Raw genomic sequence first — 57,183 nt, 5'->3', positions numbered from 1 at the left:
GACTCAGTCGAGGAACAGGTCCGGAATCGGTTGGTCGCCACCGCCGTAGCGGGAGAGGTCCGCGACTCCGGCGGAGTGCAGAACATCGGCGTCGATGTAGCAGTTGCCGGTGGCTTCCCGGCTGGGGCGCGAGACGATCTCGACGGCCGCGTCGGCCATGATCTCCGGGCTGCGCGACGACTCGGCCAGCTTGTCTCCGTCGGCCATGTTCGCCACCGCGGCGGTCGCGATATAGGTTTGCGGCCAAAGGCAATTCACGCTGATCCCAGCTTTCCCAGGTTGGAAGGCGAATTCCGCAGCCCAGCCCAGCGACAGCAGCGTCATCCCATACTTGGACAGCGTGTAAGCGGGGTGGGCCCCCAGCCAGCGCGGGTTCATGTTCACCGCGGCGAGATGGTCAGCACGTGCGGGTTGGCCGATTTCTCCAGGTGCGGCACGCACGCCTTGGTCAGCAGGAAGGTGCCCCGCAGGTTGATCTCCTGCATCAGGTCGTACTTCTTGGCCGACAAAACGGCGGTCGGTTCCACCGCGATGGCGCTGGCGTTGTTGACACAGACGTCGACGCCGCCGAATCGCTGCACCGCCGCATCGACCACCCGTTGCACGTCCTCTTCGCGGCGGACGTCGCCGACGACGGCCAGCGCCTTGCCGCCGGCGGCCTCGACCTCGGCGGCGGCCGTGTGGACGGTGCCGGGCAGGCGGGGATGCGGTGTATCGGTCTTGGCCAGCAGCACCACGTTGGCGCCCTGCCGGGCCGCACCGATCCCGATCGCCAGCCCGATTCCGCGGCTGCCGCCGGAGATGACGACGGTGCGATCGACGAGCGAACCGTTGGGCATGGAGCCTCCTTTTACCTGGTCAACCGTATGGTATTGGCATTCTCTTTTTTTGCAAGTACGTTATTCACCGATGGATAATACGGCCCACACTCCGTCTGGCATCCCGCTGCAGCCCGTCTATGGGCCGGGGGACGTACACGCGGAGCCTCCGCAGCCGGGGGAGTTCCCCTTCACCCGGGGTAACTTCGCGTCCGGCTACCGCGGCAAGCTCTGGACCTTCCGGCAGTACTCCGGCTTCGGCACCGCCGAGGAATCCAACCGTCGCTACCGCTACCTGCTGGAGCAGGGCGGAACCGGGTTATCGGTGGCGCTCGACCTGCCCACCCAGTGTGGGTACGACTCGGACGACCCGGAGTTCGGCGAGGAGGTCGGCCGCGTCGGCGTCGCGGTGGACACCCTGGCCGACTTCGAGATCCTGTTCGACGGCATCCCGCTGGACAAGCTCAGCACGAGCATGACGATCAACGGAACCGCGGCGATCCTGCTGGCGTTCTACGTCGCCGCCGCCGAGAAGAAAGGAATCCCGCGGGCCAAGCTCACCGGCACCATCCAGAACGACATCCTCAAGGAGTACGCCTCGCGCGGTACCTGGATCTGGCCGCCGGAGCCGTCCCTGCGGTTGATCGCCGACACCATCGAGTTCTGCGCGGCCGAAGTTCCGCGGTTCAACGCGATTTCGGTGGCGGGGGCGCATTTCCGCGATGCCGGGGCCAACGCGGTGCAGGAAATGGCGTTCACCCTGGCCGACGGGGTGACCTATTGCGACACCGTGGTCGAGCGCGGCCGCATGACGATCGACCAGTTCGCGCCGCAGATCTCGTTCTTCTTCTACACCCACGGCGACTTCTTCGAGGAGATCGCCAAATACCGTGCGGGGCGGCGACGTTGGGCGACGATCGTGCAGGAGCGCTACGGGGCGAAAACGGCCAAGGCGGCGATGTTCCGCTTCGGTTGCGTCTGTGGTGGCGCCTCGCTGTACGCGCCGCAGGCCCACAACAACATCGTCCGGGTCGCCTACGAGGCGATGGCCGCGGTGCTGGGCGGTGTCCAGTCGATGTTCACCGCGGCCTGGGACGAGCCGTTCGCCCTGCCCACCGAGGAAACCACGACCCTGGCGCTGCGCACCCAGCAGATCCTGGCGCACGAGACCGGGGTGGCCAGCGTCGCCGACCCGCTCGGCGGCTCCTACTTCGTCGAGGCGCTGACCGATGCCACCGAGGAGCGCATCATCGAGATCATGTCCGACCTCGAGCGGCACGGCGGGATGGTCCAGGCCATCGAGGACGGTTACCTGCAGGGCCTGATCGCCGACGAGGCGTTCAAGCTCCACCAGGACGTCGAAGCCGGCACCCGGCCGGTCGTCGGGGTCAACCGGTTCGCGACCGAGGAGCCCGAGCACGACGTGGTCACCTACGAACTCGACGCGGAGGGCCGCGACCTGCAACTCAAGCGGCTGTCCAAAGTCAAGACCGAAAGGGATTCGGCCGCAGTGGAATCCACGTTGGCCGCGCTGTCGTGGTCGGCCGAGGGAGACGACAACCTGATGCACAAGCTGATCGATTGCGCCAACGCCTACTGCACGGTCGGGGAAATGGTGTCCGCGCTCAAGGCGGTCTGGGGCGAATTCCAGCAACCGGTGGTGTTTTAGATGACGGCCCGCATTCTCGTCGCCAAACCCGGCCTGGACGGGCACGACCGCGGCGCCAAGATCGTCGCCCGCACCCTGCGTGACGCCGGTTTCGAGGTCATCTACACCGGCATCCGGCAGCGCATCGAAGACATCGCGTCCATCGCCGTCCAGGAGGACGTCGCCGTCGTCGGCCTGAGCATCCTGTCGGGCGCGCACCTGGCGCTGACCGCCCGCACCATCGAAGCGCTGCGCGCCGCCGATGCGGCCGACATCGCAGTCGTCGTCGGCGGGACGATCCCGCATGCGGACGTACCCAAGCTGCTATCGGCCGGTGCGGCAGCGGTATTCCCCACCGGGACACCGCTGGAGAACCTGGTGCGCGAGATCCGCAAACTGACCGGCACGGCGGACATCGACTCAAACGAACCAGCCCTGGAGGAACCGTGCGCGTCGGAGTAATGATCGGCGCCGAGCGTGGCGATATGGCCCGCAAGGTGGACAGGCTGGCCTCCGACATCGAATGGGCCGAATCCGCGGGCCTGGACACGGCGTGGATGCCGCAGGTACCCACCGACTTCGACTGCCTGACCATGGTGTCGCTGATGGCCGCCCACAGCTCACGCATCGAGCTGGGCACCGCCGTGGTGCCGCTGCAGGCCCAGCACCCCATCGCCCTTGCCCGCCAAGCGCTCTCGACACACGCAGTGGCCGACGGCCGGCTCGCCCTGGGTGTCGGGCCGTCGCACCACTGGATCGTCCGCGACATGCTCGGCCTACCGTACGAGAAGCCGGCCGCCTACACCCGCGACTACCTGCAGGTGCTCAACGCCGCCATCACCGGACCGGGAGACGTTGACGTCGAGAACGATTCGTTCACCGTGCACAACCCGCTGGCGATCGGGGCCGACACCCCGATGCCGGTGCTCGTCGCCGCGCTGGGGCCGGTGATGCTCCAGATCGCCGGTGAGCTCGCCGACGGCACCGTGCTGTGGATGGCCGACGAGCGCGCCATCGGTGACCACATCGCGCCGAAGATCACCAAGGCCGCCGCCGATGCCGGGCGTCCCGCGCCGCGCATCATCGCGGGCATCCCGGTATGCCTTTGCGAGCCTTCGCGAGTCGATGAGGCCAAGGAGCGGGCCAACCGCATCCTGGGCGAGGCGGAGGTGTCGCCCAACTATCAGCGCCTGCTGGACCGCGGCGACGCCCGCGACGTCGGCGACCTGTGCGCGGCCGGTGATGAGGAACTGATCCTGGGCCGGATGCGCCGGTTCGCCGACGCCGGCGTGACCGATCTGTCGGTGCGGCTGCTGCCGATCGGCGACAACCGTGACGAGCTGGTTGCCTCCAAGCGGCGCACCCGCGAGATGATCGCCTCACTCGCCGCGGAATTGCGTTGACCGCAAACAACTCCGGACCACTGGCGGGGGTCCGCATCCTCGAGGTCGGCACCATGCTGGCGGGGCCGTACGCCACCATGCTGCTCGCCGACCTCGGCGCCGACGTCACCAAGATCGAACCCGCCGGCGGCGAGATCTCCCGCAGCGTCGGCGCCACCTACTTCGCCAGCCTCAACCGCAACAAATCCAGCATCACGCTGGACCTCAATTCCGACGCGGGGCAGCAGCGGTTGGGTGAACTGGTCGCGGATTCGCACGCGCTGCTGGTGAACCTGAAACCCTCGGCCATCCGCCGGCTGGGCCTGACCTACGACTCGCTGCGCCGACACAACGAGAAGATCGTCTGCGTGGCGATCACCGGCTTCGGGCTGTACGGCGGCGACGACCCGGCGTTCGACTACGTGGTGCAGGCGGGCGTCGGCACCGCCGCCCTGACCGGCGACCCGGACGGCCCGCCGACGCTGCCCGGCTACTCGTCGGCGGACAACTCCACCGGAATGACCGCGGCCCTGGGGCTGTTGGCCAAGATCATCTCGGGCACCGGCGGCCAGGTGGATGTGTCGCTGCGCGACGTCATGCTGTCCCAGCTGAACTACCACGCGTCGGCCTATCTCAACGGCGGCGTCGAACCGCAGCGCCGCCCCTACGGCGCGCATTCGTATTATGTTCCGGCTCAGCTCTTTCCGACCGCCGACGGGTATCTGGCGCTATTCATCACCCACGACGGCTTCTGGAAGTCGTTCGCCGCGGAAGCGGGCATCGGCGGCTTCGAAACCATGGCCGAGCGAGTCGCGCGCCGCGACGAAGTGCTGGCCGTCGTCACGGCGATGCTCGCCACCGACAGCGCGATCGGCTGGGAGGGGCGACTGCGCCCGCTGGGGGTTCCCGCCGCCGCGGTCCGGAACCTGCCCGAAGCGCTCGAGGCCACGCCGGAAGTGATTGTCACAGCAGGCGAATTCCGCTTGGTGGGCAGCCCGATCCACGTCTCGGGATATGAACCCGAGTACCGTCCGCCGCCGGAGTTGGGCCAGTAGGCACCTCTGCCGGGCGTCGAATGTGAAACCAGATTTCCGGTCGGGCCCGAGCGTGAACTCAACTTCACGTTCGGCGTCAGACGCCCGGCCCGGTCAGGTGAGCCTCGGCCAGCTTCCGGAATGCCGTCACCAACCGCCCGCGATCCCCGGCCCGGGTCGCCAACACGACATGACTGGGCTCCACGTTTTCCAAAGGGACCGTGGTGATGTCGGGCCGCAGGCTGTTGACGTGGATGCCGGCCGTGATCGCGACGGCCTGCCCGGAGGCGATGAGCTCGAACTTGTCCTCGAGCGCATCGATGAACGGGCCGCCGGGTGCTCGGCGCCCATCGGGCCGGGGATCGATGCGCCAGAAGGCACTCCACGCCGGGTCCGAATGCCGCACCTGCGGCATCGGTTCGTCGGCGATGTCATCGAGGGTGACTGATTTCCGCCCCGCCAGGCGATGGTCGATGGGTATCGCCAGCACCCGCGGTTCGTCGTACAGGATCGTCACGTGCAGCCCTTCGGTCGGAAACGGCAGCCGGGTGACCACCGCATCCACCCGATGGCCGAGCAACGCGTCGAGCGCCTGGTCCCAATCCAGATGTGTGACCTGAACATCGGCCTCGGGATGCTCGCGGCGCATCTCTCGAACCGCGGGGGTGACGATCATGCCCATCGTGTACCCGATGGTGATCCGGCTCGGCTGCGCGGCCGCTCGCGCCTGCGCGGTGGCTTGGGCGGCTGATCGCAGTAGCGCCTTGGCCCGGGGCAGGAACACGTCGCCCGCCTCCGTGAGGCGGGTGCCCTGCGGGGTGCGGTCGAACAGGCGGACGCCGAGTTGTTGCTCGAGCCGGCGAATCTGGCGGCTCAACGACGGCTGCGCGACGCGCAGCGCCGACGCGGCCCGGCCAAAGTGCTTGTGCTCGGCGACGACGACGAAGTAACCCACCAGCCGCAGGTCGAGATCCACTACCGGCGATGCCGAGTCCGTCATGCGCTCAGTGTAATCGGCTCCCGTGGCCCGGCCTGCCCAGCAGAGCGCCATAACGTGCGGTGATGCCTGAATTGCATCGCGGCATGTGAAACAGGACTTGGACACCGCGCCCCGCGAGGCCATTGACTTGATGGCACACATCCCAGGGAACCAGAAGGGAATATTCATGCACGTTTTCGTCACGGGCGCGACCGGTCACATCGGCTCGGCCGTTGTCGCCGAACTCCTCGCAGCCGGGCATCAGGTCACCGGTCTGGCACGGTCGGATGCCGGCGCCGCCACCCTGCGGGCCGCGGGGGCGACACCCCGCCGCGGCGATCTCGACGACCTCGACGGCCTGCGTGCCGCCGCTGCAGCCTCCGACGGCGTCATCCACCTCGCTTTCAAGCACGACTTCGACGACTTCGCGGCAGCGGCCGAGACGGACCTGCGGGCCGTCCGCGCGATCGGGGGAGCGCTCGTGGGTTCCGATCGACCGTTCGTCAGCACGTCGGGGACACTGCTGCTCTCGCTGCTGGGCCAGGGCGGAACCGCCACCGAACAGGACACGGTGGCCGGCGGCCCGCGGGTTGACTCCGAAAACGCCGTGATCGCGCTCGCCGAGCGCGGGGTCCGGTCGTCGGTGGTCCGCCTTGCGCCCCTGGTGCACAGCGACCTGGATCACCATGGCTTCGCCCACCACCTCATCAACGTCGCCCGCGATACCGGAGTGTCCGGATACATCGGTGATGGCGCCAACCGGTGGCCCGGTGTGCACACGCTCGACGCCGCGCGCCTGTACCGGCTGGCACTCGAAAAGGCGCCGGCCGGAACGCGTCTGCACGGCGTCGCCGATGAGGGAGTGCCGTTTCGGGACATCGCCGCCGTCATCGGCCGTCACCTGAACGTGCCGACGTCCAGCATCGCCGCCGAAAATGCCGGTCACTTCGGCTTTCTCGCGCTCTTCGCATCGCTGGACAATCCGACGTCGAATGCCTTGACGCAAAAGATCCTCGACTGGCACCCGGAAGGACCGGGGTTGCTGGAGGACCTCGATGCCGGCCACTACTTCGGTGAATGAGGGGGAACCGTGGCTGAGACAGTGGTCGCTGCGGCCCGAAAGATGTTGGGGCCCGTGGGTGTCTGCCTGCCCGTCTCGTTCACCAGCACACCTTCGATCGACCTGTTGCGGGAAGCCGCGCGCCGCATGGAGGACGCCGGCTACGGCGCGGTCTGGACCAACGAGGTCATCGGCAAGGACGCCCTGGTGCAACTCGCCATACTATTGGCCGGCACCGAGCGAGTGGCCTTCGGCACGTGTATCGCCAATGTCTGGGCCCGGCCGGCCCAGACCATGCACGCCGCGACGGCCCAACTCGCCCAGGCTTATCCGGGCCGAATCGTGCTCGGGTTAGGCGTCGGCTACCCGGAGCAGGCGGCCAGCGTCGGCCGCGACTACGGCAGCCCGGTGACCACCATGCGTGACTATCTGCAGGCGATGGACGATCCCACGTGGCCGCCGGCGCCGGAGGCGGCTTATGCGCGGATCGTCGCCGCCAACGGCCCGAAAATGCTTGCGCTGGCCGGTGAGATCGCCGACGGGGCATTTCCCGCCGGGTTGCCTGCCGAGTTCACCGCCCAGGCTCGACAGTCGCTCGGACCCGACAAACTCCTGGTTGTTGGCCTATCCGTGGCGCGCGGCATCCAGGCCGCGCGCGACGCGGTGGGGGCCAGACTGGCAGTGCCGCCCTATGCGGCGAGACTGGTGGAGCTGGGCTACTCGGTCAGAGACATCGACGAGGTGAGCGATCGGCTGGTCAATGCGCTTGTCGCGCACGGCGATCCGGCGGGTGTCGCGGCCAAGGCGGGCGAGCATCTGGCCGCGGGCGCGGATCACGTGGTGCTGCTTGCGCCCATTGGCGGTGAAATCGGCGCAGGCATTGACCAATTCGACGAGTTGGCTCCGGTGCTGCACGCGCTCGGGTGCGTCACCTGATGCGCCCTGGTGTCCGAAAGGCGACCCGCCGCCGGGCTGACCCCCCGCGCCACGTCAGCTAGGCGAGCTGCTTCTCCGCGTACAGGCGCGCCCACTCGGCACGCGACCGGATCGACACGTCCACGTCACTTCCCTTGGCGCGCAGGGCCTGCACGGTGGCCTGCTCACGGGGGGTCCGGGCGAACGGATCCCAGCCGAAGAACCGGCAGGCGTTGCCCCAGGTGATCTTGTTGATGTCGGCGTCGTCGGCGCCGGCGGCGTTGAGCTCGGCCAGCACCTGCTCGGGCGCGTCCGGCCAGAAGCAGTCCGAGTGCGGGTAGTCGCACTCCCAGGCGATGATGTCGATGCCGATCTCGTGGCGCAGCTTCAGTGACGTCTTGTCGGTGACATAGCAGGCCAGCGAGTGTTCACGGAAGACGTCGCTGGGCAGCTTGTCGCCGAAGTCACGGCGCAGCCATTTCTGGTTGGTGTAGTGACGGTCGCTGCGGTCCAGATAGAACGGGATCCAGCCGATACCGCCTTCGGAGAAGGCGAATTTCAGGTCGGGATAGTTACGCATGGCCGGGCCCCACAGCAGGTCTTGGGCGCACATCGCCGAGACCTGGGTGGCGAGAATGATCAGGTTGTCGATCGGCGCATTCGGTGCCATGCTGATCGCCCCGAAACCGGTGCCGATGTGCAGGCACATCACCACGTTCTCCTCGGACAGCGTGCGGAACACCGGACCCCAGTAGTCCTCGTCGTGGTAGCTCGGAAGTCCTTCCAGGTGCGGCAATTCCGGCATCGTGACCGCGCGGCAACCCTTCGCGGCGACGCGGCGGATCTCGGCGCACATGCCCTCGGGAGTCCAGGTCGGCAGGATCGCGATCGGGATGAAGCGGTCCGGATAGGAGCCGGCCCATTCGTCGATGTGCCAGTCGTTGTACGCCGACACCATCACCAGCGTGACGTCCTCGCGGGTCATGTTGAGGTGGCGGGCCGAAAAGCCGGTGAACGTCGGGAAGCACATCGACGCGAGGATGCCGTTGCGGTTCATGTCGCGGACGCGTTCGTGGACGTCATAGACGCCGGGGCGCATCTCGGCGAAGCCGGCGGGATCGCGGCCCCACTCCTCGGCCGGCCACGACACCACGGCGTTCAGACCGCTGACGCCCTGCGGCCTGCCCTGGTACATCCACTGGTCGACGCCCTTGTCGTCGGTGACGACGACGGGTGCCTCTTCCTTGTACTTGGTGGGCACGTGCCGCAGGAACATGTCGGGCGGTTCGACCACGTGGTCGTCGATGCTCACCAAGATCAGGTCGTCGACCTTCATCAAGCAGTCCTCTCTGGCACAGCGATTCGAGCCGAAGTCGGCTAGCCGCTGTGCTCTGTGGTGGTCTCGAGTAGTCGGGGAATCGGCGCCGGGTCGAGCTGCAGGGCGTCCGACATGTGCAGCTGCCCGGCGTTGACGATCATGTTGTCCAGAATCGCCTGCAGATCGTCGCCCTCGATCTCGTAGATCGCGACGTAGGGTCCGTCGCCGTCGACGGGCCGCAGCCGGCGCGCGGAGACGAAGCCGTCCAGGGCCATCAGCTCACCGAGGTGCACCTCGTCGTACCAGGTGTTGTATTCCTGTTCGCGTTCGGGCGAGCTGGGTTGGCTCTCCACGAGGATGATGCCCTTGGCCATCGTCGCCACCTCTCTGGCTGCTACTCGTAGCGCACCGTGACCGAGTCCGTGTCCGGAACGCCCTGGCACGTCAGAATGTAGCCCTCGGCGACCTCGTCCTCCTCGAGAGCGTCGTTGACCCGCATGGTGGCGTGGCCCTCTTCGAGCTTGGCCATGCAGGTACCGCAGTTGCCGGCCTCGCAGCTGAACGGCGGCTCCAGCCCGGCCCGACGCGCCGTCTCGAGCAGCGTCTCGCCCGGGACGATGGGCACCGAGACCTTTTTGCGGTCGAGGTGAATCGTCACCGTCCCGGCACCGGAGCCGTTTGTTGCCGGATCTGTCACCCCTGGGGTCTCCTTGATGATCCGGGTGACCGTCACTGAGACCGCCCCCTCTCCCGTATTTGCATTCTTCAGTATAGAGAATACTATTCTCACGAAGCGATAGCATCTTCTCAAGACTGTATGGATGTCGGGTCAGCCCGGTCTGTCAGGGAGGACGGGACGTGACCGAGCCGGCGGCGCTCGTGTTCGAGGAACGGCGATTCAGCGCGCCCGAACTCGACGCGTTGGCCGACGGATGGGCCGCGACCCTGGCAAAGGGCGGTGTCGCCGCGGGCCAACGCGTCGCCGTGATGGCCTCCAACCGGCCGGAATTTCTCGCCGTGGTGCTCGCGATCTGGCGGCTGGCCGCCGCGGCGGTACTCATCAGCCCCGCGTGGAAGCGCGACGAGGTCGACCATGCGCTCGCGCTGACCGAGCCCGCGCATGCCGTCGGGGACCACCCGGTGCTGGCCGGCCTGATGCCGATGCTGCACCTCGACGAGCCGGCCGCGCCCGCGGAGCCGATGGCCTGCTCACCGCCACCCGGGGCCGACGCGGCGCTGGTGTTCAGCTCCGGCACCACCGGCCTGCCCAAGGCCGTCCGGCACACCCACGCCTCGCTGGACGAAGCGGTGCGGCACTGGCGCCAAGCGCTGCAACTGACCCACCGCGACCGGATCCAGGTCGCGACGCCGCCCTCGCACATCCTCGGGCTGCTGAACCTGCTGACCGCGCTGAAGGCCGGCGCCGGTGTGCGCCTGCATCCCCGGTTCGACATCGAGCGGGTGTTGCAGCACATCGAAAGTGACCGCATCACAGTGGAAATGGCCGTCGCTCCCATCGCGCTGGCCTTCGCTTCACATCCCGCCCTCGAGTCCTATGACCTGTCCTCGCTGCGCTACATCATGTGGGGGGCCACGCCGGTCAATACCCACGTCGCGGAGACGGTGACCCGGCGCACCGGTGTGGGTTGGCTTCCGGCCTACGGGACCACCGAATTGCCGGTCGTGGCGTGCAATCCGATCGAGGATCCGCGCCTGGACACCGTCGGACGGGCGGTGCCCGGTGTGGACCTACGAATCGTCTCACTGGAAACCGGCGAGCCGGTCGGCCCCGGTGAGGTCGGGGAGATCCAGGCCCGGGCGGCGTCGCTCATGGCCGGCTACCTGCCGGCGGACGCCACCCGAGAGGCGATCCGTGACGGGTGGTACCGCACCGGAGATGTCGGCTGGCTCGACGCCGGCGGGTGGCTGCGGATCACCGACCGCCTCAAAGAGATGATCAAAGTGCGCGGCTTTCAGGTCGCCCCCGCTGAAATCGAGACGGTGTTGCACAGTCATCCGGCCGTCAAAGACTGTGCGGTGTTCGGGATTCCGGACGGCCTCAACGGCGAAGCCGTCGTCGCCGCGGTCGCGACGTCCGCGCCGGTCGATGCGACAGACCTGACCGCCATGGTGGACGAGAAACTGGCGTCCTATAAACATCTGAGCCGAGTGGTGTTCGTTCCCGACATTCCCCGCCTGCCTTCGGGCAAGGTGCTGCGCCGAGTTCTGAAGGAGCGTTATGGATGTACGTCTGACAGCTGAACAACAGCAATTACGCGACGCGGCAGCCAAACTGGCCGACGACCTCGGGCCTGCCGTGGTGCAGGATCTCGACGACCAAACGCGAATCACTCGTCTGGACAAGCAGATCGAGAACACCGGCTGGCGGTCGTTGCGTTCCGACGGGGCCTCCGGCGTGGAGGTCGCCATCGTGGCCGAGGAATTCGGCCGGCGGCTGGTTGACACCCCCTTCCTCGGCCCGGTGCTGGCCGACGATCTGGGCCGCCACGCCGGTGCGGACGTGTCCGCGGCCACCGTCGCCTTCGGCGATCGCGTGATCGACGCCCGCGGCGCGCGGCGCGCCCTATGGCTCTCGGAGGGCACCGTTCTCGCCGGTGATGTGCAAACCGCACCGGAGAGCGTCGATCTGACGCGGGCCGACGCGACGATCACGGGATCGCCGGAGACGCTGGCGGAAGTGTCCTCCGCCGTCGCCGAGCAGTGGCGGGCCCTCGCCTTGGTCGCCACCACGGCGGACCTGGTCGGCATCGCGAGGGGCGCCCACGCCGTCGCGTGTGACTACGCCAAAATTCGTGAACAGTACGGCAAGCAGATCGGCTCCTACCAAGCCATCGCCCACCTGCTGGCCGAAAGCCTTGCGCTGATCGAAGGTTCGGTGAGCGTGCTGCGGCATGCGGCGTGGGCGGTCGACGAATTGGCTCCCGCCGAAGCCATTCGGGCCGCCCAGATCGCCAAGGTCTACTGCGCGCGCGCCACCCGCACCGTCTGCGAGACAGCCATCCAGGTGCACGGCGGTATCGGCAACACCTGGGAATGCGTGGCGCATGTCTATCTGCGCCGCGGCCTCACTTCGACCGAGCTGTGGCCGGTTGCGTTGAAGGAGATCAATTTTGGACTTTCGTGACTCACCCGATGAAGCCGCCTTCCGGGAACGGCTGCGCACCTGGCTTGCCGCACACGCCAAGGAGTTCTCCGGCTCCGGCGACGAGTATTGGGCGCGCATGGCCGACTGGCACCGCGCCCTCTACGACAACGGCTTCTTCGGCCTGTCCTGGCCACGCGACTGGGGCGGTCAGGATCTGGCGCCCGTCTACGACGTCATCGTCGACGAGGAGCTGGTGCGGGCCGGCGCGCCGCCGCGCCCCAGCGTCGGCTATCTGGTGTACGGCATCGGTGAACACGCCAGCGACGACCTGCGAAAGCGATTCCTGCCCGGCATCATCAACGGCACCGAGCGCTGGTGCCAGGGCTTCAGCGAGCCGGGCGCCGGTTCGGATCTGGCGTCGCTGACCACCACCGCTCGCCTCGAGGGCGACACGTATGTGGTGAACGGGCACAAGATCTGGACCAGTTACTCCGACGTGGCCGATTGGTGCCTATTGCTGGCCCGCACCGACCCCGAGGCCAAGCGCCACCGCGGCCTGTCGGCGTTCGTCCTGGAGATGAAACAGCCCGGCGTGCAACAGCGTCCGCTGCAGATGATCAACGGGGTGACCAACGAATTCGGTCAGGTGTTCTTCGACGGTGCCAAGGTGCCGGCGGACCGGATGGTCGGGGCTCCCGGTGATGGCTGGGCGGTGGCCATGACCGTCGTCGGGCACGAACGCGAGCCCTCCACTCTCGGCTACGCGGCGCGCTACGGCAAGCTTGTCCGAGACTTGTTGTCCCGCAATGACGGCGAGGTGCCCGAAGAACTGGCCTGGGCCGCCGTCCAGTCGGATATGCTGACCCACCACGTGCGCCGGCGGCTGTCCGAACAGCTCGACGGGGTCTCGCACGGTTCGGAAGGATCGCTGGACAAGCTGTTGATGACCTGGGTGGAACAGTCCGTCGGGCACGCCGCCCTGGCCGTGGCGGGCACCCGGGATCCCGATCTGCTCAGCGCATACCTCTACAGCCGCGCGCAGAGCGTCATGGGCGGGACGTCGCAGATACAAAAAAACATCATCGCTTCACGAATCTTGGGATTGTAGGAGTGATCGCGAACGCGGGCGAAGCCCGGGTGAAGCGGGTCACGACCATAGCAGGAGTGATCGCGAACGCGGGCGAAGCCCGGGTGAAGCGGGTCACGACCATAGCAGGAGTGATCGCGAACGCGGGCGAAGCCCGGGTGAAGCGGGTCACGACCATCGAAGGAGTGATCGCGAACGCGGGCGAAGCCCGGGTGAAGCGGGTCACGACCATCGAAGGAGTGATCGCGAACGCGGGCGAAGCCCGGGTGAAGCGGGTCACGACCATAGCAGGAGTGATCGCGAACGCGGGCGAAGCCCGGGTGAAGCGGGTCACGACCATCGAAGGAGTCTGACGTGTACGACATGCCTACCGAAATCGACGTTCAGGCCGACGGTGCCCTGCGCATCATCACGCTCAACCGGCCGGATTCGCTCAACTCGGTCAACGACAACCTGCACGTCGGGCTCGCACGGCTCTGGCAGCGACTCACCGATGACCCCACCGCCCGTGCCGCGGTGATCACCGGTGCCGGCCGGGCGTTTTCGGCCGGCGGCGACTTCACCTATCTGGAGGAGCTGGCGAACGATGCCGACCTGCGCGCCAAGACAATTCGCGACGGACGCGAGATCGTGCTGGGCATGGCGCGGTGCCGGATCCCGGTGGTGGCAGCGGTCAACGGCCCCGCCGTCGGACTGGGCTGCAGTCTGGTGGCGCTCAGCGACATCGTCTACATCGCCGAAGACGCCTATCTGGCCGACCCGCATGTGCAGGTAGGCCTGGTGGCTGCCGACGGTGGGCCGCTCACCTGGCCGCTGCACATCAGTCTGCTGCTGGCCAAGGAATTCGCCCTCACCGGAACCCGTATCGGCGCACAGCGGGCCGTCGAGCTCGGCTTGGCCAATCACATTGCCGACGACCCGGTTGCGGAGGCGATCGCCACCGCCAGAAAGATTTTGGAACTGCCGCAGCAGGCGGTCGAGAGCACCAAACGGGTGCTCAACATTCACCTGGAGCGGGCCGTGCTCGCCAGTCTGGACTATGCGCTGTCGGCCGAGAGCCAGTCTTTCCTGACCGAGGACTTCCGGGCCAACGTCGCAAAGTTCAACGCGGCCAAGAAGAATTGAGGTGTAGCAGCGCGACGGCCTCAGGAGTCATGCCGGCGCAGGAAGTCACGCATCACCGCGTCGAACTTGTCCGGTTCCTCGATGAACGGCATGTGAGCACTGGACTCGAACAACTCGAACCGTGAACCCGCTATGCGCCGGTGCATCTCCCACATGTGTTCGGGAACGCATTCGTCGTACTTGCCCGCGAGGACCAGTGTCGGCAGGCTGATTTCGTGGAGCCGGTCGACCACATCCCAGTCCCGGATGGTCCCGACGATGTGAAAGTCGCTGGGGCCGAACATGGTCTCGAAGATCTCTGCGCCCATATTCCGGAACGCATCCTCGAGCTCTGGCGGCCAGGGGCGCATTCGGCAGAGGTAGGTTTCGTTCCAGGTCCGGATGGCGGCCTGGTAGTCGGGGGAGTACGTGGTGCCGGCGGCTTCATGGCGGTCGATGGCGGCTTGGGTGGTCGGATCCAGCTCGGATTTCAAGCGCCCCACCATCTTTGCGAACTCCGGGATGGACGCGATGCTGTTGGAAATGATCAGGCTCGCCGTCCCGGCGGGGGCTGCGTCGAGCGCATACTGCTGGGCCAACATTCCGCCCCAGGAGTTACCGAACAGATGGAAGCGGTTCAGGTCCAGGGCCCGCACCACCGCGTCCACCTCGGCCACCGAGCGCCGCATCGTCCAAAGCTCGCGATCGGGCGGGCATTCGGAGCGCCCGCAACCGAGCTGATCCCAGAAGATGACCTCGCGCTCTGTGGCCAACCGCTCCAGCGACCGCAGGTAGTCGTGCGGTAAGCCGGGCCCGCCGTGAACGACGAGCAACGGAAGACCCGCGCCGCCTCCGGTCCGCTGGAACCACACGTGGCCGCCCGGGACCGCGACCATGCCCTGAGTCATTCATCCACCATCGCAAATCGAGGGGGTTCCCGCACTGTGACGCCGGTCGTCGTTGACACCGGGGTGTTTCGAGTGCTGATTTGAGTCAGGGCAACGGTGACGGGGCGAAGAAGATTTCTTTGACCTCGCGCAGCGCGTAGAACACGAGCACGTAACCGGCGAGAGGGTCCGCCCACCACCAGCCGGCGATGCCGTTCAGCAGCAGGCCGAGGAGCACCGCGGCCGCCAACAGGCCGTCGACGAGCGTGACGCGGCCTTCAGTGGCGAGCACGGGGTTGCTCAGGGCGGCACCGGTTCGGGCCTTGCCGGCCGCAAGCGCGAACATCGTCACCGCGGTGATCGCCGTCCATGCGATACCCAGGCGCGATGGCTCGGGGTGAAAGCCGGTAACGAGGACCATCGTTGACTGCACCACCAGGTAGATACTCAGCGCCGCAAAGCCGGCGCCGATGAGCCGCAACGCTTTTCGTCGACGGGCCGCTCCTGTTCCGGATAACTCCCAGATCACCACCGATGAGGCGCCGATCTCGATCAGCGAGTCCAGACCGAACCCGGCCAGCGCCACCGATCTGGCCGCGATGGCGGCCGACGCGAGGACAACGATGCCGGCCACGTTCCAGGCCAGGGTGGCGTATTCGAGGGCAAATCCGCGCCGCAGCAGAGACCGGCGGGCGGCCTCGTCCAGGTGGCTCATCGGAGTCAGTCTCACATATTCACTACCGGCATACCGCTATGGCCGATACTGTCGAAGGACAGTGCAGGAACCTCGACGTTGACGGGCGTGGTTGCCGCAGCAGCCCGCGTTCCCGGCAGGATTTCCCAGTGCAGAAGCTGCAGCCCAAACGGGGAGGTACGGCAATGACGAATGTTGACAATCCCATTCCCGCGCAAGACCTTTCGGGAATCGTCGGGCACCGCTTCATCTACACCTACGCCAACGGTTGGCAATACGAGATGTACGTCAAGAATGCCCACACCATCGACTACCGGATCCACTCCGGGCACGTCGGCGGCCGCTGGGTCAAAGGCCAGCACGTCGACCTCGTCCAACTCGACGATGACAACTTCAAACTGTCGTGGTCCGAACCCACCGGCACCTGCGTGGCCGTCAACGTCCTGCCCGCCAAACGCCGCGTTCACGGGGTCATCTTCTTTCCCCAGTGGATCCGGCAGCACGGTGAGCGCACGGTCTGCTTCCAGAACGAACACCTGGATGAGATGCGGGCCTACCGGGATCAAGGCCCGACCTACCCGATCTACGAGGTCCCGGAATTCGCCTACATCACCCTGTTCGAATACGTCGGTGCCGACGACGAGAGCGTCATCGACACCGGTCCCGAACATCTGCCGGCGGGATGGTCCGACCGCACCAACTGATCGGCGGGCGCTTGTTGCGACTCACACTCTCGCAATGAGAGAATACGATTCTCACTAAATGCGGGCGCCTCTGCGGGCCCGTACCCGCTGGCTGAACTGGAGAACGACCCGTGTCTGAAGCCGTCATCGTGTCCGCCCTGCGCACCCCCATCGGCACCGCTCGCAAGGGCACGCTGCGCGACACCAGTGCATTCGACCTGGCCCACCACGTCGTCTGCGAGGCCGCCAAGGATTTGGACCCGACGCAGGTCGACGACGTGATCCTGGGCGAGGGTCTCTACGGCGGGGGCGTGCTCGCCCGCCACGCCGCCGTCACCGCAGGGCTGACGCAGGTGCCTGGATTGGCCAACAACCGGCACTGCGCGGCGGGGCAGGCGGCCGTGCAGACCGCGGCCGCCGGCGTGCGCGCGGGCATGGACCAGCTCGTCATCGCCGGGGGCGTGAACTCGGCGTCGACGTCACCCAGGTCGCGGATGCAGGTGGACGGCGAGTGGGTCGACTGGTTTCCGCCGACCCACCCGGACCGGCCCGACGCCCCCAACATGGACATGTCGATCACCGTGGGCTGGAATGCCGCGGTCAAGGCCGAGGTGAGTCGCGAGGAGATGGACGCCTGGGCGCTGCGCTCACACCGCAACGCCATCGCCGCCATTGACGAAGGCCGCTTCAAAGAGGAGATCGTGCCGATCGAAACGCCGCACGGGTTGTTCGCGGTCGACGAGCACCCGCGCCGGGACACCAGCATGGAGAAGCTGGCCGCGCTCAAGCCGCTGCACCCAGAAATCAAGGGCTTCTCGATCACCGCCGGCAATGCCTGCGGCGCCAACGACGGCGCCGCGGTGCTGACGATCGCCAGCGACCGGCTCGGGCTGCCCGCGCTGGCCACCATCCGATCCTGGGCATCCGTCGGCGTCGACCCCGCGATCACCGGCCTGGCGCCGGTGGAAGCGATACCGAAAGCCCTTAAGCGAGGCGGACTTTCGATCGCGGACGTGGACCTGTTCGAGATCAACGAAGCGTTCGCCGCGATGTGCGTGGCCACCATCAAGCTGCTCGAGCTCGACCCCGACAAGGTCAACGTCAGCGGCAGCGGTTGCTCGCTGGGCCACCCCGTCGCGGCCACCGGCGCCCGGATGCTGGTCACCCTGGTGCACGAATTGCGCCGCCGCGGCGGTGGCATCGGCGTCGCGGCGATGTGTGCGGGCGGCGGGATGGGCTCGGCGACGGTGATTGAGGTCGCGGCTCCATAATGCGTACATGATCATCGCTGACCTGATTGCCCGCGCGCGCAATGGATCTCCCCGCGCGGCCGGTCGGCTGCTCAGCCTGGTCGAGGGCGATCAGCGCGACGAGGTCTTGGCGAGTATCGGGTCGTCGCCGGGCGGCATGGGCCCGGTCGTCGGCATCACCGGCCCCCCGGGGGCGGGAAAGTCGACGACGGTCGCCGCGCTGGTCGGTGCCTACCGCAAACGCGGTTCCCGGGTGGCGGTGTTGGCGGTGGACCCCTCGTCCCCGTTCAGTGGGGGTGCGCTGCTGGGTGATCGAATTCGGATGGCCGCCCATATCAACGACTCCGACGTCCTGATCCGTTCGGTGGCCACCCGTGGGCACCTTGGCGGCCTGGCCGCCGCGGTTCCGGCGGCCATCCGGCTGTTGGGGGCGATCGGCTATGACGTCGTCCTGCTGGAGACGGTGGGGGTGGGCCAGTCCGAGATCGAGATCGCCGCCGTCGCCGACCCGACGGTCGTCATCCTCAATCCCGGTGCGGGAGACGCGGTTCAGGCCGCCAAGGCGGGCGTGCTGGAAGTCGCCGACATCGTGGCGGTCAATAAGGCGGACCGCGACGGTGCCGAACAGACGGTTCGGGACCTGCGGGCCGAAACCAGTGCCCCGATCGTCTCCCTGATCGCCGCCCGGGGCGAGGGCATCGACGACCTGATGGCTGCCATCGAGGACCATCGCCGCACCGACAGCCGCGCCCGCCGGCTGGCGCGGGCGCGGGCGCAGATTTTGTCCCTCGCGCAGACCAGGCTGCGGACCCAGCCGGATCTCGACCGGCTCGCCGAGGCGGTCGTCGACGGCAACCAGGACCCCTACACGGCCGCCGATCAGCTGATCACACCTCCCCCACGCCGGACCGACTGAGCCCGGTTGTCCCCCAATCGGGGGAACGGGCATTCATCACGTTTGCGGGCCGATCGGCGGAGGTGGCACGCGCGCAATCGCCCTACGTTGAGGTCGTGTTCGACGCGGCGGCCACCTCGGCCATCGAGTTAGGAGATCCGGCATGACGCACACCCCCCAGGCCTCGGCAGCGCTCGACCGTCATGACCACCTGGAGCTGTATCGGCGAATGTGGGTACTGCGACTGCTCGACATGGCGTTGGAGGAGCTTGAGGTCGACGGCCTGATCGACGACGCCACGCGAACCGAATTCGGCCAAGAGGCGGTGGCGATCGGCGCGGTTGCGGCTCTGCGGCCCGGCGATCTCGTCAACGCCACCACCCAGCAATTCCGGCACGCCCAGCAGGTCGGCCTGACCCTTCCCCTAGGCCCGGCCATCGCCGACATCATCGGCCCGCGGCGCCGTGTCGGCGCCGGGGTCGCTGACTGGAAACGGTCGCTGGCCAACGAAAGCGCTCTTGGTCAATCGACTATGTTCGCGCTGGGTGACGCCAACACGCAGCGCCTGACCGGCGAGGGCAACGTCAGTTTGTGCGTCGTTAGAGGCCGCGACACCCACTCCGTCGAGTTCACCACGGCCGCAAAGATTGCCGTGCAATGGCGGCTGCCGGTGGTGTTCGTCGTGGAAAATATCCGCGGTGGAACGAACGCGCGCCGGCGCGCCTACGAATTCGACGCGATGCCCATGCTGTCGGTCGATGGCAGGGACGTTGTGGCGGTGGCCGACTCGGTCGCCGAAGCGGTGCACCGCGCGAGCGCCGGTGACGGCCCCGCCCTGGTCGAGGCGATCACCTATCAGACGAACCACCCCATTGCCGTGGACCCGTTGGTCTTCGCACGCCGCCAGCTGATCGCGGCCGGCGGCAGCGGCGATCACCTGTGCGAGGTGGAACGGGGGGCACGCCACCTGATCGCCGAGGCCATCGCCTCCGCCAAAGCAGTGGTGCGGGCGCGGCAGATCACGTCCACGCCCAAGCCGAATCCCTGGTCGGCCGCTAGCTGAGCAGACCTTGCCGCATTGCCTCGGCGACGGCGGCCGCGCGATCGCCGACGCCGAGCTTCTCGTAGAGGCGTTGCACGTGCGTTTTGACCGTCGACGGGGCCACGAAGAGCTCACCGGCGATCGCGGGGATGCTTTGACCGCGGGCGATCCGGTTGAGCACCTCACGCTCGCGCGCACTGAGCACGGGTGCCGACGGCTCCGCACGCTGCCGGATCTCTGCGGCAAGGCCACCGACGAGCGCCGGTGCGAGCACGTCGCGGCCCTGCGCGCAGTCGAGCACGGCCTTGACGATCTCGCTGCGCGTCGAGTCCTTGAGCACGAACCCGGCGGCGCCCTGTTGCAACGCCTGGTACACGATCGCCGACTCGTCGTGCGCGGAGATCAGCAGCACCCGGGTGCACAACCCCTGCGTTCGTACCGCCGCCGCCACCTGGGCGCCGTCCAAGCCGGGCATCCGGTAGTCGAGCAACGCGACGTCGGGCACGTGCGATCTGATCAATTCCAATGCGGCAGAGCCGTCTTCCGCCTCACCGACGACGTTCACCGAACCACTCGACGACAGGGCCCGCACCACGCCCTCGCGAAAAAGTGGGTGGTCATCGCCGACGACCACGCGCACCTTTTCCGGGGTAGCCGCGCCGACCATGGTGACGAGTCTAGCGGTTTGCCGAGCAGCGACGTTCGCGTTCTCCGGACGGCACGATGAGTCATTTTCCCGTTTGCTTCGGGGGGACGGACGCGGATGAGTACGGTGATCGGGTGGCGGTAGCCGGTGACGCAGAGCTGGAGCGGGTGCGCACGGTTCACCAGTTGCGCTCGTACCGCATCGGCTCGGTACTGCGCATCGGAGTGGTCGGCCTCATGGTCGCGGCCATGATCATCGGCACCAGCCGATCGGAGTGGCCGCAGGAAAGCGTCCTGATCGTCCTGTACGCACTCGTCGCGCTTTGTGCATTAGGGCTGGCTTTCGCACCTTTCCGACGATGGATCGGGATGGGCCGACTGGTCGCGATCGGCCGGCTGGAGCCGTTTGCGTTCACCGTCATCGACATCGTCGCGCTGACGGTCTTTCAGCTGTTGTCCACCAACGGGATCTACCCGCTGCTGATCATGGCCATGCTGCCCGTCCTTTTGGGGCTGGACGTCTCCTCGCGCCGAGCGGCGGCGGTGCTGATCTTCTCCATGCTCGGGTTCGCCATTGCCGTGCTGCAGGATCCGGTGATGTCGAGCGCGGTTAGGTTGGCCGAGGCGGGGTTTCGGTTCCTGCTCTATGCATTCCTTTGTTGCGCAGCCTTTCTGGTGGTGCGCATCGAGGAGCGCCACACTCGCTCGGTGGCCGGATTGAGCGCGCTGCGGGAGGAGTTGCTGGCCCAGACGATGAACGCCTCCGACGAGGCAGCGCGCCGGATCTCGGAATTCATTCACGACGGGCCGCTGCAAGACATCCTGGCGGTGCGCCAGGAGCTCGTCGAATTGGACGCGGCGTTCGAGGGCGACGATCGTGTGGGCCGGGCGCTGGGGGGCTTGCAGCTGGCCTCGGAACGGCTGCGGCAGGCCACTTTCGAGCTGCATCCGGCGGTGCTCGAGCAGGTCGGGCTGGGCGCCGCCGTGCAGCAGCTCGCCGAGTTCACCGCGCAGCGTTCTGGCATCGACATCACCACCGACATCGACTACTCGGGGCGCCGCGACATCGACGCCGTCGTGTTCGGGGCGGTGCGCGAGTTACTGTCCAACGTGGTCCAGCACGCTCGGGCCCGGCACGCGACGGTCATGCTCGGGGTCACCGACCGGACCTGTGTTTTGCATGTGGTCGACGACGGTGTGGGGTTGCGCCAGGAGACGGTGGCGCGGCGGCTGGGCGAAGGGCACATCGGGCTGGCATCGCATCGGGCTCGGGTGGAAGCCGCCGGGGGAGCCCTGATGTTTCTCGATGCCCCGGTGGGAACCCATGTCTGCGTCGAAGTGCCGTTGAGGAATTAACGACACACTCGCGGGTATGCACCTCGCCGGGAGGTAGCCATGCAGCAAGAATAGTCAGCGCACCACGCGACCACAGACCAACCCACGCCCGACGAACAGCGCAACATCAATGTCGTTCGTGAATATATGGAGATTTCGTACACTCCCGGCCGCGCGAGCGCAGCAGCAGTCGCGCACCTGTGCGGGCCGAACAACCGATTCAGCGCACCGACCACCTTCCCGGACGTCCACACGCTCGAGCGGCACTGGCGCCTAGCGCGAAAAGCGTTGCTGTCGTGCAGTTGACCGTCGGCTATCGATCATCACCCGGTATGCGGTGAGCCTTCATCTGCGCTATCACCGGCGCTAGCACAGATGAGACTCGCCTGTCTCAGCCGTCGTCGGTGATGAGGAGGCGGTAGCCGGCATCGAAGTGTTGGCGTTCAAGCAATTCCGCGTGTGCCTGCTGCCATCGTCCGGATTCCAGGTCGGCCGCCAGCCGGGCCAGCCCCGTGGCCAGGGAGTCCCCATCCGCGTACGCCAGCATCGAAATGCCGGCGCGGACCGTGGGATCAAGATAGGCGTGGGGTCGGCGCCAAAAGGCCGCACCGAATCCGTCGGTGCAGTCGTGCGGGATGGGCACGGTCTGCACCTGCGCACCTCCCAGCAGCTCCACGAGGCGCTCGATCGGTACATACAGCGCCTGGTTGATCCGAGCGGCATCGGGCAAGTATTCAGTCAGTAACCAGTAGTTTTCAATCACCGACTGATCCCATGTCAGCACCACGATCCGGTGGCGGGTGACTCGGCGCAATTCGCTGATCCCGGCGGCGAGATCACCCCAGTGATGCACGGTCAGCATCGCCATTGCCGCGTCAACGCATTTGTCCCGCAGGGGCATAGCCTCCGCCAATGCCTGCACGCACGGCGCAGAGCCCGGTGGACGTTGAGCGATCATCACCATGCTGGGCTCCACCGCGACGACCGTTTGCGCCGGTTCATACGATCCCGTGCCGGCCCCGACGTTGACGACGGTGCCCATCGCGGCGAGCGCGGCCTGCACCTGCGAACCGATTCGCGGGTCGGGTCGGCGAGTGCTGCGATAGCTGGCACCGATCCGGTCGTAGGCGACCATCGAGAGAAACCCCTATTTCAGGTCGACCGACTTTCCGGTGGCGGCCGCGTGGCCGGCACGGTAGCCGAAAACCATTGCCGGGCCAAGTGTTCCGCCGGCACCACCGTAGGCCCGCCCGGTCACGCCGCCCATCGCGTTGCCCGCGGCGAAAAGACCCGGTATCGGCTCGCCACCGACGTGCAGGACGCGGGCGTCGTGATCGGTGCGCGGGCCGCCCTTGGTGCCCATTGCGCCGATGCTCACCGGCACCGCGTAGAAGGGCGCGGTGTCGATGGGGCCCAGGGTCTTACCGGCCGGGGTGGTCGCGCTGTCGTCGCCCCAGTAGCCGTCGTAGGCGCTCGAGCCGCGACCGAAGTCGGGGTCTGCGCCGGCGGCTACATGACGGTTCCAGCTCTCGACGGTGTGGGCCAGCCCGTCGGCGTCGATACTGGTCTTGGCGGCCAACTCGGCGAGGTCTGCCGACTCGCAGAACCAGTCCGGGACGGGCTGTCCCGGTTCGATACCGAGAAACCCATAGCGCTGCAGGTGAATCGAATCGAACACCATCCACCCGCGGTCGTTGACGTAGCCGCCGCGAGGGTCCAGGTAATGAAAGGCGCCGGCCATCGAGTTGTAATCACACGCCTCGTTGACGAAGCGGCGGCCGGCCGAGTTGACGATGATGCTGCGCGGCCGCGTCCTCTCCAATCGCACGCTGCGGCTGCGGGGCTTGCCCTCGATGGTGTCGCCCGGGATCTGCACGATCGGCACCCACCACGCTTCGCCCATGTTGGCCAGGTCGGCGCCCCGCTCCATCGCCATGCGCAAGCCGTCACCGGTGTTGTTGGGCGGAGAGACCGCCCCGTGCATGGGGCCACGTAGAAAGGCTTGTGTCAGAGCCGGATCCCACTCGAAGCCGCCGGTGCCCAGGATGACGCCGTGCCGGGCGCGAACACTGATCGTCCGATCCGCCAGGGCCACGCGCACCCCGGTGACTTCTGCGCCGTCGGCGATGAGGCCTTCGGCGCGGGCATTGGTGTGTGGGGTCACCCCCGCGTCCAGCAGGCCCGTGAGCAGTCCCGCGATCAGCGCGGTGCCGGCCACGCACAGATGGCTGGTTCGTTCGTCGATCGCCGCGTGCAGGCGCGCCCTGGTCTCGGCGTCGAACCCGACGTTGGACCAGTCGGCCGGGAAAGACGTGATGCGAGTTGCCCATTCGCCCAACTGAGCCAGGTCGAAGGGGGCGGCGCTCAGCGACCTGCCACCGGCCGGTTGTCCGCCCGGTAGCTCGGGACGATAGTCGGGAAAGCCGGTGGCGATCTCGAACTGAAGACCGCTGTGCGCCTCGATGAAGTCGAGCATCGCCGGGCCGGTGCGCACGAACGTTTCCACCAGCTCGTCGTCCATCGAACCGAGCGACTGCGCGCGCAGATATCGCAACGCGTCGGCCGGGGTCAATTCGCCGTCCGGAGAACGGTTGTGGGCGGGGATCCACACGATGCCACCCGACACGGCCGTGGTCCCGCCGACGGTCAAGGCCTTTTCGTAAACCTCCACCGAGGCACCCGCCACGGCTGCGGTCAGCGCGGCCGTAAGGCCGGCGCCACCACTGCCGAGCACGACGACATCGGCTTCGTGGTCCCATGACATGGACTGCTATCCCTTCAGCTCAGTGGCTAGCTCAGGAGCTCGGCCAACTGCTTGGCGGCTTTCACGACCGCGTCCTTCCCGCGCATCACCACGTCTTCTCGGTGTGAGATGAGGTTGATGCAGGTCGGTGGCGAGGGCGCCGGGCGGCGCACCCCGACGGCCAGGCCGTAGGTGTTCGGTTCGATCTCGCCGTAGGTCGTCACCCAACCACGTTCGCGCGCACGGGAAACCAGCTCCCGTTCGCCCGGGCGCGGAGGCATGCACGCGAGCAAGGCGATCCCGGCCGCGCCGCGGTCCAGCGGATATCGGCTGCCTTCGTGAAACGAGAGCTGGTAGGCGACGTGGCTGGGCACGATCACCGCGATCGCCACCTGCTGGTCGCCTTCGGCGATGAGCAGCGACACGGTCGTGCCGAGCTCGTCGGCCAGCGCGCGCAGCGTCGGCAGACTCACCTGGCGCACATTGCGGTCGAAGGAAGCCCCGAGTACGGCCAGGCCCGCCGCTGGACGGTAGCGGCCGTCCTCTCCCTTGGCCACCAGCCGGAATTCGGCCAACGTCGTGAGCAGCCGGTAGGCGATGGTGCGGTGCACCCCGACCTGGTCCGCGAGCTGCTGCACCGTCAACCCGCTGGGCGAGTCCGCCACCATCTGCAGCGCGGTCAGGCCCCTGGCCAGGGTCTGCGAACCGGTACCGGAGCCCGTCACAGCCTTGACAGACCTTCCCGTGAGAGCGAAGCTCTATATATAACGCACATTATTGTGCGATATTAGCACACATGGTAAGCCGAAAACGAGAACGAGATTTCCCCGATCTGGAGGCCGGACAGCACCGTGGCGGAGTTCGAGAGCATCTGGAGCGATCTGCAGGGCGTCGCGTTTGAGCAGGGCTACCTCGACGCCGGAGGAGTGCGGACGCGCTACCTGCGAGCCGGCGATCCCGGGAAGCCGGTCCTGATCTTGTTGCACGGATCCGGCGGACATGCCGAGGCCTATGTGCGCAACCTGGCTGCGCACGCCGAGCATTTCTGGACCTGGTCGATCGACATGCTCGGCCACGGATACACCGACAAGCCGGGCCACCCACTCGAAGTCGCCCACTACGTCGAGCACCTGATGACCGTGCTGCGCACCATCGGTGTCGACCGCGCCTACCTCAGCGGGGAATCGCTCGGCGGCTGGGTGGCCGCGCGCGCCGCCATCGATCACCCGGATGTGGTTGCGCGGCTTGTGCTTAACACCGCCGGCGGCTCCCAGGCCGATCCCGTGGTGATGCAACGGATCATCACGCTGTCCATGGCGGCCGCCGAGGACCCGACCTGGGAAACGGTGCAGGCGCGCATCAAATGGCTGATGGCCGACAAGTCCAGGGGCTACGACGACCTGGTCGCCAGCCGCCAGCGCGTGTATCGCCAGCCGGGGTTCGTCTCGGCGATGAGCGACATCATGGCGCTGCAGGATCCCGAGATCCGGGCGCGCAACATCCTCGGCCCGGACGAATACGGCTCGATCGTCGCCCCGACGCTGGTGCTGTGGACCAGTGACGATCCGACCGCCGACGTCGCGGAGGGGCGTCGCATGGCGTCGATGATCCCGGGCGCCCGTTTCGAGGTGATGCCCGGTTGTGGCCACTGGCCGCAGTACGAGGACGCCAAGACCTTCAATCGCCTGCATCTCGATTTCCTGCTGGGCCGGTGATGGTCGCACCAAAGCGGGAGGTGGGTGACATCGAAACCGATGTCCTCGTCGTCGGCGCGGGCCCGGTCGGATTGACCCTGGCCAACATCCTTGGCCTGCAAGGCATCCGCACGATAGTGGTCGACGAGCGGGACACCCTCATCGACTATCCCCGCGGCGTCGGACTGGACGACGAGGCGTTGCGAACCTTCCAGTCGATCGGGCTCGCCGACCGGGTACTGCCGCACACGGTGCCCAATCAGATCCTGCGCTTCGTCGACGCCAAGCGCCGGGTGCTCGCCGAAATGGCCCCGCCGGACGCACGTTTCGGCTGGCCGAAACGAAACGGCTTCGTGCAACCCCTCGTCGACGCCGAATTGTTGGCGGGCTTGGACAGATTCGAGCACGTCCAGGTGCGTTGGGGACGCCCGATGACCGCATGCCAGGAAAGCGCCGACGGGGTGACCGTCGATCTCGGTGGCGGCGACTACGACGGCGACACCGCACGCCTGCGCGCCCGCTATGTGGTCGGGTGCGACGGCGGCCGCAGCATGACCCGCCGGGTGATGGGGGTGTCGTTCGACGGGACGACGTCATCGACGCGCTGGCTGGTGGTCGACATCGCCAACGACCCGCTTGGCCACCCGAACAGCGAGGTCGGTGCCGACCCCGAACGCCCGTACGCCTCGATCTCGATCGCCCACGGAATTCGCCGCTTCGAGTTCATGATTCACGCCGACGAGACCGACGAACAGGCCGAAGATCCGGCGTTCCTGACCCAGATGCTGGCCCGAATGGTGCCTCACCCCGACCGGGTCGACGTCATCCGGCGTCGCGTGTATACCCACCACTCGCGGATCGCCGGTGCGTTCCGGCGGGGCCGGCTGCTGCTGGCCGGCGACGCCGCCCACCTGATGCCGGTGTGGCAGGGGCAGGGTTACAACAGCGGGATCCGGGACGCGGCGAACCTCGGTTGGAAGCTCGCCGCGGTGGTGAGCGGGCGGGCCGACGACAAGCTGTTGGACAGCTACGACGTGGAACGCCGCAAGCACGCCCGCGCCATGATCGACCTGTCGACCATGGTGGGCCGGGTGATCTCCCCCACCAACCGCCGGGTGGCGAACGCGCGAGATCTCCTGATCCGGTCGGCGTCAATCGTGCCGTCGCTCAAGCGGTATGTGCTGGAGATGCGGTTCAAGCCGATGCCGCGTTATGAGCACGGAGCCGTCGTGCACGCCGCGCAGGGTCGTGCCGATTCGCCGGTGGGAACGCTGTTCATCCAACCGCGCGTCGACACCCGAGATCGGCAGGACGTGTTGCTCGACGACGTGCTCGGTTCGTGGTTCGCGGTGTTGTGCTGGAACAACAACCCCCGCAAAATCCTCGGCGATGTTGCGTTCGCGAACTGGAAAGCGTTGGGCGCGCGCTTCTTCGCGCTCCGACCGGCGACCCAGCTGCACTGGGCGGGGCACGACGACCCCGACGTCGTCGTGGTGGGTGATCGGCATGGCGGTCTCAAGTCCTGGTTCGACGCGCACTCCGAGTCGGTGCTGTTCCTGCGCCCCGACCGGTGCGTCGCGGGCGCCTGCATCGCTCAGCGCGCGCCGGACCTGAGCGCCGCGCTTATCGATGCGCTCACACTCACGCCGCGAGGGGGTGATTTGCAAAGTGGCACTGGCTCTGTGCTGTATGTCGCACAGCCCTCTCCTGAATCTTCCGGGGCCATCGCGGGACCTGCTTGATGGCATAGAGGGCGCAATCGCGCAAGCCCGGCGATTCGTCGAAGACTACGACCCCGAACTGGTCGTCAGTTTTTCCCCGGACCACTACAACGGCTTCTTCTACAAGGTGATGCCGCCATTCTGTATCGGCACCAGCGCCCGCGGAGTGGGGGACTACGGCACCCACGCCGGCCCGCTCAACGTGCCGGAAAACCTCGCGACCGACTGCGCGAAGGCGGTCCTCGACGCAGGCGTCGACGTCGCGGTATCGGCCAGCATGGACGTCGACCACGGAACGGTCCAGCCGCTGGAGAAGCTGTTCGGCGACGCCACCTCACGTCCGGTGATACCGATCTTCGTCAACGCCATCGGGGTACCGCTGGGCCCGATGCACCGTTGCCGCGCCCTGGGCGCCGCCGTCGGCAATTACCTTGCCACCCTGGACAAGCGGGTCCTAATCCTGGGATCTGGCGGGCTGTCGCACAGCCCGCCGGTGCCGAGCTTGGCGACCGCGCCCGCACCGGTGCTGGAGCGGATCGTGCACGGCCAGCCGATGACGTCCGAGCAGCGCCAGGCCCGGCAAGCCGCCGTCATCGACGCGGCCAAGAGCTTCGCCGCCGGCGACAGTGAGCTGCAGGCGCTCAACCCGGCGTGGGACCACCGCTTCCTGGAGATCATCGACGGGGGATGGCTGAGCGAATTGGATGGATGGTCGAACTCGTTCGTCGCTCACGAGGGCGGCAGCTCCGCGCAGGAGATCCGCACGTGGGTAGCGGCATTCGCGGCGCTGGAAGCGGCGGGGCCCTACGAAACCATCGGGCGTTACTACAAACCCGCGCCCGAACTGATCGCTGGTTTCGCCATCAGAACGGCACTTCCGCAATGACGGCGGCCTCGGACGGTTTCGATCACGTCGTCGACGTACTCATCGTCGGATCCGGCGGTGGCGGCATGACGGCCGCACTGACGGCCCAGGCGGCCGGACTCGACGCGTTGGTGGTCGAAAAGTCATCGCACTTCGGCGGTTCCACCGCTCTGTCCGGCGGTGGCATCTGGGTCCCCGGTGCCCCAGCGCAGCGGCGGGCGGGCTATGCGCCCTCGCCCGAGGGCGTCGTGGAATACCTCAAACAGATCACCGACGGCCTGGTCAGCGAGGCACGATTACGGCAGTACGTCGAGACGGCGCCACAGATGCTGCAGTTCTTGGAGCAACTGTCCGGATGGTTCGAATTCGTCTGGAAGCCCGGCTATGCCGACTACTATCCCGAGTTGCCCGGGGGCTCCGAACTGGGCAGCACCATCAACGTGCCGCCCATCGACTTGCGGATGTTGGGCGCCGACGAGCGGAAGCTGCTGCAGCCGCTGGCGCTGGCCCCGAGGGGAATCTGGCTGGGCCCCAAGGAACTGCGCACGTTCTACCGCATCAGGCAGTCATGGGCGGGCAAGGGTGTGCTGCTCAAATTGATTTCGCGGATGGTCCGGGCCCGGGTGGTCGGCGAGCGGATGGCCGCCATCGGTCAGTCGCTGGCGGCGCGGCTCCGGCTGGCGCTGCGGGAACGCGGCATCCCGCTGTGGCTGGACTCGCCGATGGTGCGACTGCTCACCGACTCCGACGGGGCGGTCACCGGAGCGGTGGTGGAGCGCGAGGGCGACACACAGCGCGTCGGCGCACGCATGGGCGTCATCCTGGCGTCGGGGGGATTCGACCACGACCTGGCGTGGCGCAAAGAACTTCTGCCCGAGGTGGACCAGGACTGGAGCTTCGGCAATCCCGCGGCGATGGGCGACGGTATCCGCGCCGGCCAACAGATCGGCGCCGCAACGGATTTGCTGGACGAAGCCTGGTGGTTCCCGGCGATCCAGTGGCCGGACGGCCGGATGCAGTTCATGCTCAACGAGCGGATGATGCCGGCCCAATTCATCGTCAACGGTGCGGGCAAGCGCTTCATCAACGAGGCGGCTCCCTACATGGACTTCGGCCACGCCATGATCGAGGGTCAGAGGTCCGGCGTCACCCACATCCCATGCTGGCTGATCACCGACCACAGATCGTTCAATCGCTACGTCGTCGGTGGACACCTGCCCATACCGAAAATTCCCGGGGCACCGGTGCCCACCGGCCGCAAGATCCCACCGGCTTGGCTGGAATCCGGTGTGGTCAAGGCGGCCATGTCATGGGACGAGATGGCGGCCAAGATCGGCGTGCCCGCAGACCAGCTGACCGAAACCGCCCGCCGCTTCAACGAACTCGCCCGCAAGGGACACGACGACGATTTCAACCGCGGCGACAGCGTGTACGACAACTATTACGGCGACCACACCCTGCCCAACCCGAACCTCTACCCCCTCGGCGATCCGCCGTACTACGCGTTCCGGATCGTGCTCGGCGACCTGGGCACCTCGGGCGGCCTCCTGACCGACGAGCACGCCCGCGTGCTGCGGACCGATGGCACGGTGGTGCCCGGCCTCTACGCGGTGGGTAACACCTCCGCACCGGTGATGGGCCGCAGTTACGCCGGTGCCGGGGCGACCATCGGCCCAGCCATGACCTTCGGCTACGTCGCGGCGAAACACGTTGCGGCACAGGCAGCCAATCGAGCCGCTAATACTCATAGGAGGTAACGATGAAAATTTCGCTGTTCTACGAATTCGCCCTGCCGCGGCCCTGGGCGCCCGATGACGAACACGTCCTGCTGCAGGACTGTCTGAACGAGGTCGAGGCCGCCGATAAGGCGGGCTTTTCCACCGTGTGGCTGACCGAGCATCACTTCCTCGAGGAGTACTGCCACTCGACGGCCCCGGAGATCTTCCTGGCCGCGGCCAGCCAGCGGACCAAGAACATCCGGCTGGGGTTCGGCATCATGCACCTGCCGCCGGTGGTCAATCACCCCGCGCGGGTGGCCGAGCGCATCGCCACGCTCGACCTGCTGTCCAACGGCCGCGTCGAATTCGGCACCGGGGAATCGTCGTCGGTCGGTGAGCTCGGCGGATTCAACATCGACCCCGCGGACAAGCGGGCGCAGTGGGAAGAGGCCCTCGAGGTCTCGATCCGCTGCATGATCGAAGAGCCGTTCACCGGGTTCAACGGCGAGCACGTCCAGATGCCAGCGCGCAACGTCGTCCCCAAGCCGCTGCAAAAGCCGCACCCGCCGGTGTGGGTCGCCTGCACGCGGCCGGCCAGCGTGCAGATGGCAGCGCAAAAGGCCATCGGCGCTTTGAGTTTCGCCTACACCGGTCCCGGTCCGCTGACCGAGCGGGTGAATGGCTACTACAAGGAGTTCGAGGAGAACGGCGTTCCGGTCACCCCCCGCATCAACCCGAACATCCTGGCCATCGGCGGCGACCTGTCGATGATGGTCGCCAAGACCGATGAGCAAGCCCTGCAGCGGCTCGGACAGGGCGGCGGATTCTTCTCGTTCGGAATCATGCACTACTACATGACGGGGGTGCACACGCCGGGGCGCACCGGGGTGTGGCAGCGCTATCTCGAAGAGGTGGAAAAAGATCCGACGCTGGCGTACGGCCCCGGCCGGGGTGCGATCGGATCTCCGGCCACGGTGCGCGAGTTCCTGCGCGGCTACGAAGAAAGCGGCGTCGACGAGATCATCCTGCTGCTCAACCCGCGCAGCCACGAGGGCACCATGGAATCCATCGAGCTGATGGGCTCCGAGGTGCTTCCCGAGTTCATCGAGCGCGACGCGAAGGCCGTGGCGGAAAAGGCGAAGCGGCTGGAGCCCGTAATCGAGAAAGTGGAGTCGCGCCGCCCGAAATCGACCGCACCGCAATTCGACGAGGATTACTCGTTTGGTGGCCTCCCGACTGGCCGCGGCGGTAAGTTCACCGCCAGTGAGATCCCCGAAGCCATGGCGGAGATCAACGAAGGCCGCGTGCAGGCGGCGCAGCGCGCGAAGGAACAGCAGAAGTAAACCGGAGAATTTCGAGGCGAGCCTTGGGAGCAATCGACGAGCTGTGGCGCTACGACGGTCGCCGTGCGGTGGTCACCGGATATGCCTCCGGCATCGGCGAACACGTGGTGCGGCAGCTCAGCGAGCTCGGGGCCGAAGTCATCGGCCTGGACAAGCGACGGCCGGACTTCGCGATCGACGGGTTCCACGAGGTCGACCTGGCCGATCGGACATCGATCGAGTCGGCGGTAGCCGACGTGACCGGTCCGGTCGACGCGTTGTTCAACGTTGCCGGCGTGTCGTCCGGGATCGGCGACCCGCTGCTCGTGGTGACCGTCAACTTCCTGGGGACGCGCCATCTCACCGAGGCGCTGATACCGAAGATGTCCGCGGGGTCGTCCATCGTGAGCGTGTCATCGCTCGCGGCGGCGGCCTACCGGGAGCACCTGCGGGAGGTGGCGCCGCTGCTGCATACGGCGACGATGCAGGAGGGCATCGACTGGTGCCGTGAGCATCCCGACGTGCTGGGTACCGGCTATCAGTTGTCCAAGGAAGCGATCATCCTGTACACCATGCGCAGCGCCGCGCCACTGGGCGCGCGGGGAATCCGCATCAACTGCACGGGTCCCGGCGTGACCGAGACGCCGATCCTGGACCAGCTGCGCACCGCCTACGGGCAGGGCTTTCTCGACGACATCCCCAAGCCGCTGGGTCGCGTTTCCGAACCCGCCGAGCAGGCCTCGGTCCTGATCTTCCTGAATAGCGATGCCGCCAGCTATATTTCGGGCCAGGTGTTGTGGGTGGACGGCGGAAACGTGGGCGCCGCGATCGCGGGCGAACTCGAGGAAGGGCGTGCTCCGTGGCCAGTGTGACCGACTTTCGCCGGGCCGCTCGCGATGTCAGTAACTGGGGCCGCTGGGGCGATGACGACGAGCTCGGCACGCTGAACTTCATCACCTCCGAAAAGATCGCCCAGGCAGCGAGTTTGGTCCGACACGGCAACGTGTTTCCGCTCGGGGTGGACTTCGGGTCGTCGGGGCCGCAGGGCGCCTTCGGTTTTCGGCACAATCCCATTCACGTGATGACGGTGGATGGCGGTGATGCCAGCACGCTTGCTCACTACGGCCCGGATTGGGACCGCAATCCCACGGCGGCGCAGATGGGTCCGTACTTCGTCGACAACTTGTTCAGGTTCAACGACGACATGATCATCATGCCGCTGCAGGCGGCCACCCAGTGGGATGCGCTGTCGCACGTCTACTACGACGACAAGCTCTACAACGGGATCCCGGCGGGGTCGGTGACCAGCCTCGGGGCCCGCCACCTCGGCATCGAGAAGGTTGACGGCAAGGGCATCACCTCGCGCGGTGTCCTGCTTGATGTGGTGCGCCATCGCGGCGCGGAGGTCTTCCTGGAGCATGGAAAACCCATCACTCCGGCGGAATTGGACGACGTCGTCCGCTCCCAGGGCGTGACGATCGGGCGCGGCGACATCCTGCTCATTCGCACTGGCTGGTGGACTAGGTTCCTGCAGTCGGGTAACAAGACCGAACCGTATTCCGGCCTGGACTGGCAGTGCGCCCAGTGGCTGCACGATCACGAGATCGCCGCGGTCGCGTCCGACAACCTCCAGGTCGAAGACCCGGTGTCCGGGGTCGACGGCGTGTTCTTGCCCTTCCACCTGTTGACGCTGCGCGACATGGGCCTGATGCTCGGCGAGTATTGGGACCTCACGGCACTGGCCGCCGACTGCGCCGCCGACGGTGTGTACGAGTTTCAACTCATCGCACCGCCCCTGAGATTCGTTGGGGCAGTGGGCTCACCGGTGAACCCGATCGCGATCAAGTGATGCAGCGAAAAACGCTGTCGGTCGACGGGCTGACCACCAGCTATCTGGAAGCCGGCGACGGCGACCCGGTGGTACTGCTGCACGGTGGTGAGTTCGGCGCCGGCGCCGAACTGGGGTGGGAACGCAACTTCGCCGCGCTGTCGGCACGATATCGGGTCTTGGCGCCCGACCAGCTGGGATTCGGGCAATCCGCGAAGGTCATCGATTTCGTCGACGGCCGCGGCATGCGGATCCGGCATGTGGCACGGTTTTGCGAATTGCTCGGTGTCGACTCGGCGCACTTCGTCGGCAATTCGATGGGCGCCATCAATCTGCTCACCGATGCCACGTCGGACACCCCGCTACTGCCGATTCGCAGCTTGGCGATCATCTGCGGCGGCGGAGAAATCCAGCAGAACCGGCATTTCGAGGCGCTGCAGAACTATGACGCCACGCTGCCGGCGATGCGCCGCATCGTCGAGGCGTTGTTCTTCGACCCCGGCTATCCCGATGACGACGACTACGTGCGGCGTCGTTACGAGTCGAGCACCGCGCCGGGGGCGTGGGAAGCCATCGCCGCGGCCAGGTTTCGCCGCCCCGGAGCCACGCCGTCGGCGACGCCATCGAGCGCACGAGCCTACGAGCGCATCGGCGTGCCCACGCTGGTCGTCGAAGGGGGAGGCGACAAACTCCTTCCGGCCGGTTGGGCCGCCGAGATCGCAAAGCATGTCGACGGCGCCCGCTCGGTGGTGGTCGACAAGGCCGGACACTGCCCTCAGATCGAGCAGGCCTCGGTGGTAAACCAGTTGCTGCTGGATTTCCTGGGCGCGGTCTGAACGTCAGAAGACGTAGTCCAGGCGGGTCATCATACCCGCTACTTGGTGATAGGTGTTGTGGCAGTGCATCATCCAGGTGCCGGGATTGTCGGCGACGAGCACGGCGACGAGCTTCTGTTTGGGCAGCACCATGACGGTGTCTTTGCGGGCGCCCGGGCTCCCGTCGGCCTTGATCACCTGGAATGTGTGCCCATGCAGGTGGATCGGGTGATACATCATCGTCGCGTTGTCGAACGTGATGGTCGGCCGTTGCCCCTGTTGCACGTGCAGCGGATTCGTCTTGCCGTAGGGCTGTCCGTTGATCGTCCAGTTGTATTGCGTCATGTTGCCGCCCAGGACCACCGGAAGATTGAGCCGGGGGTCCGGGCGGCCAAGGTTGACCGGCGTTGTCGCGGTGAACATCTCAACGGTGCCCACCCGCTTGGTGAGTTCGGCGGGTTGAAACTGCGGGTCGGGTGCGCTGCCGGCCCCGGTGGAAAGCACTGCGCGGGCCAGGCCGTTCTTGCCTTCGGCGACCGCGACCAACGGGAAGACGCCGTCTGCGGCGGTCACGGTGACGTCGTACCGTTCGGCCATGCCGATCAGCAGGGCGTCGACCTGGGCGGGCACCACGGGGTAGCCGTCGGTGTGAGTCACCGTCATCGTGTGACCGGCCAATGCCACCCGGAAGGTGGTGTCGGAGGCGGTGTTGATGAAGCGAATGCGGATGCGCTGGCCGGGTTTGGCATTAAGGGTCATGGGCGACGCGGGAATTCGCCCGTTGGCCAGATAGTACGGGTAGGCGATGTCTCCGGCGTCACCGCCAAGGAGGTCGCTGGTGCCGACGCCCGCCGCCGGAGGCGGGGGCGCGGCGCTCGTCGAGGTTGTCGGGCTGGTCGACGTCGTCTCCGACGCCGACGAACTTGTCTCCGTCGTCGTGGTCGTCGGCGTCGTCTCGGGCGCGTTCTGCGGAGGCTTGTTCGGGTTGCTCAGTTCGCTGTAGAGCTGCTGGGGACTCTTTCCGGCGCCGTCGGTCCAATCATCGAGGACGACGATCCACTCGGCGTCGTAGTTGCCCTCGGTCGGGTCGTCGACGATGACCGGCAGATACAGACCGGTGTCCTCGTCGAGGCCGGTGTGCGGATGTGCCCAGTAGGTCCCGGAATTCGGCACCGAGAACCGGTAGGTGAAATCTTGGCCGGCCGCGATGTTGGGGGTGGCCGGCTCGGCGCCGTCCATGTCGTTGCGTAGGGCGATGCCGTGCCAATGCACCGACGTCGGATGGTCGAGTCGGTTGGACACCGTCACCTCGACCTCGTCGCCGATGCTGGCGCGGATCACCGGGCCGGGGATGCCGTTGCCGAAGGCCAGCGTGCGGACGATCGGTCCACCCAGGTCGACCTGGACCTGCTGGGCCGTCAGCTTGGCGGTGACGGTGCGGCCGCTATGCGGTCGGGCGGCCTCGGTTTCGGCGATGGCCGCTGACATCCGGGCACTGCCCGACGGCTCGGGCTTGGTTTGACTGCACGCCGTCAGCGCCATCCCGCCGGCGATGCCGGCGGCCATGAAACCGCGCCTGGAGAGCCGAGTTCTGTCGAAGGGCACGCCGCTGGTCGGTTGCACGGGCAATGGGTGCTCCTCGTCTTTGGCTCGCCCCAACGTTCTCGTGCATGGATGCTAGGCGGAGCGCAACGGCCGGCGCTAGACCTTTCGCTTATCGGGCGTGTGTTCGGGCATGCCCGAACAGCGCCGCAGCGGGTGGCGCCCATGTGAGAGTCGCCCCGCGCGAACGCTTCTGGGCCGAAAAGGAGCTCACACAGCCACACCGCCCCCATCGACATGCAGGGTTGAACCGGTGATAAAGCTGGACCGCGGAGAACTCAGGAACAGCACCGCCTCGGCGATCTCGGACGGGAAGGCGGTGCGGCTTAACGGCAGCGCCCGCCCCAGGTCCTCGTTGACTTCCCCCCATTCCGCGGCCACGCCGGGCGTGCGGGTGGGCCCGGGCGCAACGCTGTTCACCCGCACCCCGGCCGCTCCGAATTCGGCGGCCCAGGTGCGGGTGAGCGATTCCAGCGCGGCTTTGGAAGCGCTGTAGCCCGAGGCGCCGGGAATTCCCTTGAATGCGGCCATGGTGGTGATGTTGACGATGCTGCCACGGCCGCGCTTCAGCATCCCCGGGATCAGGCCGGCTACTAGGAAGTACGCACCGCGAACGTTGGTGTCGAACAACGTCTCGAAAGATGCCGTATCCTGCTCGACCGTCAACGCCGACGGGAAAGCGCCGGCGTTGTTGACGATGATGTCGACCTCACCGCACTGTCGCACAAGCGAATTCACCGACTCGAGATCGGCCATGTCGGTCTGGATAAACCGCGCGTTCGCGCCAATCAGCTCCACCGCTTGCGCACCTCTGACCGGATTGCGGCCAGTGACAATAACGGTGGCGCCCTCGCTTGCGAGCAGTCGCGCGGATTCCATTCCGATGCCCGCCGTCCCGCCGGTGATGACGGCGGTGTGGTCCATCAGCTCCATCGGACTCACCTGTAGAAACCTCTTACTTGGCGCCGCTGGGTGTCTGGGAAGCCATCCAGGCGCTGAAGGTGGTGGGATAGACGACCACATCTTCACCATCGATGGGAACGATGCTGCGTTCGTCGAGCACCGCACCGTAGTAGCGGGCACCGGCATCGGTAACCACCCGGCGCGCATCACCCGTTACCGCAAACCGTGCCCGGATGAAGTCGTCCATGCCTTGCTTTTCGGGGCCGGCGATGTTGATCACCCCGTTGGTCGGATCGGCGGTCGCCGCACGGGTAACGGCCGTCGCGACATCCGCCGAGGCAATGGGCTGAAACGCCCCGCGCGGCGCGCGGACCGTGTCACCGTCGGCCAATGAATCCGCAATGCCGCCAACGAATTCGAAGAACTGAGTCGCCCGCACGATTGAATACGGAGATCTTGATTCCGTGATCACCTTTTCCTGGGCTATTTTGGCCCGCATGTAGCCGCTTTCGGCTGCCCGGTCGGCGCCCACGATCGATAAGGCGACGTGATTACGCACCCCGGCGGCCCGCTCCGCCGCCAGCAGATTGCGGGTGGAGGTGGTGAAGAAGTCCAGAACATCATCGTCGGCCCAGGACGGCGAGTTGGAGACGTCCACCACCGTGTCGACACCGGTGACGGCATCGGCCACACCCTCCCCGGTTACGGCGTTGACGCCGGTGCTGGGTGATGCCGGGACTGCTTGGTGTCCCTGGTCGGTCAGCATGGCGACGACCTGTGATCCGATCAGCCCGCTGCCACCGATTACCAAAATCTTCATAATCATGCCTTTCAAGTCTCCCGATGCATTGGCCCTTTCAGCATGATTCAGGCGAGGGCGGGTCGGAACCCTGGAAAGTCCGTAGTTACGCCGAACTCAGGGGGCCAAGTCCTTGGCCAAACCGCGCAGTTGCCGGCGCGAGGTGAGGCCAAGCTTGGCGAACACTTTCCGCAGGTGCCATTCGACGGTGTGCGAGCTGATGAACAACTGCGCGGCGATCTCGGGGTTGGTCAGCCCCTCTCCGGCCAGCCGGGCGATCTGCGCCTCCTGCGCCGTGAGTTCACCGCCGGATGCTGCGCCCGCTTTGATCGACCGCTTGCTCACCTTCTCGCCGGTGGCCAGCAGCTCGCGGCGCGTGCGTTCGGCGAATGCCTCGGCTCCCATCCGGGTGAACATTTCGTGGGCGGTACCCAACTGGGCGCGCGCATCGATCCGGCGGTTGCAGCGGCGGAGCCATTCCCCATAGGACAGGTGCGCCCGCGCCAGCTGAACCACGATGCGGGTTCGCGCAAGCCGCTCGATTGCATCCCGGTAGAAGACCTCCGCTTCACGGTCGGCAGTCAGCAGCGCCCGTGATCGAGCGTAAACTCCGGCTGCCCAATCTGTTTGGGCGCCCAGCGCCCGGGCTTCGAGTTGGCGCAGCGCGTCATGGGCGGCGTCTTTGGCGCCACTTCTCGCGGCAGCCTCGATGAGTTCCACGAGGCACTGGCCGAACAGACCTAAATCCTCGTGTTCGCATGCCTGGCGCGCGGCGGCGAAGGCGTCGTCGTAGCGGCTCAGACCGTTGTAGAGGACAGCGCTGGAATACCCGGTCAACGCCACTATTCGGCCTTCGCCCCTGGCGATCCCGTCTGTTGCCGCTCGGTCGATCAGATTCGTGGCGACGTCCTCATTGCCCCGCCAGGCGGCCAGCAGCACCGAGTGGTATTTGACCGGGGCATAACCCGTCGCAGCCGAGATGGCGTCGGCCTCCTCGACAAGTTGGGATGCCGTTGCGAATTCGCCGGCCTGGACGTGTACACCGGCGCGATAGACCAGGGCGTTCGGTAACACGGCGAGTGCGCCCGCCTCACGCGCCAGGCGTACCGCGTGGGTGGCCAGCCGATGCCATACGTCGTCGTCCCAGAGTTCGTGGGCGACAGATTCCTGGACGATGGGAAAGGCTCGCCAGAACCAATGCATGACGTCATCGGCGCGCTCGGCGGCAGCTTCGATGAGCCGCAGCGCCTCGCGCATCGCTGCCAGACTCGGGGCGAGTCCAGCCGTCGCCCGTAGCGCGACGCCATCAAGAAGGAGATCGACCGGCCGCGACGGCTTCGGCCCGGGCGGCGCCGCGCGGGCCGCTTCGGCGGTCGACGCAATACCGCCATGCGGGCACAGCCGGCCGCCGAACATCGCAGCCCCCAAGGCGTCTAGGTACGTTTCGCGGGATTGTGCGTCGTCCAGTGTTTCCAGCCGGCGTGCGGCATCGAGCAGACCCACGGCCGCATCGGAGACCGTCGGTGCATCGGCATCACCGCTACGGCTGCGGGAAAACACGATCTGCGCGCGCAGTCGGGTGACGCGGGCCTGCCGCAGCTTGTCCAGTGGCGCGGCCTCGGCGATGGTGAGCAGCTCGTCCGCGGCGTCGAAAGCCGCCACGTCACGCTTGGCCTGGGCGGCCGCGAGTGCCCGTGCCCCTCTGCGCGCCGAATCGGAGGTCAGTTGGGTGGCCCGTTCCAGGAACGCGGCAGCCGCGGCCACTCCGCCTCGGGCCTGGGCACGGTCGGCGGAGCGCTCGAGTGCGGCGGCGATGGATTCGTCCGGACCCGGAGCCGCAGCGGCCAAATGCCACGCGCGCCGGTCCGGGTCGCTTCGTGTGTCGGTCACCTCAGCCAGCGCCCGATGTACGCGTCGGCGATCCATCAGATCCGCCGTACGGTACGCCGCTGACCTCACCAGGGGATGACGGAATCGCACCCTGGTGCCCACGTCGATCAATCCGGCCGCTTCCGCGCTGGCCGCCGCGTCACGTGGAAGCCCCAAATGCTCTGTGGCGCGTGACAATAGCGCCGCGTCGCCCACCGGCTCTGCGGCCGCAATGATCAACAGCTGCTGGGTCTCGTCCGGCAGTGACCGGATCCGCCGGACGAATGTCTGCTCGATCTGTCCAGCCAGTGGTTGCACGTCCGGGCGCTGGAAGCCGCCCGCCAGCTCCGCGGCGGATAAACCCCTGGGCAACTCCAACAGCGCCAACGGATTTCCCTGGGTCTCCGCCACGAAGCGCTCGCGCACCTGGTCGTCCAGTCGGCCCGGGATCACCGAATCCAGCAATGCGCGGGCGTCGGCGGGGTTGAGGCCGCGGACCGCCAGGCCGGGCAAGCCGTCCCAATCATCGGCATCGATGGCGGCCGAGGCATCTCGCACCGCGAACACCATCGCCACGGGCTCGGCGATCAGTCGTCGGGCGACAAACGTCAACGTCTGGGCCGAGATTCGGTCGATCCACTGCGCGTCATCGATGAGGCACAGCAAGGGCTGGGCCCGGGTCGCTGCATCGATCAGACTGAGCACCGCCAGCCCGACGAGGAAGCGATCCGGCGCAGGTCCGGCGCTCCGGCCGAATGCGATCTCCAGTGCACCGCGCTGCGGAGGCGGCAGTTCATCGATGCGATCCAGCACAGGCACGCACAGTTGCTGTAAAGCGGCAAACGGAAGTTCCATCTCGGACTCCACCCCAGAAACCCTTGCCACGCGGAAGCCAGGGGCGCGCTCGGAAACGAACTCCAGCAGCGCCGTCTTGCCGATGCCTGCCTCGCCCCGCAGCACCAGAACCTGACTTTTGCCCGAGCGGGCGCCCGACACCAGCCGGTCGAGGGCAGCACATTCCGCGCGCCGACCACGCAAAGGTTGTGCCTGTTGAACTTTCACCCACACCGCCGCTGGAAAGTGATTTGCCGTTCGACTTTACCGAGCGCGCCTACCGATGGCGTCGAGCACCGACCCGGCGCAAATCTTAAATCAATTGCTTGACTTAATGCGGCAGCCGCCGATTAACTCGTCGTGTGGTCAACGAATTGGACGGCAAGGTCGCCATCGTCACCGGCGGCGCTTCGGGCATCGGTCGCGGACTCGTGGAGCGGTTCGTGGCCGAGGGCGCGCGAGTCGTCATCGCCGACGTCGAGACCGACCGCGGCGAGGCGTTGGCCGCCTCGCTCGGCGGCGCGGCCGCCTTCCGGAAGACCGACGTCGCCGATCCCGGACAGGTGAGGGCGCTGGTATCCGATGCCGTCGAGAAGTTCGGCGGCCTGCACGTCATGGTGAACAACGCCGGGATCTCCAGCCCGCTGCGGAAGTTGCTCGACGACGACCTCGCCGATTTTCATCGGGTGATGGGGGTCAACGTGCTCGGCGTGATGGCGGGTACCCGAGATGCCGCGCGGCACATGGCCGAACACGGCGGCGGATCGATCATCAACATCACCTCGATCGGCGGTATCCAGGCCGGCGGCGGCGTGATGATCTACCGCGCCTCCAAGGCGGCCGTCATTCAGTTCACGAAGGCCGCGGCGATCGAGTTGGGAGCACACGAGATTCGGGTCAACGCCATCGCTCCGGGTGGCATACCCACGCCGATTTTGGGCAAGTCGGCGGCAGGCATGGACCCAGAACAACTACAGCGATTCGAGGCGCGGATTCGCCAGGGGATGCGTGATGACCGGCCCCTGAAGCGCGAGGGCACGCCCGAGGACGTCGCCGAGGCGGCGGTGTATCTCGCCACCGACCGGTCCCGCTACGTCACCGGGACCGTGCTGCCCGTAGATGGTGGCACGGTGGCGGGCAAGGTGATCCGGCCCAGGAAACGCGAGGGATAGGCCGCCGGCTCGCGCCAGGGCGGTTACGGTCCCGAGGCCCGGACGGGGCGTCCGGTGGCCTGACGATGGATGAGACCTTGGTCGGAAAAGGCGGACAACCAGCCCTCCATGGGCCACCACCCCCAGCGGCGATGAAAAATTGCGGCATTGCGCAGTATGTCGTCCAGATGGTCCACCGGCGGGTCGGCGACCGGGTGGTATTGGTGGAATGCGTGTGCCCCGCCAACCCACCGCATCGGAACCTGTTGAACCGCGGCGCATTGCGCGAAGTCGGTGTCCTCACCACCGTAGCCACGGTAGATCTCGCAGAATCCGCCGATCCTTTGCCAGGTAGGGATTCTCACCGCAAACGACAGCGACCAGAACAACGCGTAGTCCGTCGTGGCGACGACGACGTCGTCTGCCGGAACCGGCCGAGCGGGATGTGGATCAGGTGTCGCCTGAATTTCTGGGATCACGTAGCCGCCGGGTCCCGGGGGTGGTAAATACGTGACGGGCCCGCACAGGATCGCATCCTGGTGTTCCTGTTGGCCCGCCACGGCGTGGTAGCGAGCGAGCAGGTCCGCGCCCGGAATGCAGTCGACGTCGAGAAAAATGATGAGTTCTGCGGCATTTCGCGCCGCGGCCGCGGCACCGATATTGCGTCCCATGGCCACCGGCAACGGCGGGGAGGCGTCGCATTCGAGCACCTGTGCCGGCGCACGGAGCTCATCCACGACGGCGGCGATTCCGGGGTCACCGAGCGCGACCACGATGTGCATGTCCGGCCGCAGCGTGCTGGTGTTGAGGCCTTCGAGCTGCCTACGCAGGTGGGCGCCCCGGCCATGGGCCGTGGTGACGATGGCGGTGCGCATCACGCGCCTCCCCGACACCGGCGGGCGGCTGACTCGATCGCGTCGGCGGCGCGGCGCGCGGCCCCATCCACTTCCCAGCGCCGCCACCGTTGCGGATCAGTCGCCGTCGCCTGGGTCAGAAGCGCGGGCCAGCCTGTAGCGTCGGGCAGTTCACCCGTGACCACTGCAAGCCGGTGACCCTTGAGCATCTCGGCAGTGGCGCGCTGCTCATCAAACGGGCGCGGTTGCGGGATGACCACCGCGGGGCGTTGAGCCGCAGCGACATCCGCAATGCAGCTCTGGCCCGCGTGGGTGACGACGACATCGGCTCGCTGGAGTTCTGGCCATGGATCGTCTCGCCACGAACCACTCCCGCCGCCGAGTGTCGTCCATGAGAGGACCGAAGCCGCTGCGGCGCAGTCCTGCAGCGCCACGCCGAACGTGTCGCCGGCGCCTCCCAAAACGACTACCCTCATCTCTTCCAATGGCGCGACACGCGATGAGGATGCCGAACCGTCGTCGGAGTTACCGCGACCTTCGAAACGGCTGATACCTCCGACGTAGCTCGTTTTCTCATCCCAGTGCCGCAGCCATGGCGGCACACTGAACGTCCGTGGCCACGCCGCCACGATGTGATCGGCGAGTCGGTGCACCAGCTGGTGTGGCGCATCCATCCGATTGCCGGGCAGCGCCATCACGATGACCGGTACACCGAGGAGTCGAACGAACACGGCCACCTCGACCGAGATGTCGACCACGACGGCTTCGGGCCGGGCGTCGGATACCCACCTCGCGATGTCGGCCATGCGCGCGCTGAAGCCGGCGTCGTGGTGCGGCGCCCAATGCAGCGCGCCGTGCGCCGTGACGCCGTGCGGCCGCGGATCCGCGTCGTCACGCGGTAACTTCATGATCGTCGAAAACGGATGCGGCTCGGGAATGTTCAATGAGGTGATGGCCACCACCGGGCGCCGCATCCGGGCGCAGATACTCATGGCCCGGGCCAGATGCCCGAAACCGTGGTGGTGGATGTAATACCCGATCATGTGACCTGCCCGCGGACTCGTCGATCATTTGCCGGTAAAAATCGGTGTATGCGGTCACCATAGCCTCCGCCGAGCAGTGGCGAATGGCGTGTTCGCGCACCTGCTTTCGCGGTAGCCGTATCGCGGTGGAAATGGCATCGGCCATCGCGGCGACATCACCGGCAACGACGAGCCGACCCGATGAGGAACTCAGGAACTCGGGGATGCCACCCCGGGCAAAAGCCACCACCGGGGTACCGCACGACATCGCTTCGGCGACGACAAGACCGTAGGGCTCGTCCCACGTCGGAGTGACGAGCGCTGCTGCGGCATGACCGACCAGACGGGCCAGGCGGCTGTGTTCGAGATGACCCGCGTAGCGGATATCGCCTCGTAGCTGTGGATGCACCTGTTCGGCAAAATACCTGCGATCGGAGATCGGTCCAGCAAGAACCAAAGGCCTACAAGCTCGTTGGGCCACGGCGATGGCGAGGTGCGGCGCTTTCTCCGGAGTGATGCGCCCGAACCACACCAGATCTGGTCCGCCCGGACCAAGCGGCCACTCGCGAGTGTCGATGCCGTTGGGGATCGCCGTGATATCGCCGGTCACCTTTTCCCACGCCGCGGCGGTGTGCCGGGATACCGCTGCAAATCGGCTGCCCCGCCCCATGGAGGCGCCGATCGCCGACTCGAGCCAGGGCGTTGGTGGTGTGTGCACCGTGGTGAGCATCGGCGTGGACAGTGCCGGAGCCATCGCCACCGGCAGGTAATGCAGGCTGTGGTTGTGAATGACGTCGAACTCCTGGCTACCCGGATCCGCGAGCCAGACCATCAACGACAGGTATGCGTGGTGATCGGCCATGAACGCGGCCGGGGTCATGGATACGTCGTTCCGCGCTGTCTCTGACAAGTCCAGCGTACGGACGGCGAGCGTCTGACATTCCAAGCCTGGGTCCGAACCGGCAGCCGCGAACAGCGACACTTGGTGGCCGCGGGAAGCGAGAGCACGGGTCAGCTGGCAGACGTGCGCTTCCAGCCCCCCGGCAAATGGTTCACGAATGGGATGACGGGTGGACGCGATCAGTGCTACGCGCAGGGGCGCCGTCATCGCAGGACGCTCCGGTAGATCGCGCGGTGTGCCGAAGCGAGCGCGCGTCGTTCGGCAAGCCGCGCCGGCCAATCGGCCCTGGGAGCGTGGTGACCGGTGGTCCAGCGCGCGTGTGCCCGGTGAATGGCACGGCAGAGGGAGGCTTGGTCGAACCCCTCGTCGCTGAAGCCGAAAACGCCGCACGGCCGTTGCTGGTGGTAGAACCCGCAGTCGGGGGCCACGACGGCGGTACCAAGGTCGTAGCTGGCCTCAAGCCAGCCGGAATGGGTGCCGAACCGGTAGGGCAGTACGGTCACGGCAAGCGAGGCGAGGTACTCCCACAGTTCGTCGTCCGAGAAGTAAGGGTGCACACGGACATTCACACGCTCGTGGCAGTCGTAGCCCAGCAATGCCGCGCCGGTCTCGGGTGCGAACCAGTGGTTGTCGGGGTCAAAGATCTCGTCGTGGACGTCGATTTGCAAGGTCGCGTCCGGCAGCGACGACACGATGACCGCGAGTGCGTGCACAAGGGGCAGCGGGTCCATGTTGGCGCGCAAGCTCTTGGCGTGCAGACCGATTACGAACCGATCACCCCGGCCGCGGGGCCGCTCAATCCACTCCTTTTCGAGCACGTGAGGATGCGGCAGCACGTGAGCCCGTCGCCCCCAGGCCTGCCAGAGACGTTGTGCGGCACCGGGTGTCAGCGTGATCAGCTCGTCCGCAGCGGCGATCAGAACTTCCTGCTGCGCGGCATGGGCTTCGGGTTCCGGATGATGGGGATTCCGCAGATCGTGCACCGTATACACCAGTGGCTTGTCGTGCACCTTGAGCTCTTGGACTACCCCGGCCAGCACCTCGGGACCTATGGCATCAAACCCGAAGTGGACGTGGAACACGTCGAACCGGGTGCGATTGTCGCTAATCCACCCGGGCTCCAGCATCAGCGGCGGCCACCATCCTCCCGGGACGGTGCGTCCATCGGATGGAATCGGATCATCCAAGCGCACAACGGAATCCATGCCTGGATCGGCTATGTGACGCACATACACATGTGATGCGGGCACCGAGGCGATGCGTATCAACCGAGCCCCTTTTCAGGCATGTGGGAGGACGGCGTGTCGCCAGCGGCACTGTCCGCCACCCAGCAGCGGAACCGTTCCTGCCGGCTGAAGAACGGTGCGAACGGGCAATACCCGCCGGATTCGGACCCAAACGTGGGATCAGGCGCGCTGGCTGTGGGGGTGCCCGGTTAACGCGACGCCCCGTCAGCGAAGGGGCTGATGTCGGGGAGACTCGACGCTTTAAATCAATCGCTTGACTTAAAGTACCGGACGAGGTTGACTGATCCAATGACCACCGCCGGCCGGGCCGTTCGCACCGATCGGGCCAGTTCCACCCAAGAGGCGATCCTGGTCGCGGCCGAGCGCCTGTACGCCGAGCACGGCATGTTCGCCGTGTCCAACCGGCAGGTCAGCGAGGCCGCCGGGCAGGGCAACAACGCCGCCGTCGGCTATCACTTCGGCACCAAGGCCGACCTGGTGCGGGCCATCGAGCACAAGCACCGCGGGCCCGTCGAGCAACTGCGCGAACAGATGGTGACCGAGTTGCTCGACACGGGCGGTTCGACCGAAATGCGCAATTGGGTGGCCTGTTTGGTGCGCCCGCTCACCGATCATCTGGAGGAGCTCGGAAATCCGACCTGGTATGCGCGTTTTGCGGCCCAGGCGATGACCGACCCCGCCTACTACAACATCATCGTCAGGGGCGCGCTCAGCTCCCCGTCGCTGGTCCAGGTCGTCGAGGGCATCAACCGCTGCCTGCCCGAACTGCCGGCCGAGGTGCACTTCGAACGCAACATCATGGCCCGAAACCTGTTGATGCACACTTGCGCCGATCGCGAACGCGCGCTCGCCGCAGGAGCGGTGACGTCCCATCGTTCATGGCGGGCCGCGGCGTCCGGGCTCATCGACGCGATCGTGGGCCTGTGGCTGGCGCCCGTGACGGCGTACGAATGAAGGGCGTGCGAATGAAAGTGACTGTCGACCAAGACGTTTGTGCTTCATCGGGTAACTGTGTGATGAATGCGCCCGAAGTGTTCGACCAGCGCGACGACGACGGCGTCGTGGTGCTGCTCAATCCGAGTCCCAAGCCCGAGCAGGTCGAGGGCGCGCGCCGGGCGGCGGCGGCCTGCCCCGCGCTTGCCATCCACATCGAGGAATGAAAACGATGTCCGACACCCTGACGAGCACCGCGGCGGAGCAGACCTCCGATATTCCGGACTACCCGATGGCCAGGGAGCCGCGCTGCCCCTTCGCGCCACCGCCGGATGTCATGGCGCTGGCCGAAGCAAGACCGCTGTCCCGGGTCCGGATCTGGGACGGCAGCACACCGTGGCTCATCACGGGCTACGAGCAAGTGCGCGAGCTGTTTTCCGATTCGCGGGTCAGCGTCGACGACCGGCAGCCCGGCTTCCCGCACTGGAACGAAGGCATGCTGTCCACGGTGCACAAGCGGCCGCGGTCGGTCTTCACCGCCGACGGCGAGGAGCACACCCGATTCCGGCGGATGCTGTCCAAGCCGTTCACCTTCAAGCGGGTCGAAGGTCTGCGCCCGACCATCCAGCGCATCACCGACGAGCACATCGACGCGATACTCGCCGGACCGCAGCCCGCCGACATCGTCACCGCACTGGCGCTCCCGGTGCCCTCGCTGGTGATCAGCCAGCTGCTGGGCGTTCCCTACGAAGATGCCGACATGTTCCAGCATCACGCCAACGTCGGCCTCGCGCGTTACGCCACCGGTGAAGACACCGTCAAAGGCGCCTTGAGCCTGAACAAATACCTCGCTCAGCTGGTCGAGGCCAAGATGGAGAATCCGGCCGAGGACGCGGTCTCCGACCTCGCCGAGCGGGTCAAGGCCGGCGAACTCAGCGTCAAGGAGGCCGCCCAGTTGGGCACCGGCCTGCTGATCGCCGGGCACGAGACCACCGCCAACATGATCGGTCTCGGCGTGCTCGCCCTGCTGGAAAACCCCGACCAGTTGGCCGTCATCCGCGACGCCGAAGATCCGAAGGTCATCGCCAGCGCGGTCGAGGAACTGCTGCGCTACCTGAGCATCATTCAGAACGGCCAGCGCCGCGTCGCGCTCGAAGACATCCACATCGCCGGGGAGACCATCCGCGCCGGCGAGGGCATCATCATCGATCTCGCCCCGGCCAACTGGGATCCGGACGCGTTCGCCGAACCGGACCGGCTCTACCTGCATCGCTCCGGCGCCGACCGCAACGTCGCATTCGGCTATGGCCGGCATCAGTGCGTCGGGCAGCAGCTGGCCCGCGCCGAGCTGCAGATCGTGTTCCACACGCTGGTGCGGCGCATTCCCACACTGCAACTTGCCATTCCGATCGAGGAGGTTCCGTTCAAGGACGACCGACTCGCCTACGGCGTCTACGAACTGCCGGTGACCTGGTAGCCAGCTCGCTACTCATCAAAATTCGGATCCGAATGGAGGGTCAACGATGACGACTCAAGCAAGCACGCTTTACCCGCCCGGCGGTTATGGCGCTCCGAAGGACCGCCGTGGTCACGCCGCGGGCAGCGACGTCGGCCTGCCGCAGGGGACCGTGGTCTTCTCCGCGGACAACCACATCTCGCTCGCGGATGACATTTTCTACCAGCGCTTCCCGGACGACCTGAAGGATAAGGCGCCGCGGATCTGGTACGAGGACGGCGCCTACCAGGTCGGCCGCAAAGGGCAGTCGTTCCTGCCGGGCGACTTCAGCGCCGTGCTGATGCAATACGACGACCTGCCCGGCGCCGCGAGCACCAACATCGAGGCGCGCATCCAGGAGTTGCACGACGACGGCGTCGAGAAGGAGTTGGCGTTCCCCAACGCGGTGCTGGCGCTGTTTCACTACCCGGACAAACAGCTTCGTGAGCTCGCCTTCCGCATCTACAACGAATACATCGCCGAGCTGCAGGAGCGCTCGAAGGGCCACTTCTACGGCGCCGGGCTGATCAACTGGTGGGACCCGCAGGGCACCCGCAAGACGCTCGAAGAGCTGAAGTCGTTGGGGCTCAAGACGTTCCTGCTGCCGCTCAATCCGGGCAAGGACGACGACGGCAACATCATCGATTACGGCAGCACCGCGATGAAACCGGTTTGGGACGAGATCGAGGCCTCCGGTCTTCCGGTGACCCACCACATCGGGGAGACCCCACCGAAAACGCCGTGCCAGTTCAACAGCGTGGTGGTGGGCATGATGATCAACATCGACGGATTCCGTGAGCAATTCGCCAAATACCTCTTCACCGGGATTCTCGATGATCATCCCGGGCTGCGCATCGGCTGGTTCGAGGGCGGCATCTCCTGGGTGCCGTGGGCGCTGCAAGACGCCGATCACCTGATGGGCTCGTACCAGCACATGTTCAACCGGACACTCGAGCACGAACCGCGCTACTACTGGGACACCCACATGAGCGCCTCGTTCATGGTCGACCCGCTGGGGTTGCAGCTGATCGATCAGATCGGGGTGGACAAGGTGATGTGGTCCAGCGACTACCCGCACAACGAGAGTACCTACGGCTATTCCGAGAAATCGCTGAAATCCGTTGTGGATGCGGTGGGCCCGGAGAACGCGGTGAAGATCGTCAGCGACAACGTCACGAAGTTCCTGGGTCTGTAGTGACGACGTTCGCGCAACTGAACACCGACACCGGCAACGGACTGGTGATCCCGGAAATCGCCGACTTGAGCCGCCTGCGCCGTGCGACGGGGACCCGGCTGCGCTCGGCGATGGCGGAGCGCGGTGTCGATGCGATGATCCTGCTGGGCAACAACGCGGTGGTCTACGCCACCGGTGCCAGCTGGCCGCTCGGCGACGCCGGGTTGTCCTACGTCGAGCGGCCGGTGGCCGTGGTGCTCGCCGACGACGAGTGGCCACACCTGTTCCTGCCGTTCCGCGAGGGGGCCGCACAGGAGTCGGACCTGCCCGCCGATCACCTGCACGGGCCCGTATATCTCGAATTCGACGAGGGCGTCCAGCATTTCGCGCATCAGCTGGCCGATCTGATCCCGGCCACGGCGGTAGTCGCGGTCGACGAGTTCACCGGCGCCATGTCGCGCGCCGCCAAGGCTCTGTTCCCGGGCGGGGCGCCCGTGGACGCCGCGGCCATCGTGAGCGCCGCCAAGGCGGTGAAGACTCCGGACGAATTGTCGTGCATGCGCACCGCGATTCGGATCACCGATGAGGCTATGGTCGAGGTGCAGAAGCGCCTGGCTCCCGGCATCCGTCAAATCGATTTGTCCGCAAGCTTTTTGCGCCGCGCCTTCGAGTTGGGGGCCACGGCCAGCATGCTCGAGCCGATCTGGCAGGTGATGCCCCCCAGCAAGGCCGAGGGTGTGTGGACCACACACGGCGACCTGGCGCTGCCGCTGCTCACCACGGAACGCGAGCTGGCCGAGGGCGACGTGCTGTGGACCGACGTCAGCATCACCTATCAGGGCTACTGTTCGGACTTCGGGCGCACCTGGATCGTCGGCCGCGATCCGTCACCTCGTCAACGGGCGCAGTTCGACAAGTGGTTCGAGATCATGAGCGCGGTTCTGAGTGTCGCCAAGGCCGGTGCCACCGCGGCGGATCTGGGGCGCGCCGCCGTCAAGGCCAACGGTGGCACCAAGCCGTGGCTGCCGCACTTCTATCTGGGCCACGGAATCGGCGTCAATGCCGCCGAAATGCCAATGATAGGAACCGATCTCGGTCAGGAGTTCGACGAGAATTTCGTTCTGCAATCCGGGATGGTGCTGGTGCTGGAGCCCGTCGTCTGGGAGGACGGCACCGGCGGCTATCGCAGCGAAGAGGTCCTGGTGATTACCGAGGAAGGTTGGATCCGTTTGACCGACTACCCCTATCACCCTTATGGCAACTGAAGTCCTGCCCGACGAGCGCACGCTGCGCCTGGGCCGCCGCCGACGGGCGCTGGCGCAGATGGCGGCACACGATCTCGACGTCCTGGTCCTCGGCCGGCAAGCCAATGTCCGGTATGTCACCGGGGCGCCGCAACTGTGGGTCGCCGGCACCCGGCCCTTCGGCCCGACCTGCGTGCTCGTGCGCGAAACCGGCGCCGTCCACCTCCTGAGCACCTGGGACGAGGGCGTTCCGGAAGACATCCCTCACGAAAACCTCTACGGCATCTCGTGGAACCCGATGAACACCATGTCGGCGCTGCAGCGCATCGACGGGGCGGCGAGCGCGCGGCGCGTCGGAACGGATGCCCTCTCGCCGGTTTTCGCCCAGTTGCTGCCAACCGCGTTTCCCAACGCCCAGCTGGTCGACGGCGAGCTGGCCATGCGGGCGGCACGCCGCATCAAGACGGACGAGGAGACCGCCGCCATCCGGGAATCCGTCGCGGTGGCCGAGTCGGCCCTGGCGGCCGCGGTATCCGAGTTGCGGCCGGGGGTGACCGAGCAAGCGCTGGCCGGCGTCTTGCTGGAGGCATCCGCGGCCGGTGGGGTCAGCACCCCGTCGAATCAGGATGTCGCATGGGTGACTTCGCGCAAGCATCCATGGCGGCGGGCCGACGACGGTGATCGGAACGAAGGCCGTATCCAGGACGGTGATCTGGTGGCCTTCTCCGCCGGCGTCCTGGCCGGGGGCTACGTCGGTGAGGTCGGCCGGACCTGGCCTGCCGACACCAGGCACGCGCCCAACGGGGCCGCCGCCCTGCAGCGGCGCTGGGAGAGCCTGTGGGGCAAGCTGATCGGTGCCTGCCGGCCCGGAGCGGGCGCGGGCCAACTGCTCGCCGCCTACCACGCCGCCGGCGAGCCCGAGCCGCCGATGCCGGTGGCCCGCGGCCTGGGCATGGGGTTTGACCCGCCCGTCGTCTCCAAGCATCTGCCCGCGACCGCGGCCGGCGAACGCCTCGAGCCCGGGATGGTGCTGGCCGTCACCGGTTATGTATGGGAAGAGGGAATCGGCGCTGTCTTCGGGCGAGAGGCGGTCCTGATCACCGCCGACGCCCCCGAAGTGCTCACCGGTAGCCCGTTCTGGCAACCCTAGCCATGAACGAGCCCTCCGAGCCCGCGGCCGAAGAGATCATCCGATATGACAAGGACGCCACGACGCGGATCGCCACGATCACGTTCGACCGCCCGGACTATCTCAACGCGCCGACAATCGCCGCGCGGGTGCGTTACGCAGACTTGTTGCACCGGGCCAACATCGACGACGACGTCAAGGTTCTGGTGGTCCGCGGTGCCGGCGACGACCTGGGCTCGGGTGCGGATCTCACCGAGGCTATGCGGATGCGCGACGCGGCGGACCAGGGTCCGCGGCTCGCCGAATACCGAATCGGCGCCGACGAAGTCCGATACCCGCCGCAGGGGTCGTTTCGTAACGGTGCCACGCTCGGCCAGTGGTATGCCAACCCGAACTCGGGCATTCGCGGCCTGCAGGACTTCAAGAAGATCAGCATCCTCGAGGCCAAGGGTTACTGCTACGGCTGGCATTTCTACCAGGCCGCCGATGCCGACCTGGTGATCTCCAGCGACGACGCGCTGTTCGGGCACCGGTCGTTCCGGTATTACGGTTGGGGGCCCCGCATGTGGTGGTGGGCGCAGACCATGGGCATCCGCAAGTTTCAGGAGATGGTGTTCACCGGAAGGGCTTTCACCGCCGCGGAGATGTATGACTGCAACTTCCTCAACAGCGTGGTGCCGCGGGCTGAACTCGAGGCCGAGGTGGACAAGTACGCGCTCGCCTGCGCCCGTAACCGCCCCACGGACACGGTCTTCATGCAGAAGGTCTTCTTCGAGATCATGAAGCAGTTCCAGGGCGAATACCTGGGCAGCATGCTCAGCGGCGTGTTCGAGTCGATGGGAGGCAGCGTCCGCCCGGACGCCGGCGATGAGCTGATGCTCGACGACGCGATGCAGCGGGGCCTGGGTGACGCGGTCAAGGACAACGACGACAAGTTCCCCGCTGAATGGCGGCTGAGCAAGAAGGCCCGCAAGAAGGCGGGAGCCGACAAGAACAGCAACGCGAAGAGAAAGAAACAGTGACGCAACGTCGCGTCGAACCGCCGCTTGACGGCTATACCGTGATCGACCTGTCCACCGGTATAGCCGGCGCCTACTGCACCAAGTTGCTTGCCGACGGCGGTGCCCACGTCGTGAAAGTGGAATCCCCGCAGGGTGACTCGCTGCGCGCATGGTCGGCCTCGGGCGCCACCATCCCGGCCGGCGGTGACGGCGCGCTGTTCAGTTTCCTGGCTGGGGCAAAACACAGTGTCGTCGCTGATCCCGCCGCCGACGACGACGTCGAACTGGTGAACCGGCTGCTGGCAGCCGCGGATGCGGTGGTGTGGTCCGCCGGCTCCGAAGTGGTCGCACGCCCGAACTTTTCGCCGCGCGCCATCCACGCCCGGCACCCACATCTTACGGTCACCGCGATCACGCCGTTCGGCCTGGAGGGACCGTGGCACGACCGCGCGGCGACCGAGTTCACGCTGCAGGCGTGGTCGGGAGGAATCGTCGGGCTGGGCCGCGGCGAGCAGGAGCGTCCGCCCGTCTTCGTCGGCGGTCAGGTCGGCGAATACCTGGCCGGCGTCTACGCGAGCGTGGCCACCCTGGCGTCCCGGTGGCGCCGAATCGACGGCGGGGCAGGAGAACTGCTGGACCTGTCGATGCTCGAGACGCAGATCCTGTGCCTCACCTATTACCCGGTCTCCTACTTCGAAGTGCTCGGCCGGCCGTGGCGAGACATGCGGCGTCCGACCATTCCTGGAGTGGCTCAGGCCAAGGATGGCCTGGTCGACCTCGGGTGTGGGACCGCGCAGCAGTGGTTCGACCTGTGCGCGATGGTGGGCCGCCCGGAGTGGATCGATGAGGAATCGCCACTGTCGATCACCGAGCAGGCGAACATCCACGCCGAGGAGATCTTCGCCTGGCTGGCCGACACGCCGGTCAACGAAATTCGGGAACTGGCTTCGGCATTCCGCATCCCCAACGCGCCCGTCGCCAACGGCGCCAACGTGACGTCGTTCGACCAGTTCGTGGCACGCGATTCGTTCGTGCGCAATCCGCGCGACGGCTTCCAGCAGCCCAGCCATCCATACCGCATGCGGCCCGCGCAGCTACGCCAACCGCAGCCGGCGCCGCGGCTGGGCGAGCACACCGAGCGCTATCGGACCGCGCATCTCCCGGCGCGGCCCGCGCCGAGCGGGGTCGCGAAACCGCTGCCGCTCAGCGGTATTCGGGTGCTGGACATGACGACGTTCTGGGCGGGTCCCTGCTGCACGCATGCGCTGGCCCTGCTCGGCGCCGAGGTCATTCACGTCGAGTCGACCCGCCGGCCCGACGGCACGCGGATGATCGCCGGCATACCGATCACCGAGGATCGGTGGTGGGAGAAGTCGCCGATCTTCGAGGCCCTCAACACCAACAAGAAGGGCCTCACCCTGGACCTGCAGAGTCCGCGAGGCCGGGAACTGCTGCGCGAGCTCGTCGCAACGGCCGACGTGCTCGTGGAAAACTTCACGCCGCGGGTGCTGGACCAGATCGGCCTGGATTTTCCGACCGCCCAGTCGATTCGACCGGACATCGTGATGGTGCGGATGCCGGGCTTCGGCCTGGAGGGACCCTGGCGTGACAACCCGGCATTCGCCTACGTCATCGAATCGGCCTCCGGGGTGAGTTGGCTCACTGGCTATCCCGATCGCACGCCGTATGACCCGTATTCGATCGGAGACGCATGCGCGGGCGTGCACGCGCTCAACGCGATACTGCTGGCGCTCGAGCACCGGCGCCGCACGGGCGAGGGCGTGTTCATCGAAGCGGCGATGGTCGATGCCGCGCTCAGCATTGCCGCCGAGCAGGTCATCGAGTACTCGGCGTACGGGGCGCTGCTGGCGCGCGCGGGCAACCGGGGACCGACCGCCGCGCCGCAGAACCTCTATCGCAGCGCCGACATCGACGAATTCGGTCGCCTCGACAGCTGGGTCGCCATCGCCGTGACCACCGACGAGCAGTGGGCCAGTCTGGTCCGGGCGATCGGATCACCTTGTTGGGCAACCGATTCCACGCTATCGACCCAGGCGGGCCGGCGCCTGCACCACGACCGAATAGACGGCCAGCTCGCCGCCTGGTGCGAGCGCCGCAGCCGCGACGAAATCGTCGCAACCCTGTGGGACGCCGGAGTGCCGGTGGCCAAGGTCATGCAACCGCACCGGCAACCCGAGTTGGAACAGTTGGCCTTTCGGGATTTCTTCGAAGTTGTCGACCATCCCGTCAACGGCCCGGCTAGGCTCAGCACCGTGCCGATGAGGTTCTCGACCGGGCCCCACAAGTTCCACACCGCGCATGCGCCGTTGCTGGGGCAACACAATCACGAACTGCTATCCCGACTGGGCCTGTCCGATTCGCAGATCGCCGAGCTGGAAGCCGATGGGGTGATCGGCAGTGCACCGGCGATGCACGGGCGGAGCTGATCGACGATGACGATCGACCCCTCGAACATCCTGCTCACCGACCGCGTCGCCGTGGTGACCGGTGGGGGAGCCGGCATCGGTCGCGGGATCGCCGCCGGCATGGCCGCGTTCGGTGCGCGGGTGGCGATCTGGGAGCGTGACCCGCAGACCTGTGCGCAAGCGTCCGAAGCCACCGGGGCCCTGGGAATCGTCACCGACGTTCGAGACGGCAACCAGGTGGACGCCGCCCTGAAACGCACCAGTGCCGAGCTGGGCACGCCGACGATCCTGGTGAACAACGCCGGCGGGGTGTTCTCCTCACCCCTGCTGGACACCAGTGAAAATGGCTGGGATGCACTGTATAAGGCGAACCTGCGCCACGTGCTGCTCTGCACCCAGCGAGTTGCCCGGCAGCTGGTTGCCTCGGGCGTTGGCGGCAGCGTCATCTCGGTGACGTCGATCGAAGGCGTCCGAGCCGCACCGGGCTATGCCGCCTACGCCGCGGCCAAAGCCGGCGTGATCAACTACACCAAGACCGCGGCCCTGGAGTTGGCGCCGCACGGCATCCGGGTCAACGCGATAGCGCCCGACATCACGCTCACCGAGGGCCTGGCCGCGCTCAACAGCGACGGCGCGGCGGCGGCCATGGCGGACATCGTGCCGCTGGGCCGCCCCGGTCATGTCGACGAAATCGCCGCCGCCACAGTGTTTCTGGCTTCCGACATGTCGATCTATCTCACCGGGCAGACGCTGCACGTCGACGGCGGCACCCACGCTGCCAGCGGCTGGTACCACGACCCGCGGACGGGGGACTATCGATTGGGTCCGCCACCATCGAGCTAGTGGCGGTCGCGAGTGCGGCGAAGCCGGGCGCGGCGGGCCGCCACCATCGAGCTAGTGCGTCCAGCCCTCGGCGGCCTGTTCGTCGAAGGTCCGGTCGATGCGCTCGAACCGGCGGCGGATCGAATCCCGGGCGGCCCCGTGCGGCAGCACGTAGAGGCGGTTGGCGAGGATCGCATTGGCCGTCAACCGCGCGACGTCGTCCGCGGTGACCGCCTCGTCCTGCGTCGGCAGTGTCCCGAACGCCCCCTCGGGTGACGCGGACAGCCCGTAGTCCGCGCCGCGAATCCGTTCGGAATTGGAGACCAGCTTGGTCTCCACCACCATCGGGCACAGCACCGACACCCCTATGCCGTTGGGCTTGAGCTCGCGGGCGAGCGTTTCTGCGAGCCCGACGACGCCGTACTTGGCAACGCCGTAGGTCCCCAGGCCGTTGTTGGGCACCAGCCCGGCGAAGGACGCGGTGAATGCGATGTGCCCACCCTTGCCTTGATCGAGCAGCCTCGGCACGAACGCCTCGACGGCATGGATCGAACCCCACAGGTCGATGTCGATCACCCAGCGCCAGTCGTCGTGGTTCGTCTGGGCCATCGGCCCCGCGACGACGATGCCGGCGTTGCTGAACAGAACATCGACCTGGCCGAGCAACCGGAAGGACTCCTCCGCGAGGTGCACCATCTCCTCGAGGTGCCGGACGTCGCAGACCACCCCGTTTGCGTCGAACCCCTCGCCGCGCAGCCGGTTCACCGCCTGTTCCAGCGCGGGCTGATCGACATCGGATAGCACGACGCGGGCGCCCCGCCGGGCGAATTCGGTGGCGGTGGCCAACCCGATGCCGCTCGCACCGCCGGTGATGACCGCCCCGCGTCCCTGGAAATCGTCCATAGATTCCGAGCGTATTACCCGCGCGGCAGCCGGTGTGAGAGACGTCATGTAGATAGGTCCCTAACTATTAGGGCACCATATAATCATGCCCGCCGCGACCGCTCGCGAAATCGATCCGCTCGCCCTGGAACACCAGGTGTGCTTCGCGCTCGCGACGACCAACCGGGCGGTGTTGGCGGTGTACCGGCCCCTGCTGGAGCCCCTCGGGCTGACCCATCCGCAATATTTGGTGATGCTGGCGCTGTGGGATCACCGCAAGACGCCCGGGGCCGACCGGTTTCCGTTG

53 protein-coding genes and 2 pseudogenes (1 of these 55 running past the window's edge) are annotated in these 57,183 nt (G+C 66.8%); 35 read left to right on the top strand and 20 right to left on the bottom strand.

The window, feature by feature from the left end; all coding sequences use genetic code 11:
* Nucleotides 1–3 precede the first annotated feature (3 nt).
* Nucleotides 4–839 (bottom strand): annotated as a pseudogene (locus DQP58_RS01570) (SDR family oxidoreductase).
* A gap of 70 nt (nt 840–909) precedes the next feature.
* Between DQP58_RS01570 and DQP58_RS01565 the strand changes: the two are divergent.
* Genes DQP58_RS01565 through DQP58_RS01550 form a run of 4 tightly spaced genes read left to right on the top strand, consistent with a single transcriptional unit; the run spans nt 910 to nt 4,903 of the window.
* Nucleotides 910–2,487 (top strand): methylmalonyl-CoA mutase family protein, encoded by a 1,578-nt coding sequence (locus tag DQP58_RS01565; RefSeq protein ID WP_112706758.1) that lies wholly within the window; start codon nt 910–912, stop codon nt 2,485–2,487.
* The gene (locus tag DQP58_RS01560; protein ID WP_112706757.1) at nt 2,488–2,928 is read left to right on the top strand and encodes a cobalamin-dependent protein; all 441 of its coding nucleotides are present in this window, start codon (nt 2,488–2,490) and stop codon (nt 2,926–2,928) included.
* Complete coding sequence (locus tag DQP58_RS01555; RefSeq protein WP_112706756.1) at nt 2,913–3,869, top strand: LLM class F420-dependent oxidoreductase; 957 nt, start codon at nt 2,913–2,915, stop codon at nt 3,867–3,869. The genes DQP58_RS01560 and DQP58_RS01555 overlap by 16 nt, the downstream gene beginning before the upstream one ends.
* Entirely contained in the window at nt 3,866–4,903 is a 1,038-nt protein-coding gene (locus DQP58_RS01550; RefSeq protein WP_112706755.1) for a CaiB/BaiF CoA transferase family protein, read from the top strand. Before DQP58_RS01555 ends, DQP58_RS01550 begins: the two co-directional genes overlap by 4 nt.
* Before the next feature lie 76 nt (nt 4,904–4,979).
* Here DQP58_RS01550 and DQP58_RS01545 read toward each other — a convergent pair whose 3' ends face one another.
* Entirely contained in the window at nt 4,980–5,882 is a 903-nt protein-coding gene (locus DQP58_RS01545) for a LysR family transcriptional regulator (RefSeq protein WP_112706754.1), read from the bottom strand.
* Nucleotides 5,883–6,048: 166 nt separating this feature from the next.
* Here DQP58_RS01545 and DQP58_RS01540 point away from each other — a divergent pair, with 166 nt between their 5' ends.
* Both DQP58_RS01540 and DQP58_RS01535 read left to right on the top strand, forming a co-directional pair.
* Nucleotides 6,049–6,942, top strand: a complete 894-nt coding sequence (locus tag DQP58_RS01540) for an SDR family oxidoreductase (protein ID WP_112706796.1) — start codon at nt 6,049–6,051, stop codon at nt 6,940–6,942.
* A gap of 42 nt (nt 6,943–6,984) precedes the next feature.
* Nucleotides 6,985–7,857, top strand: a complete 873-nt coding sequence (locus tag DQP58_RS01535; RefSeq protein WP_430915680.1) for an LLM class flavin-dependent oxidoreductase — start codon at nt 6,985–6,987, stop codon at nt 7,855–7,857.
* A gap of 58 nt (nt 7,858–7,915) precedes the next feature.
* Here DQP58_RS01535 and DQP58_RS01530 read toward each other — a convergent pair whose 3' ends face one another.
* From DQP58_RS01530 to DQP58_RS01520, 3 genes are read right to left on the bottom strand one after another with little or no spacing between them, the layout of a single operon-like run.
* Nucleotides 7,916–9,172: an amidohydrolase family protein gene (locus tag DQP58_RS01530; protein ID WP_112706752.1), complete on the bottom strand. Its 1,257-nt coding sequence runs from the start codon at nt 9,170–9,172 to the stop codon at nt 7,916–7,918.
* Nucleotides 9,173–9,213: 41 nt separating this feature from the next.
* Nucleotides 9,214–9,528, bottom strand: coding sequence for a DUF4286 family protein (locus tag DQP58_RS01525; protein ID WP_112706795.1), 315 nt, complete (start codon nt 9,526–9,528; stop codon nt 9,214–9,216).
* Between the two features lie 20 nt (nt 9,529–9,548).
* Nucleotides 9,549–9,887, bottom strand: a complete 339-nt coding sequence (locus tag DQP58_RS01520; RefSeq protein ID WP_112706751.1) for a 2Fe-2S iron-sulfur cluster-binding protein — start codon at nt 9,885–9,887, stop codon at nt 9,549–9,551.
* A 125-nt stretch (nt 9,888–10,012) separates the two neighbouring features.
* Between DQP58_RS01520 and DQP58_RS01515 the strand changes: the two genes are divergently transcribed.
* The 5 genes from DQP58_RS01515 to DQP58_RS01495 are packed head-to-tail and all read left to right on the top strand — an operon-like array spanning nt 10,013 to nt 14,472.
* A complete protein-coding gene (locus DQP58_RS01515; protein WP_112706750.1) occupies nt 10,013–11,416 on the top strand; it encodes a class I adenylate-forming enzyme family protein in 1,404 nt (467 codons plus the stop codon).
* Nucleotides 11,394–12,299: an acyl-CoA dehydrogenase family protein gene (locus DQP58_RS01510; RefSeq protein ID WP_112706749.1), complete on the top strand. Its 906-nt coding sequence runs from the start codon at nt 11,394–11,396 to the stop codon at nt 12,297–12,299. Before DQP58_RS01515 ends, DQP58_RS01510 begins: the two co-directional genes overlap by 23 nt.
* On the top strand, nt 12,286–13,368 hold the full coding sequence (locus tag DQP58_RS01505) for an acyl-CoA dehydrogenase family protein (protein WP_112706748.1): 1,083 nt from the start codon (nt 12,286–12,288) through the stop codon (nt 13,366–13,368). The genes DQP58_RS01510 and DQP58_RS01505 overlap by 14 nt, the downstream gene beginning before the upstream one ends.
* A 2-nt stretch (nt 13,369–13,370) precedes the next feature.
* Nucleotides 13,371–13,700: a hypothetical protein gene (locus tag DQP58_RS01500; RefSeq protein WP_112706747.1), complete on the top strand. Its 330-nt coding sequence runs from the start codon at nt 13,371–13,373 to the stop codon at nt 13,698–13,700.
* Between the two features lies 1 nt (nt 13,701).
* A complete protein-coding gene (locus DQP58_RS01495) occupies nt 13,702–14,472 on the top strand; it encodes an enoyl-CoA hydratase/isomerase family protein (protein WP_112706746.1) in 771 nt (256 codons plus the stop codon).
* A gap of 20 nt (nt 14,473–14,492) precedes the next feature.
* Here DQP58_RS01495 and DQP58_RS01490 read toward each other — a convergent pair whose 3' ends face one another.
* Both DQP58_RS01490 and DQP58_RS01485 read right to left on the bottom strand, forming a co-directional pair.
* Complete coding sequence (locus DQP58_RS01490) at nt 14,493–15,347, bottom strand: proline iminopeptidase-family hydrolase (RefSeq protein WP_112706745.1); 855 nt, start codon at nt 15,345–15,347, stop codon at nt 14,493–14,495.
* Nucleotides 15,348–15,444: 97 nt separating this feature from the next.
* Nucleotides 15,445–16,053, bottom strand: coding sequence for a cation transporter (locus DQP58_RS01485; RefSeq protein ID WP_112706744.1), 609 nt, complete (start codon nt 16,051–16,053; stop codon nt 15,445–15,447).
* A gap of 164 nt (nt 16,054–16,217) precedes the next feature.
* Here DQP58_RS01485 and DQP58_RS01480 point away from each other — a divergent pair, with 164 nt between their 5' ends.
* The 4 genes from DQP58_RS01480 to DQP58_RS01465 all read left to right on the top strand — a co-directional run bounded on the left by DQP58_RS01480 (nt 16,218) and on the right by DQP58_RS01465 (nt 19,923).
* Nucleotides 16,218–16,736, top strand: coding sequence for a phenolic acid decarboxylase (locus DQP58_RS01480; RefSeq protein WP_112706743.1), 519 nt, complete (start codon nt 16,218–16,220; stop codon nt 16,734–16,736).
* Nucleotides 16,737–16,846: 110 nt separating this feature from the next.
* A complete protein-coding gene (locus DQP58_RS01475) occupies nt 16,847–17,986 on the top strand; it encodes a thiolase family protein (protein WP_112706742.1) in 1,140 nt (379 codons plus the stop codon).
* A 7-nt stretch (nt 17,987–17,993) separates the two neighbouring features.
* On the top strand, nt 17,994–18,881 hold the full coding sequence (gene meaB / locus DQP58_RS01470) for a methylmalonyl Co-A mutase-associated GTPase MeaB (protein WP_112706741.1): 888 nt from the start codon (nt 17,994–17,996) through the stop codon (nt 18,879–18,881).
* 142 nt (nt 18,882–19,023) lie between these two features.
* Entirely contained in the window at nt 19,024–19,923 is a 900-nt protein-coding gene (locus DQP58_RS01465) for a thiamine pyrophosphate-dependent enzyme (protein ID WP_205869305.1), read from the top strand.
* On the opposite strand, the gene DQP58_RS01460 is transcribed toward DQP58_RS01465, so the two are convergent.
* On the bottom strand, nt 19,916–20,569 hold the full coding sequence (locus tag DQP58_RS01460) for a response regulator (RefSeq protein ID WP_112706740.1): 654 nt from the start codon (nt 20,567–20,569) through the stop codon (nt 19,916–19,918). The genes DQP58_RS01465 and DQP58_RS01460 overlap by 8 nt on opposite strands.
* A gap of 113 nt (nt 20,570–20,682) precedes the next feature.
* Here DQP58_RS01460 and DQP58_RS01455 point away from each other — a divergent pair, with 113 nt between their 5' ends.
* On the top strand, nt 20,683–21,903 hold the full coding sequence (locus tag DQP58_RS01455; RefSeq protein ID WP_112706793.1) for a sensor histidine kinase: 1,221 nt from the start codon (nt 20,683–20,685) through the stop codon (nt 21,901–21,903).
* Between the two features lie 370 nt (nt 21,904–22,273).
* Here the strand turns inward: DQP58_RS01455 and DQP58_RS01450 are convergent, their stop codons facing one another.
* The 3 genes from DQP58_RS01450 to DQP58_RS01440 are packed head-to-tail and all read right to left on the bottom strand — an operon-like array spanning nt 22,274 to nt 25,350.
* Nucleotides 22,274–23,017: a class I SAM-dependent methyltransferase gene (locus DQP58_RS01450; protein ID WP_112706739.1), complete on the bottom strand. Its 744-nt coding sequence runs from the start codon at nt 23,015–23,017 to the stop codon at nt 22,274–22,276.
* Between the two features lie 12 nt (nt 23,018–23,029).
* A complete protein-coding gene (locus DQP58_RS01445) occupies nt 23,030–24,646 on the bottom strand; it encodes an FAD-dependent oxidoreductase (RefSeq protein ID WP_112706738.1) in 1,617 nt (538 codons plus the stop codon).
* Nucleotides 24,647–24,672: 26 nt separating this feature from the next.
* A complete protein-coding gene (locus DQP58_RS01440; RefSeq protein ID WP_112706737.1) occupies nt 24,673–25,350 on the bottom strand; it encodes an IclR family transcriptional regulator in 678 nt (225 codons plus the stop codon).
* Between the two features lie 126 nt (nt 25,351–25,476).
* On the opposite strand from DQP58_RS01440, the gene DQP58_RS01435 reads away from it, so the two are divergent.
* The 8 genes from DQP58_RS01435 to DQP58_RS01400 are packed head-to-tail and all read left to right on the top strand — an operon-like array spanning nt 25,477 to nt 34,609.
* Nucleotides 25,477–26,340 carry an alpha/beta fold hydrolase gene (locus DQP58_RS01435; protein ID WP_112706736.1) on the top strand — a complete coding sequence of 288 codons (864 nt, stop codon included), beginning with the start codon at nt 25,477–25,479 and terminating at the stop codon, nt 26,338–26,340.
* Complete coding sequence (locus DQP58_RS01430; protein WP_112706735.1) at nt 26,340–28,061, top strand: bifunctional 3-(3-hydroxy-phenyl)propionate/3-hydroxycinnamic acid hydroxylase; 1,722 nt, start codon at nt 26,340–26,342, stop codon at nt 28,059–28,061. The genes DQP58_RS01435 and DQP58_RS01430 overlap by 1 nt, the downstream gene beginning before the upstream one ends.
* On the top strand, nt 28,009–28,926 hold the full coding sequence (locus DQP58_RS01425; RefSeq protein WP_240629507.1) for a 3-carboxyethylcatechol 2,3-dioxygenase: 918 nt from the start codon (nt 28,009–28,011) through the stop codon (nt 28,924–28,926). Before DQP58_RS01430 ends, DQP58_RS01425 begins: the two co-directional genes overlap by 53 nt.
* A complete protein-coding gene (locus DQP58_RS01420; protein ID WP_112706733.1) occupies nt 28,923–30,662 on the top strand; it encodes an FAD-binding protein in 1,740 nt (579 codons plus the stop codon). Before DQP58_RS01425 ends, DQP58_RS01420 begins: the two co-directional genes overlap by 4 nt.
* A gap of 2 nt (nt 30,663–30,664) precedes the next feature.
* The gene (locus DQP58_RS01415) at nt 30,665–31,966 is read left to right on the top strand and encodes an LLM class flavin-dependent oxidoreductase (protein WP_112706732.1); all 1,302 of its coding nucleotides are present in this window, start codon (nt 30,665–30,667) and stop codon (nt 31,964–31,966) included.
* A gap of 23 nt (nt 31,967–31,989) precedes the next feature.
* Nucleotides 31,990–32,817 (top strand): coniferyl-alcohol dehydrogenase, encoded by an 828-nt coding sequence (locus DQP58_RS01410; protein WP_112706731.1) that lies wholly within the window; start codon nt 31,990–31,992, stop codon nt 32,815–32,817.
* Nucleotides 32,805–33,794: a cyclase family protein gene (locus DQP58_RS01405; RefSeq protein ID WP_112706730.1), complete on the top strand. Its 990-nt coding sequence runs from the start codon at nt 32,805–32,807 to the stop codon at nt 33,792–33,794. Before DQP58_RS01410 ends, DQP58_RS01405 begins: the two co-directional genes overlap by 13 nt.
* A complete protein-coding gene (locus tag DQP58_RS01400) occupies nt 33,794–34,609 on the top strand; it encodes an alpha/beta fold hydrolase (RefSeq protein ID WP_112706729.1) in 816 nt (271 codons plus the stop codon). Before DQP58_RS01405 ends, DQP58_RS01400 begins: the two co-directional genes overlap by 1 nt.
* Nucleotides 34,610–34,612: 3 nt before the next feature.
* On the opposite strand, the gene DQP58_RS01395 is transcribed toward DQP58_RS01400, so the two are convergent.
* The 4 genes and pseudogenes from DQP58_RS01395 to DQP58_RS01380 all read right to left on the bottom strand — a co-directional run bounded on the left by DQP58_RS01395 (nt 34,613) and on the right by DQP58_RS01380 (nt 40,799).
* The gene (locus DQP58_RS01395) at nt 34,613–36,217 is read right to left on the bottom strand and encodes a multicopper oxidase family protein (RefSeq protein ID WP_112706728.1); all 1,605 of its coding nucleotides are present in this window, start codon (nt 36,215–36,217) and stop codon (nt 34,613–34,615) included.
* 183 nt (nt 36,218–36,400) lie between these two features.
* Nucleotides 36,401–37,123 carry an SDR family NAD(P)-dependent oxidoreductase gene (locus tag DQP58_RS01390; RefSeq protein ID WP_112706727.1) on the bottom strand — a complete coding sequence of 241 codons (723 nt, stop codon included), beginning with the start codon at nt 37,121–37,123 and terminating at the stop codon, nt 36,401–36,403.
* 22 nt (nt 37,124–37,145) lie between these two features.
* Nucleotides 37,146–37,913 carry an SDR family oxidoreductase gene (locus tag DQP58_RS01385; RefSeq protein ID WP_112706726.1) on the bottom strand — a complete coding sequence of 256 codons (768 nt, stop codon included), beginning with the start codon at nt 37,911–37,913 and terminating at the stop codon, nt 37,146–37,148.
* Nucleotides 37,914–37,998: 85 nt separating this feature from the next.
* A pseudogene (locus tag DQP58_RS01380) lies at nt 37,999–40,799 on the bottom strand (helix-turn-helix transcriptional regulator).
* Between the two features lie 158 nt (nt 40,800–40,957).
* Between DQP58_RS01380 and DQP58_RS01375 the strand changes: the two are divergent.
* Nucleotides 40,958–41,767: an SDR family NAD(P)-dependent oxidoreductase gene (locus tag DQP58_RS01375; RefSeq protein ID WP_112706724.1), complete on the top strand. Its 810-nt coding sequence runs from the start codon at nt 40,958–40,960 to the stop codon at nt 41,765–41,767.
* Nucleotides 41,768–41,790: 23 nt separating this feature from the next.
* On the opposite strand, the gene DQP58_RS01370 is transcribed toward DQP58_RS01375, so the two are convergent.
* The 4 genes from DQP58_RS01370 to DQP58_RS01355 are packed head-to-tail and all read right to left on the bottom strand — an operon-like array spanning nt 41,791 to nt 45,773.
* Nucleotides 41,791–42,621, bottom strand: coding sequence for a glycosyltransferase family 2 protein (locus tag DQP58_RS01370; RefSeq protein WP_112706723.1), 831 nt, complete (start codon nt 42,619–42,621; stop codon nt 41,791–41,793).
* The gene (locus DQP58_RS01365; RefSeq protein ID WP_112706722.1) at nt 42,621–43,508 is read right to left on the bottom strand and encodes a glycosyltransferase; all 888 of its coding nucleotides are present in this window, start codon (nt 43,506–43,508) and stop codon (nt 42,621–42,623) included. The genes DQP58_RS01370 and DQP58_RS01365 overlap by 1 nt, the downstream gene beginning before the upstream one ends.
* Nucleotides 43,492–44,730: a glycosyltransferase family 4 protein gene (locus DQP58_RS01360; RefSeq protein WP_112706721.1), complete on the bottom strand. Its 1,239-nt coding sequence runs from the start codon at nt 44,728–44,730 to the stop codon at nt 43,492–43,494. Before DQP58_RS01360 ends, DQP58_RS01365 begins: the two co-directional genes overlap by 17 nt.
* Nucleotides 44,727–45,773 (bottom strand): glycosyltransferase family 1 protein, encoded by a 1,047-nt coding sequence (locus tag DQP58_RS01355; protein ID WP_112706720.1) that lies wholly within the window; start codon nt 45,771–45,773, stop codon nt 44,727–44,729. The genes DQP58_RS01360 and DQP58_RS01355 overlap by 4 nt, the downstream gene beginning before the upstream one ends.
* 285 nt (nt 45,774–46,058) lie before the next feature.
* Between DQP58_RS01355 and DQP58_RS01350 the strand changes: the two genes are divergently transcribed.
* The 9 genes from DQP58_RS01350 to DQP58_RS01310 all read left to right on the top strand — a co-directional run bounded on the left by DQP58_RS01350 (nt 46,059) and on the right by DQP58_RS01310 (nt 56,015).
* Nucleotides 46,059–46,724 carry a TetR family transcriptional regulator gene (locus DQP58_RS01350; RefSeq protein ID WP_112706719.1) on the top strand — a complete coding sequence of 222 codons (666 nt, stop codon included), beginning with the start codon at nt 46,059–46,061 and terminating at the stop codon, nt 46,722–46,724.
* A gap of 11 nt (nt 46,725–46,735) precedes the next feature.
* Complete coding sequence (locus tag DQP58_RS01345; RefSeq protein WP_112706718.1) at nt 46,736–46,930, top strand: ferredoxin; 195 nt, start codon at nt 46,736–46,738, stop codon at nt 46,928–46,930.
* A 5-nt stretch (nt 46,931–46,935) separates the two neighbouring features.
* On the top strand, nt 46,936–48,180 hold the full coding sequence (locus DQP58_RS01340; RefSeq protein WP_112706792.1) for a cytochrome P450: 1,245 nt from the start codon (nt 46,936–46,938) through the stop codon (nt 48,178–48,180).
* 151 nt (nt 48,181–48,331) lie between these two features.
* Nucleotides 48,332–49,393 carry an amidohydrolase family protein gene (locus DQP58_RS01335; protein ID WP_205869308.1) on the top strand — a complete coding sequence of 354 codons (1,062 nt, stop codon included), beginning with the start codon at nt 48,332–48,334 and terminating at the stop codon, nt 49,391–49,393.
* Nucleotides 49,393–50,637, top strand: coding sequence for a M24 family metallopeptidase (locus tag DQP58_RS01330; protein WP_112706716.1), 1,245 nt, complete (start codon nt 49,393–49,395; stop codon nt 50,635–50,637). Before DQP58_RS01335 ends, DQP58_RS01330 begins: the two co-directional genes overlap by 1 nt.
* Nucleotides 50,627–51,766: a M24 family metallopeptidase gene (locus tag DQP58_RS01325; RefSeq protein WP_112706715.1), complete on the top strand. Its 1,140-nt coding sequence runs from the start codon at nt 50,627–50,629 to the stop codon at nt 51,764–51,766. The genes DQP58_RS01330 and DQP58_RS01325 overlap by 11 nt, the downstream gene beginning before the upstream one ends.
* Nucleotides 51,767–51,768: 2 nt before the next feature.
* Nucleotides 51,769–52,767 carry an enoyl-CoA hydratase/isomerase family protein gene (locus tag DQP58_RS01320; protein WP_112706714.1) on the top strand — a complete coding sequence of 333 codons (999 nt, stop codon included), beginning with the start codon at nt 51,769–51,771 and terminating at the stop codon, nt 52,765–52,767.
* Complete coding sequence (locus DQP58_RS01315) at nt 52,764–55,193, top strand: CaiB/BaiF CoA transferase family protein (protein ID WP_240629503.1); 2,430 nt, start codon at nt 52,764–52,766, stop codon at nt 55,191–55,193. Before DQP58_RS01320 ends, DQP58_RS01315 begins: the two co-directional genes overlap by 4 nt.
* 6 nt (nt 55,194–55,199) lie before the next feature.
* Nucleotides 55,200–56,015 (top strand): SDR family NAD(P)-dependent oxidoreductase, encoded by an 816-nt coding sequence (locus DQP58_RS01310; RefSeq protein ID WP_112706712.1) that lies wholly within the window; start codon nt 55,200–55,202, stop codon nt 56,013–56,015.
* A 51-nt stretch (nt 56,016–56,066) separates the two neighbouring features.
* Here the strand turns inward: DQP58_RS01310 and DQP58_RS01305 are convergent, their stop codons facing one another.
* On the bottom strand, nt 56,067–56,897 hold the full coding sequence (locus tag DQP58_RS01305; RefSeq protein WP_112706711.1) for an SDR family NAD(P)-dependent oxidoreductase: 831 nt from the start codon (nt 56,895–56,897) through the stop codon (nt 56,067–56,069).
* 85 nt (nt 56,898–56,982) lie between these two features.
* Between DQP58_RS01305 and DQP58_RS01300 the strand changes: the two genes are divergently transcribed.
* A protein-coding gene (locus DQP58_RS01300) for a MarR family winged helix-turn-helix transcriptional regulator (protein WP_112706710.1) crosses the window boundary here: on the top strand, nt 56,983–57,183 show its 5' portion. Its footprint extends 291 nt past the window's final position; the window shows 201 of its 492 coding nt (coding positions 1–201); its start codon is at nt 56,983–56,985; its stop codon lies beyond the right edge, outside the window.

It is taken from the genome of Mycobacterium colombiense, assembly GCF_003284975.1.
Lineage (GTDB): Bacteria > Actinomycetota > Actinomycetes > Mycobacteriales > Mycobacteriaceae > Mycobacterium > Mycobacterium europaeum_A.
Note: the sequence above shows the minus strand (reverse complement) of the source record. Positions and strands in the feature narration are given on the sequence as shown.

What these genes read in the sequence shown, in the direction of transcription:
- DQP58_RS01565 (WP_112706758.1), top strand. Translation starts at nt 910, where the DNA reads ATGGATAATACGGCCCACACTCCGTCTGGCATCCCGCTGCAGCCCGTC.
- DQP58_RS01560 (WP_112706757.1), top strand. Translation starts at nt 2,488, where the DNA reads ATGACGGCCCGCATTCTCGTCGCCAAACCCGGCCTGGACGGGCACGAC.
- DQP58_RS01545 (WP_112706754.1), bottom strand. Translation starts at nt 5,882, where the DNA reads ATGACGGACTCGGCATCGCCGGTAGTGGATCTCGACCTGCGGCTGGTG.
- DQP58_RS01540 (WP_112706796.1), top strand. Translation starts at nt 6,049, where the DNA reads ATGCACGTTTTCGTCACGGGCGCGACCGGTCACATCGGCTCGGCCGTT.
- DQP58_RS01535 (WP_430915680.1), top strand. Translation starts at nt 6,985, where the DNA reads ATGTTGGGGCCCGTGGGTGTCTGCCTGCCCGTCTCGTTCACCAGCACA.
- DQP58_RS01530 (WP_112706752.1), bottom strand. Translation starts at nt 9,172, where the DNA reads ATGAAGGTCGACGACCTGATCTTGGTGAGCATCGACGACCACGTGGTC.
- DQP58_RS01525 (WP_112706795.1), bottom strand. Translation starts at nt 9,528, where the DNA reads ATGGCCAAGGGCATCATCCTCGTGGAGAGCCAACCCAGCTCGCCCGAA.
- DQP58_RS01510 (WP_112706749.1), top strand. Translation starts at nt 11,394, where the DNA reads ATGGATGTACGTCTGACAGCTGAACAACAGCAATTACGCGACGCGGCA.
- DQP58_RS01490 (WP_112706745.1), bottom strand. Translation starts at nt 15,347, where the DNA reads ATGGTCGCGGTCCCGGGCGGCCACGTGTGGTTCCAGCGGACCGGAGGC.
- DQP58_RS01485 (WP_112706744.1), bottom strand. Translation starts at nt 16,053, where the DNA reads ATGAGCCACCTGGACGAGGCCGCCCGCCGGTCTCTGCTGCGGCGCGGA.
- DQP58_RS01480 (WP_112706743.1), top strand. Translation starts at nt 16,218, where the DNA reads ATGACGAATGTTGACAATCCCATTCCCGCGCAAGACCTTTCGGGAATC.
- meaB (WP_112706741.1), top strand. Translation starts at nt 17,994, where the DNA reads ATGATCATCGCTGACCTGATTGCCCGCGCGCGCAATGGATCTCCCCGC.
- DQP58_RS01465 (WP_205869305.1), top strand. Translation starts at nt 19,024, where the DNA reads ATGACGCACACCCCCCAGGCCTCGGCAGCGCTCGACCGTCATGACCAC.
- DQP58_RS01460 (WP_112706740.1), bottom strand. Translation starts at nt 20,569, where the DNA reads ATGGTCGGCGCGGCTACCCCGGAAAAGGTGCGCGTGGTCGTCGGCGAT.
- DQP58_RS01450 (WP_112706739.1), bottom strand. Translation starts at nt 23,017, where the DNA reads ATGGTCGCCTACGACCGGATCGGTGCCAGCTATCGCAGCACTCGCCGA.
- DQP58_RS01445 (WP_112706738.1), bottom strand. Translation starts at nt 24,646, where the DNA reads ATGTCATGGGACCACGAAGCCGATGTCGTCGTGCTCGGCAGTGGTGGC.
- DQP58_RS01430 (WP_112706735.1), top strand. Translation starts at nt 26,340, where the DNA reads ATGGTCGCACCAAAGCGGGAGGTGGGTGACATCGAAACCGATGTCCTC.
- DQP58_RS01425 (WP_240629507.1), top strand. Translation starts at nt 28,009, where the DNA reads ATGTCGCACAGCCCTCTCCTGAATCTTCCGGGGCCATCGCGGGACCTG.
- DQP58_RS01420 (WP_112706733.1), top strand. Translation starts at nt 28,923, where the DNA reads ATGACGGCGGCCTCGGACGGTTTCGATCACGTCGTCGACGTACTCATC.
- DQP58_RS01415 (WP_112706732.1), top strand. Translation starts at nt 30,665, where the DNA reads ATGAAAATTTCGCTGTTCTACGAATTCGCCCTGCCGCGGCCCTGGGCG.
- DQP58_RS01400 (WP_112706729.1), top strand. Translation starts at nt 33,794, where the DNA reads ATGCAGCGAAAAACGCTGTCGGTCGACGGGCTGACCACCAGCTATCTG.
- DQP58_RS01390 (WP_112706727.1), bottom strand. Translation starts at nt 37,123, where the DNA reads ATGGAGCTGATGGACCACACCGCCGTCATCACCGGCGGGACGGCGGGC.
- DQP58_RS01385 (WP_112706726.1), bottom strand. Translation starts at nt 37,913, where the DNA reads ATGAAGATTTTGGTAATCGGTGGCAGCGGGCTGATCGGATCACAGGTC.
- DQP58_RS01370 (WP_112706723.1), bottom strand. Translation starts at nt 42,621, where the DNA reads ATGCGCACCGCCATCGTCACCACGGCCCATGGCCGGGGCGCCCACCTG.
- DQP58_RS01365 (WP_112706722.1), bottom strand. Translation starts at nt 43,508, where the DNA reads ATGAAGTTACCGCGTGACGACGCGGATCCGCGGCCGCACGGCGTCACG.
- DQP58_RS01360 (WP_112706721.1), bottom strand. Translation starts at nt 44,730, where the DNA reads ATGACGGCGCCCCTGCGCGTAGCACTGATCGCGTCCACCCGTCATCCC.
- DQP58_RS01350 (WP_112706719.1), top strand. Translation starts at nt 46,059, where the DNA reads ATGACCACCGCCGGCCGGGCCGTTCGCACCGATCGGGCCAGTTCCACC.
- DQP58_RS01345 (WP_112706718.1), top strand. Translation starts at nt 46,736, where the DNA reads ATGAAAGTGACTGTCGACCAAGACGTTTGTGCTTCATCGGGTAACTGT.
- DQP58_RS01340 (WP_112706792.1), top strand. Translation starts at nt 46,936, where the DNA reads ATGTCCGACACCCTGACGAGCACCGCGGCGGAGCAGACCTCCGATATT.
- DQP58_RS01325 (WP_112706715.1), top strand. Translation starts at nt 50,627, where the DNA reads ATGGCAACTGAAGTCCTGCCCGACGAGCGCACGCTGCGCCTGGGCCGC.
- DQP58_RS01320 (WP_112706714.1), top strand. Translation starts at nt 51,769, where the DNA reads ATGAACGAGCCCTCCGAGCCCGCGGCCGAAGAGATCATCCGATATGAC.
- DQP58_RS01310 (WP_112706712.1), top strand. Translation starts at nt 55,200, where the DNA reads ATGACGATCGACCCCTCGAACATCCTGCTCACCGACCGCGTCGCCGTG.
- DQP58_RS01305 (WP_112706711.1), bottom strand. Translation starts at nt 56,897, where the DNA reads ATGGACGATTTCCAGGGACGCGGGGCGGTCATCACCGGCGGTGCGAGC.